46 protein-coding genes and 3 pseudogenes (1 of these 49 cut by a window edge) are annotated in these 49,358 nt (G+C 68.1%); 28 read left to right on the forward strand and 21 right to left on the reverse strand.

All coding sequences use genetic code 11. The annotated features are described in order from the left end of the window. On the forward strand, nt 1-879 hold the 3' end of the coding sequence (locus GVY39_RS35120) for a LuxR C-terminal-related transcriptional regulator (RefSeq protein WP_159925690.1). It extends 1,404 nt beyond the left edge of the window; the window shows 879 of its 2,283 coding nt (coding positions 1,405-2,283); the start codon falls outside the window, past its left edge; its stop codon occupies nt 877-879. Nucleotides 880-902: 23 nt separating this feature from the next. On the opposite strand, the gene GVY39_RS17350 is transcribed toward GVY39_RS35120, so the two are convergent. From GVY39_RS17350 to GVY39_RS17360, 3 genes are all read right to left on the reverse strand, one after another. After that, nucleotides 903-1,757: an alpha/beta fold hydrolase gene (locus tag GVY39_RS17350; RefSeq protein ID WP_159925692.1), complete on the reverse strand. Its 855-nt coding sequence runs from the start codon at nt 1,755-1,757 to the stop codon at nt 903-905. Then, nucleotides 1,757-2,920 (reverse strand): 3-hydroxy-9,10-secoandrosta-1,3,5(10)-triene-9,17-dione monooxygenase oxygenase subunit, encoded by a 1,164-nt coding sequence (gene hsaA, locus GVY39_RS17355; protein WP_159925694.1) that lies wholly within the window; start codon nt 2,918-2,920, stop codon nt 1,757-1,759. Before hsaA ends, GVY39_RS17350 begins: the two co-directional genes overlap by 1 nt. Nucleotides 2,921-3,015: 95 nt before the next feature. Continuing rightward, nucleotides 3,016-4,497 (reverse strand): FAD-dependent oxidoreductase, encoded by a 1,482-nt coding sequence (locus GVY39_RS17360; RefSeq protein ID WP_159925696.1) that lies wholly within the window; start codon nt 4,495-4,497, stop codon nt 3,016-3,018. Between the two features lie 164 nt (nt 4,498-4,661). Between GVY39_RS17360 and GVY39_RS17365 the strand changes: the two genes are divergently transcribed. Together GVY39_RS17365 and GVY39_RS17370 are read left to right on the forward strand one after the other, a co-directional pair. Continuing rightward, the gene (locus tag GVY39_RS17365; RefSeq protein WP_159925698.1) at nt 4,662-7,067 is read left to right on the forward strand and encodes a PEP-utilizing enzyme; all 2,406 of its coding nucleotides are present in this window, start codon (nt 4,662-4,664) and stop codon (nt 7,065-7,067) included. 80 nt (nt 7,068-7,147) lie between these two features. Beyond that, entirely contained in the window at nt 7,148-8,053 is a 906-nt protein-coding gene (locus tag GVY39_RS17370) for a tyrosine-protein phosphatase (protein ID WP_236565503.1), read from the forward strand. Between the two features lie 159 nt (nt 8,054-8,212). Here GVY39_RS17370 and GVY39_RS17375 read toward each other — a convergent pair whose 3' ends face one another. Together GVY39_RS17375 and GVY39_RS34430 are read right to left on the reverse strand one after the other, a co-directional pair. After that, nucleotides 8,213-8,998: a tyrosine-protein phosphatase gene (locus tag GVY39_RS17375; protein ID WP_159925700.1), complete on the reverse strand. Its 786-nt coding sequence runs from the start codon at nt 8,996-8,998 to the stop codon at nt 8,213-8,215. After that, nucleotides 8,988-11,147: a pyruvate, phosphate dikinase gene (locus GVY39_RS34430; RefSeq protein ID WP_159925702.1), complete on the reverse strand. Its 2,160-nt coding sequence runs from the start codon at nt 11,145-11,147 to the stop codon at nt 8,988-8,990. Before GVY39_RS34430 ends, GVY39_RS17375 begins: the two co-directional genes overlap by 11 nt. Before the next feature lie 330 nt (nt 11,148-11,477). Between GVY39_RS34430 and GVY39_RS17385 the strand changes: the two genes are divergently transcribed. Further along, entirely contained in the window at nt 11,478-12,593 is a 1,116-nt protein-coding gene (locus GVY39_RS17385) for an AMP-binding protein (RefSeq protein WP_201295253.1), read from the forward strand. 73 nt (nt 12,594-12,666) lie between these two features. On the opposite strand, the gene GVY39_RS17390 is transcribed toward GVY39_RS17385, so the two are convergent. The 4 genes from GVY39_RS17390 to GVY39_RS17405 are packed head-to-tail and all read right to left on the reverse strand — an operon-like array spanning nt 12,667 to nt 16,741. After that, nucleotides 12,667-13,485, reverse strand: coding sequence for an SDR family oxidoreductase (locus GVY39_RS17390; protein WP_159925704.1), 819 nt, complete (start codon nt 13,483-13,485; stop codon nt 12,667-12,669). Nucleotides 13,486-13,543: 58 nt separating this feature from the next. After that, complete coding sequence (locus GVY39_RS17395) at nt 13,544-14,278, reverse strand: glucose 1-dehydrogenase (protein WP_159925706.1); 735 nt, start codon at nt 14,276-14,278, stop codon at nt 13,544-13,546. Beyond that, complete coding sequence (gene kstD, locus GVY39_RS17400) at nt 14,278-15,990, reverse strand: 3-oxosteroid 1-dehydrogenase (RefSeq protein WP_159925708.1); 1,713 nt, start codon at nt 15,988-15,990, stop codon at nt 14,278-14,280. The genes GVY39_RS17395 and kstD overlap by 1 nt, the downstream gene beginning before the upstream one ends. 13 nt (nt 15,991-16,003) lie before the next feature. Then, nucleotides 16,004-16,741, reverse strand: coding sequence for a glucose 1-dehydrogenase (locus tag GVY39_RS17405; protein ID WP_201295260.1), 738 nt, complete (start codon nt 16,739-16,741; stop codon nt 16,004-16,006). A 237-nt stretch (nt 16,742-16,978) separates the two neighbouring features. Between GVY39_RS17405 and GVY39_RS17410 the strand changes: the two genes are divergently transcribed. The 5 genes and pseudogenes from GVY39_RS17410 to GVY39_RS17425 all read left to right on the forward strand — a co-directional run bounded on the left by GVY39_RS17410 (nt 16,979) and on the right by GVY39_RS17425 (nt 20,251). Beyond that, nucleotides 16,979-18,106: an LLM class flavin-dependent oxidoreductase gene (locus tag GVY39_RS17410; RefSeq protein WP_159925712.1), complete on the forward strand. Its 1,128-nt coding sequence runs from the start codon at nt 16,979-16,981 to the stop codon at nt 18,104-18,106. Nucleotides 18,107-18,137: 31 nt separating this feature from the next. Next, the gene (locus GVY39_RS17415; RefSeq protein WP_159925714.1) at nt 18,138-18,896 is read left to right on the forward strand and encodes an SDR family NAD(P)-dependent oxidoreductase; all 759 of its coding nucleotides are present in this window, start codon (nt 18,138-18,140) and stop codon (nt 18,894-18,896) included. An 18-nt stretch (nt 18,897-18,914) separates the two neighbouring features. Then, a pseudogene (locus GVY39_RS34435) lies at nt 18,915-19,544 on the forward strand (alpha/beta hydrolase); the annotation flags it as partial. An 85-nt stretch (nt 19,545-19,629) separates the two neighbouring features. Next, nucleotides 19,630-19,863 (forward strand): alpha/beta hydrolase fold domain-containing protein, encoded by a 234-nt coding sequence (locus GVY39_RS35125; RefSeq protein ID WP_201295261.1) that lies wholly within the window; start codon nt 19,630-19,632, stop codon nt 19,861-19,863. Nucleotides 19,864-19,897: 34 nt separating this feature from the next. Further along, entirely contained in the window at nt 19,898-20,251 is a 354-nt protein-coding gene (locus GVY39_RS17425; protein WP_195071941.1) for a VOC family protein, read from the forward strand. A gap of 16 nt (nt 20,252-20,267) precedes the next feature. Here GVY39_RS17425 and GVY39_RS17430 read toward each other — a convergent pair whose 3' ends face one another. From GVY39_RS17430 to GVY39_RS17440, 3 genes are all read right to left on the reverse strand, one after another. Further along, the gene (locus GVY39_RS17430; protein WP_236565504.1) at nt 20,268-21,839 is read right to left on the reverse strand and encodes an NAD(P)/FAD-dependent oxidoreductase; all 1,572 of its coding nucleotides are present in this window, start codon (nt 21,837-21,839) and stop codon (nt 20,268-20,270) included. A gap of 601 nt (nt 21,840-22,440) precedes the next feature. Next, nucleotides 22,441-22,965: a hypothetical protein gene (locus GVY39_RS17435; protein ID WP_159925716.1), complete on the reverse strand. Its 525-nt coding sequence runs from the start codon at nt 22,963-22,965 to the stop codon at nt 22,441-22,443. Nucleotides 22,966-23,110: 145 nt separating this feature from the next. Beyond that, the gene (locus GVY39_RS17440; protein WP_159925718.1) at nt 23,111-23,743 is read right to left on the reverse strand and encodes a TetR/AcrR family transcriptional regulator; all 633 of its coding nucleotides are present in this window, start codon (nt 23,741-23,743) and stop codon (nt 23,111-23,113) included. 96 nt (nt 23,744-23,839) lie between these two features. On the opposite strand from GVY39_RS17440, the gene GVY39_RS17445 reads away from it, so the two are divergent. The 6 genes from GVY39_RS17445 (at nt 23,840) to fadD11 (ending at nt 31,594) form a co-directional block, all read left to right on the forward strand. Beyond that, nucleotides 23,840-24,730 (forward strand): metal-dependent hydrolase, encoded by an 891-nt coding sequence (locus GVY39_RS17445; RefSeq protein WP_159925720.1) that lies wholly within the window; start codon nt 23,840-23,842, stop codon nt 24,728-24,730. Then, nucleotides 24,730-25,782, forward strand: a complete 1,053-nt coding sequence (locus tag GVY39_RS17450; protein ID WP_159925722.1) for a PDR/VanB family oxidoreductase — start codon at nt 24,730-24,732, stop codon at nt 25,780-25,782. Before GVY39_RS17445 ends, GVY39_RS17450 begins: the two co-directional genes overlap by 1 nt. Nucleotides 25,783-25,842: 60 nt before the next feature. After that, entirely contained in the window at nt 25,843-27,345 is a 1,503-nt protein-coding gene (locus GVY39_RS17455; protein WP_159925724.1) for an aldehyde dehydrogenase family protein, read from the forward strand. After that, nucleotides 27,342-28,808 (forward strand): NAD(P)/FAD-dependent oxidoreductase, encoded by a 1,467-nt coding sequence (locus GVY39_RS17460; protein ID WP_236565505.1) that lies wholly within the window; start codon nt 27,342-27,344, stop codon nt 28,806-28,808. The genes GVY39_RS17455 and GVY39_RS17460 overlap by 4 nt, the downstream gene beginning before the upstream one ends. Continuing rightward, nucleotides 28,805-29,683, forward strand: a complete 879-nt coding sequence (locus tag GVY39_RS17465; protein WP_321209656.1) for a short-chain dehydrogenase/reductase — start codon at nt 28,805-28,807, stop codon at nt 29,681-29,683. The genes GVY39_RS17460 and GVY39_RS17465 overlap by 4 nt, the downstream gene beginning before the upstream one ends. A 69-nt stretch (nt 29,684-29,752) precedes the next feature. Beyond that, nucleotides 29,753-31,594: a fatty acid--CoA ligase FadD11 gene (gene fadD11 / locus GVY39_RS17470; protein ID WP_159925726.1), complete on the forward strand. Its 1,842-nt coding sequence runs from the start codon at nt 29,753-29,755 to the stop codon at nt 31,592-31,594. Between the two features lie 14 nt (nt 31,595-31,608). Here fadD11 and GVY39_RS17475 read toward each other — a convergent pair whose 3' ends face one another. Both GVY39_RS17475 and GVY39_RS17480 read right to left on the reverse strand, forming a co-directional pair. Continuing rightward, nucleotides 31,609-32,181 (reverse strand): GNAT family N-acetyltransferase, encoded by a 573-nt coding sequence (locus GVY39_RS17475; protein ID WP_159925728.1) that lies wholly within the window; start codon nt 32,179-32,181, stop codon nt 31,609-31,611. Nucleotides 32,182-32,251: 70 nt separating this feature from the next. Then, nucleotides 32,252-32,557: a hypothetical protein gene (locus GVY39_RS17480; RefSeq protein ID WP_201295254.1), complete on the reverse strand. Its 306-nt coding sequence runs from the start codon at nt 32,555-32,557 to the stop codon at nt 32,252-32,254. Between the two features lie 164 nt (nt 32,558-32,721). Here GVY39_RS17480 and GVY39_RS17485 point away from each other — a divergent pair, with 164 nt between their 5' ends. The 3 genes from GVY39_RS17485 to GVY39_RS17495 are packed head-to-tail and all read left to right on the forward strand — an operon-like array spanning nt 32,722 to nt 34,857. Next, on the forward strand, nt 32,722-33,633 hold the full coding sequence (locus GVY39_RS17485; RefSeq protein ID WP_159925730.1) for a TIGR04222 domain-containing membrane protein: 912 nt from the start codon (nt 32,722-32,724) through the stop codon (nt 33,631-33,633). Nucleotides 33,634-33,646: 13 nt separating this feature from the next. Continuing rightward, nucleotides 33,647-34,501 (forward strand): DUF692 domain-containing protein, encoded by an 855-nt coding sequence (locus GVY39_RS17490; protein WP_159925908.1) that lies wholly within the window; start codon nt 33,647-33,649, stop codon nt 34,499-34,501. Continuing rightward, nucleotides 34,498-34,857 (forward strand): hypothetical protein, encoded by a 360-nt coding sequence (locus tag GVY39_RS17495; RefSeq protein ID WP_201295263.1) that lies wholly within the window; start codon nt 34,498-34,500, stop codon nt 34,855-34,857. The genes GVY39_RS17490 and GVY39_RS17495 overlap by 4 nt, the downstream gene beginning before the upstream one ends. Before the next feature lie 33 nt (nt 34,858-34,890). Here the strand turns inward: GVY39_RS17495 and GVY39_RS17500 are convergent, their stop codons facing one another. Further along, nucleotides 34,891-35,043, reverse strand: a complete 153-nt coding sequence (locus tag GVY39_RS17500) for a hypothetical protein (RefSeq protein ID WP_159925732.1) — start codon at nt 35,041-35,043, stop codon at nt 34,891-34,893. Between the two features lie 216 nt (nt 35,044-35,259). Here GVY39_RS17500 and GVY39_RS17505 point away from each other — a divergent pair, with 216 nt between their 5' ends. Further along, nucleotides 35,260-35,760, forward strand: a complete 501-nt coding sequence (locus GVY39_RS17505; RefSeq protein WP_159925734.1) for a metallophosphoesterase — start codon at nt 35,260-35,262, stop codon at nt 35,758-35,760. Between the two features lie 23 nt (nt 35,761-35,783). Here GVY39_RS17505 and GVY39_RS17510 read toward each other — a convergent pair whose 3' ends face one another. From GVY39_RS17510 to GVY39_RS34440, 4 genes and pseudogenes are all read right to left on the reverse strand, one after another. Further along, on the reverse strand, nt 35,784-36,887 hold the full coding sequence (locus GVY39_RS17510) for a mechanosensitive ion channel family protein (RefSeq protein ID WP_159925736.1): 1,104 nt from the start codon (nt 36,885-36,887) through the stop codon (nt 35,784-35,786). Between the two features lie 158 nt (nt 36,888-37,045). Next, nucleotides 37,046-37,192: a hypothetical protein gene (locus tag GVY39_RS17515; protein ID WP_159925738.1), complete on the reverse strand. Its 147-nt coding sequence runs from the start codon at nt 37,190-37,192 to the stop codon at nt 37,046-37,048. Nucleotides 37,193-37,294: 102 nt separating this feature from the next. Continuing rightward, nucleotides 37,295-38,752: a lipase maturation factor family protein gene (locus GVY39_RS17520; RefSeq protein ID WP_159925740.1), complete on the reverse strand. Its 1,458-nt coding sequence runs from the start codon at nt 38,750-38,752 to the stop codon at nt 37,295-37,297. Between the two features lie 99 nt (nt 38,753-38,851). Then, a pseudogene (locus tag GVY39_RS34440) lies at nt 38,852-39,159 on the reverse strand (carboxyl transferase domain-containing protein); the annotation flags it as partial. 130 nt (nt 39,160-39,289) lie between these two features. Between GVY39_RS34440 and GVY39_RS17530 the strand changes: the two are divergent. The 4 genes from GVY39_RS17530 to GVY39_RS17545 are packed head-to-tail and all read left to right on the forward strand — an operon-like array spanning nt 39,290 to nt 41,306. Then, nucleotides 39,290-39,628 carry an MmcQ/YjbR family DNA-binding protein gene (locus GVY39_RS17530; protein ID WP_159925744.1) on the forward strand — a complete coding sequence of 113 codons (339 nt, stop codon included), beginning with the start codon at nt 39,290-39,292 and terminating at the stop codon, nt 39,626-39,628. Between the two features lie 44 nt (nt 39,629-39,672). After that, entirely contained in the window at nt 39,673-40,242 is a 570-nt protein-coding gene (locus GVY39_RS17535; RefSeq protein ID WP_159925746.1) for a TetR/AcrR family transcriptional regulator, read from the forward strand. Then, nucleotides 40,232-40,846 carry a hypothetical protein gene (locus tag GVY39_RS17540; protein WP_159925748.1) on the forward strand — a complete coding sequence of 205 codons (615 nt, stop codon included), beginning with the start codon at nt 40,232-40,234 and terminating at the stop codon, nt 40,844-40,846. The genes GVY39_RS17535 and GVY39_RS17540 overlap by 11 nt, the downstream gene beginning before the upstream one ends. 13 nt (nt 40,847-40,859) lie before the next feature. Next, the gene (locus GVY39_RS17545; protein ID WP_159925750.1) at nt 40,860-41,306 is read left to right on the forward strand and encodes a hypothetical protein; all 447 of its coding nucleotides are present in this window, start codon (nt 40,860-40,862) and stop codon (nt 41,304-41,306) included. 11 nt (nt 41,307-41,317) lie between these two features. Here GVY39_RS17545 and GVY39_RS17550 read toward each other — a convergent pair whose 3' ends face one another. Together GVY39_RS17550 and GVY39_RS17555 are read right to left on the reverse strand one after the other, a co-directional pair. Beyond that, entirely contained in the window at nt 41,318-42,571 is a 1,254-nt protein-coding gene (locus GVY39_RS17550; RefSeq protein ID WP_159925752.1) for a hypothetical protein, read from the reverse strand. Between the two features lie 247 nt (nt 42,572-42,818). Further along, nucleotides 42,819-43,493, reverse strand: a complete 675-nt coding sequence (locus tag GVY39_RS17555; protein ID WP_159925754.1) for a DMT family transporter — start codon at nt 43,491-43,493, stop codon at nt 42,819-42,821. A 98-nt stretch (nt 43,494-43,591) separates the two neighbouring features. Here GVY39_RS17555 and GVY39_RS17560 point away from each other — a divergent pair, with 98 nt between their 5' ends. The 5 genes and pseudogenes from GVY39_RS17560 (at nt 43,592) to GVY39_RS17575 (ending at nt 49,274) form a co-directional block, all read left to right on the forward strand. Beyond that, entirely contained in the window at nt 43,592-44,059 is a 468-nt protein-coding gene (locus tag GVY39_RS17560) for a hypothetical protein (RefSeq protein ID WP_159925756.1), read from the forward strand. A 537-nt stretch (nt 44,060-44,596) separates the two neighbouring features. Then, on the forward strand, nt 44,597-45,991 hold the full coding sequence (locus GVY39_RS17565; protein WP_159925758.1) for a glucose-6-phosphate dehydrogenase: 1,395 nt from the start codon (nt 44,597-44,599) through the stop codon (nt 45,989-45,991). A 6-nt stretch (nt 45,992-45,997) separates the two neighbouring features. Beyond that, nucleotides 45,998-46,333, forward strand: a pseudogene (locus tag GVY39_RS35285) (gluconokinase); the annotation flags it as partial. 13 nt (nt 46,334-46,346) lie between these two features. Then, nucleotides 46,347-46,577: a hypothetical protein gene (locus GVY39_RS35290; protein WP_369412158.1), complete on the forward strand. Its 231-nt coding sequence runs from the start codon at nt 46,347-46,349 to the stop codon at nt 46,575-46,577. A 1,035-nt stretch (nt 46,578-47,612) separates the two neighbouring features. Then, nucleotides 47,613-49,274, forward strand: coding sequence for a hypothetical protein (locus GVY39_RS17575; protein WP_159925762.1), 1,662 nt, complete (start codon nt 47,613-47,615; stop codon nt 49,272-49,274). Nucleotides 49,275-49,358: the final 84 nt, after the last annotated feature.

A 49,358-nucleotide genomic window follows, 5' to 3' on the forward strand; every position in this document is an offset into this window, starting at 1 on the left:
CGGAAACTCGACGCCCCCGACATCCTCGCCGAGGCCGTGCTCGATTCGGCGCTGCTGACCTTCAACGACGGCGACACCGCCCGTGCCCTCGAATCGGCGGAGACGGCGGCGCATCTCGCGGCGGAATGCGGCCATCACGCGATCGAGATGGACAGCCTCGCTTTCGCTTTCGTGTGCGCGCTGGTGCTCGCCGACGCGCGCTCCACCGTATTCGCCGAGCGGCTGCTCGAGGTCGCCACCGAACGGGGACCGCATCTGCTCGGCGGCCTGGCGCAGTGGTCGATGGGCTTGGATCACTGGCGGCGCGGCGATCAGGATGCCGCGACCGGGTATCTCGCCCGGTCCATCGAGATGTTCAGCCAGTTCGACCGATGCGTGTGGCTGGCCTCCGCATTCGAGGGGCTGGCCTGGACGGCCGTCGCGCGCGCCGATTTCGAACGAGCCGCGCGCCTGCTGGGCGCCGCGGAGATCCTCGCGCGCAGCACGGTACGGCTGGCACACGCCATCACCGGCGTACTGGGCGACAAGATGCGCGGCCGGACCCGGGAAGCCCTGGGCGAGCGCGTGTTCCAAGAGGTGTTCGACAGCGGCGCCGCGCTGTCGCTGGGCGAGGCGATCGACTACGCGCTGGGCCGCGCGCCCGCCGCGGCGCCGTCGCCGCGCCCCGCTTCGGCCGCGTCCGAGGCGGCGGATGTCCTCACTCGACGGGAGAAGGACGTCGCCAGGCTGGTGGCAGCCGGCCACAGCAACAAGCGCATCGCCGCCGAGCTGGTGATTTCGGTTCGCACGGCCGAGACCCACGTCGAGCACATCCTCACCAAGCTGGGCTTCACCTCCCGCACTCAGATCGCGGGGTGGGTTCGCGATCACGGCGTGTGATCGACGCGGGCCGTTGGCGGCGATCAAAGACCGGCGGTGAGGAAATCGATGACGGCGCGTTCGAACGCCGATTTGCGCTCGATCTGCACCCAGTGCCCACAGCTGGCGAAAACGCGCAGGTCGGCATTCGGGATCTGGCGTGACGGCAGCAACGACGCCTCGACCGGCGTCACCCGGTCGTCGCGACCCCACAGGATCTGGGTATCCGCGCGCAGGCCGCGCAGCCGCGCCCACAGCGGGACCGGTTCGGCGAGAGCGGGATCGGCGAAGGTCGCGTAGGCATCACGCAGCGCCGCGATGGCGGCCGGGTCCGAGGCCGCGGCCGACCGGGCGTCGATCAGCTCCCGGGTGAGGGTCGCCGGGTTCGACACCATCGTGCGCAGCCAGGGCAGCAGGCGCTCCCGAGTCGGGTCGGCGATGAACTCCAGCAACCGCGTGATGCCGTCGGACGGTTCCGGCCCGAGCACATTCACCCCGACGCCCCCTGGCGCCATCAGCACGAGCCGCTCGACCCGGTCGGGATGTTCCAGCGCCAGCAATGTGGCGACCGCACCGCCCATCGAATTGCCCAGCAGGTGTACGCGTTCCAAATGGAGGTCGTCGAGGAGTCCGAGCACCGCGTCGGCGGAGACGCGCAGATAGTTGCGTTCGTACACTTCCGGGCGACCACTGGCGCCGAAGCCCGGCTGATCCACGATCAAGCAGCGGAAGCGCTCGGCCAGCACCGGCAGATTCGCGCCGAAGTTCGCCCAGCCCGAGACCCCCGGCCCGGAGCCGTGCAGCAGGACAAGCGGCGCACCCGACCCCGCCTCGTGGTAGCGCGATCTCAGCCCACCCGTCACGCTCCAGCGCGTGGTGTTCTCGGCGGTGAGCGTCATCAGATCATCCGGTCCGTCACCGGCAGCCCGAAGGCGTTGCGGCCGTATAGCACCAACGCGCGCTCGACGTCGTTGATGACGTGCACGCTCCCGGCGTGCGCGTCGCGCCAGTGCCGCTCCATCGGATTCGGTTTGCGGATCGAGTGACCACCGGAATTGTCGAACAGCAGGTCGATCGCCTCGAGCGCACGTTCGGTGCCGCGCACCTGGTCGCGGCGACTGCGTACCCGCAACTCGAACGGAATCTCCTCACCTGCCTCGGCATAGCGCAGCTGTTCGCCGATATTGCGCTCCATCTGCAGGACGGCCGCGTCGATCTCGGAGGCGGCGCGAGCGACCCGGACGTGGGCGAACGGATCCTCGGCCGCTTTCTGCCCGCCGTAGGAGATCCGCACCCGCTCGCGCATACGCTCGATGTGCGCTTCGTAATCGCCCTGGGCGACGCCGATGATGGGTGCGGTGATGGTGTTGGAGAACACCGAGCCGAACGAGATCCGGTACAGCGGTGCGGTATTGACCTCCTGGCCGGGTCCGCGCAGCGCCGCCTGCTCGCTGGCGCGGTAGGTCCGGTGGACGGGGACGAACGCGCTCTCGATGACGATGTCGTTGCTGCCGGTGCCCGACAACCCCGACACGTGCCAGACGTCCTCGATGCGGTAGTCGGTGCGCGGAACCAGAACGGTCAGGTACTCCGCTCCCCCTTCCCCGTCCGGCACGACCGCGCCGAGGAATGCCCAGCGGGCGTGATCGCAGCCGGAGGAGAAGCTCCAGCGACCGCTGATCCGGAATCCGCCCTCGACGGGCGTGAGCTTGCCGGTCGGCGCGTACGACGACGAGACAAGCGTGTCCGGATCGGCGCTCCACACGTCCTCCTGCGCCCGCAGGGGGAACAGCGCCAGTTGCCACGGATGCGCGCCCAGCACCGACGAGACCCACGCGGTGGACGGGCATGCGGTGGCGATGGCACGGACTACTTCGTAGAACGCGACGGGTGAGGATTCGTCGCCGCCGAAGCGGGACGGTTGCAGCATGCGGAACACCCCGGCCTCGGTCAGCTGCCGAATGCTCTGCTCGGGCACTCTGCGCTGCTGGTCGGTCTCGGCGGCTCGCTCTCGGATCGCGGGCAGCAGATCCCGTACCCGATCGAGCACCTTGTTGGTCATATCCGGTAGTCCTCCTCGTAGTGCGCCTCTCGACGCTAGGCCGGGGCGGTGCCGTCGGATCCGATCCATCCCGATCACCGGAATCCAGCTCCGGGTCAGCTGGTGTGGGCTGCGGCCGCACCGGCGCGACGGCCGAAGAAGGTGCCGTCGCCGAGCGACGTGCCACTGATGTAGCCCTCGCCGTGCAGGTTGCTCGCGGCACGGCCCGCGGCGAACAGTCCGGGGACCGGAGTGCCGTCTTGATCGAGCACGGCGCCGTCGAGCGAGGTGTGCAGACCACCGAGGGTGAACACGGACGCGCCGGTCCCGCGACGATCACCGGACTCCGACGGTGGCCGTACCCCCGCCCGCACGTCGATCGCGGCCAGCGGTGGTGTGAGAGGCCGCACCCACCGGGGCGCTTTCCCGAATTCGGGATCCGCGCCGGCCGCGGCGAAGGTGTTGTATCGACGGACGGTGTCGGCAAGCGCGGCCGCCGGTACGCCCATCAGGTCGGCGAGTCGCTCGGCGGTCTCCGCGACATGGGTCGGCCGCACACCCCACCGCTGTTGTTCGGGTACTTCCTCGTAAGCCTGTTCGTCGAGCACGACCCACGTCGCCATGCCCTGCCGGAACAATGCCGCCTGGCCGATCCGGCCGGGATAGGTGTCTTCGTTGATGAACCGCTGCCCGTGCCCGTTCACCACCATGCCGCGCGCGGCGAGGCCGGGAATGAGCGAGATGCCGACCTGCCCGGAGGACATGTGCCGCACGGCCGCGCCGATCGCCTGCGCCATCCGGATCCCGCTGCCGTCGTCGGTGCCCGCGCTGACCTTGGTGTGTCCCAGCAGTTTCGGCGCGTGCGCGGCGAGCATGATGTCGTTGTCGACGAATCCGCCGGTGGTCAGTACGACGCCGCGGCGGGCCCGGATGGTCAGCTCCGTACCGTAGCGCCGAGCCACCACTCCGGCGACAGCGCCGTCGCCCGCGACGATCAGGCAGGTCGCCCGGGTGTCGAAAAGCGCTGTCGCACCGGCGGATCGGGCGGCTCCGGCAAGACGGTCCATGAGCAGCTTGCCGCCGAAGTCGGCGGTGGCCGGGCGATGGCCGCGGGGCGCGGGTGTGGCGAGCTCGCAGAACGGCCTGCTGTTCTCCCCGAGCCACATGAGACCGTCGTCGGTGGGCGGCACCCAGGCCGGCGCATCCCACAGCGTGGGTTCGAACGGCACGCCACGGTCGGCGAGCCAATGGAAATGCGCCACGCTGTCCTCGCTGTAGCGAGCGATCTTGTCCGTGTCGGCGCCCGGGCCGAGCGCGGCGGACAGGAACGCGGCCATGGCCGCGGGATCGTCGTCGAATCCGCAGGCCCGCTGGATCGGTGTGCCGCCGCCGAGGTAGATCTCCCCGCCCGACAGGGCCGACGCGCCACCGGGACCGCTCATCCGGTCCAGCACCAGCACCCGGGCGCCGGCGGTCGCCGCCTCGAACGCCGCGGCGGCCCCGGCACAACCGTAACCGGCCACCAGCACATCGGTCTCGATGTCATAGGTGCGCACTTCGGCGGCATCCCGGGGCGCGACCGCGTTCCGACCACTCATGTGGTCGACCTTTCCGCTTCGCTCGCCGTAGCCGCTCGCCCATCTTGCTGAGCGACCCCCCGGTCCCGTTCATCGGGACTGTGGACCGTCGCGGCGGCACCGGATGGCGATGGTGTGTGAACGGCGTCACGTCTGCGTGGGACGCCAGCGAGGAGGAGGAATTCATGCGGGTCCTGGTCACCGGAGTCTCCGCTCCGACCGGTCGCGCGGTGGCGCGCACGCTGCTGGCCGCCGGCCACGATGTGGTCGGGCTGGACCGTGCGCGGCACCGGTACGTCGACCCTCGGGTCCGGGTGATCACCGGAGACCCGGCTGGGCCTGCGATCTGCGCACAGGCCGTCGCCGGCTGCGCGACGGTGGTGCATCTCGGCGGTTCGCTCGCCGCGATCGCGAGTGCGGCCGGAGGAGCCGGAGCGCGGCTCGTGATCCCGGTCGTCGCGGGTGCGGATCCGATCGCCGTGGATGCCGTGCGGTCCAGCGGAGCGCAAGCCCTCATCGTGCGCACCGCGCCGGTCGGGGGCAGGCGGGTCGACCGCGAGAACTGGCGCATTCTGTCGCCGCTGCTGCATTCTCGCCGCACGGGCGGCTTTCAGCTGCTGCATCACGACGACCTCGAACGTTTCCTGGTGGTGGCCGCGGGATCGGCGCGCACCGGCGTCGTCGACCTGGCGGCGTCCGGCGTGGTTTCGGGCGACGACGCGCGCAGCATCCGCGAGGCCGCGGGCACCCGGATCTTCTCGTGGGCGTCCCGTACCCGGTCGGCGCCACCGGAGCTGAATGCCGACGCGGCTCGCGATGATTGGGGATTCCGCTGCGGCTGGAGCGCGTCGGAAGTGGCTGCCGACATCGTTCGCGGGCTGGCCGGACGCAAGTACAGCGGTGGCGACTTCATCACTCAGCCAGGCGCTATTCCCTTGCCCGGCTATGTGATACCCGCCCGCGCAACCACGTCGGACGGCCACGCCCTGGTGTCGGTGGCACCGAAGGGCCTCGAAGGCGAGTTCGACGATCGGGTCGACCCGGCCTACCCGGTGCACACCGCGACGAATACCTCCGAGGCACTGCCCGGACCACTCACACCGTTGACCGTCGATCTACAGGCGGGTGCGATCCGGCTGGCCAACGCCGCGATGGGCAGGATGATCGCGCTGGACGGAATAGCGCTCGAGCATTGGACCAGCCGGGTCACCACCGTGCTCGGCCACCACATCTACATCAACGCCTCCATCGGTGTGCTGGCCGCGGAGAACATGCCGGGGTGGGACGAGCAGAGCATCCGCCGGGACGTCTACGGCAACATTCCGGCCGAGATCTCGCTGACCCCGCACGGCAAGCCACCCACTCCGACCGGCTTCGCCAGTACCCGCGCCACCTGGCGAGCGGCGGGCCGGGTGCTGCGCACCGCGCTGCGGTATCGCGAGACCACCGACGGCATCAACGCCGCCGCCCACCGGGAAACCCTCAGCGCCGCGGCCATACGCGAGCTCACCGACGAGCAGCTGCACGCGCGAGCATTGCTGTGGCGGGACCGGCTGAACCAATCCTGGGCGGCGGCGTCCATCGGCGTGATGATGACCGGCGCGGCCACCGCCATCCACTCCCGCGGCAAGCAATCAGCGGCCGTACCGATCGATCCGGAGCGGTTGGAGTCGGCCAGGACCATGCTCGCCGTGGAACGGCTCGCCGGACTGTGCCGAACCGATACCGCACTGCACGACGCGGCACATAAGGGCGACGTCACGGCGGCGCGGGCGGCCTCACCGGCCTTCTCCGCCGCGCTGGACGAGGAGCTGGAACGGATCGGACATCGCGGGCCGGGCGAGTGCGAGCTGATCAACCCCACCTTCGGCGACCGGCCCGAGTTGCTGGTGGTCGCCGCCGCCCGAGCCGCGGAGATGCCCGCGCCCGAACGGGAGCCGGTCGATGCGGCCGCCAGTCGCACCGCGCGCATGGCAGCCGGCGCGACGATGGCGCGCGAACGCGTCCGCGACGCCGTCGTCCGCTATACCCACTGCCTGCGCCTCGCCGTGCGCGAGCGAGCGGAACGGCTGATCCGGGCCGGTCGGCTACAGCGAGCCGAGGACGCGTGCTTCCTCACCCTCGACGAGATCCTGTGGGCGCCTGCCGACTCGACCGAGCGCGTCGCGCGACGGCGAGCGGAACTGACCCGGTTGCAGAGTGTGCGGATGCCGGACGTGATCGCGGGTGATTGGCAACCGCTACCGGACGCGAACGCTTTGGCCCCCGGAGAAAGCCTGACCGGGATCGGGGTGTGTCCCGGCGTCGTGGAGGGCACGGTCAAACGCGTGCTGTCCCTCGATGACGACATCGAGCCGGGCGACATCCTCGTGGCGTCGGTCACCGACACCGGGCACACCGCGATGTTCGCCTACGCCGCCGCGGTGGTCACCGACATCGGCGGCTCGGCTTCGCACGCCGCCATCGTGGCCCGGGAATTCGGCATCCCCTGTGTCGTCGACACCAAGTCCGCCAGCACCAGTCTCGCCAATGGGCAGCGGGTGCGCGTCGACGGGTCGGCGGGCACGGTCACCCTGCTCATCGACGCCTGAGCCGTGGCCGGGGTGAGGCACCCCGGCTCACCTGCCGGCTCGGCGCCGCCGGGCCGCGACCCAATGGAAGGAATGATCCAGTGACGATTTCGCGTGCTGTACGCGGTGCGGTGACCGGTGTCGCCGTGGCGTTGATCGCCGTGTTCCCGTCCACCGGTATCGCATTCGCGGGCCCGGGACTCGTACACACCGTGCACGACCGGTCCATGCAGCTGTCGACGGCGCCGAACGCCCGGGACATCGGCGACTATCCCACCCAGGGCAATGGCAAACTGCGCACGGGCGTCGTCTTCCGTACCGACGCCTTGGACAAGCTCACCGCCGCCGACCAGCAGAAGCTGGTGGCGTCGGGCATCACCGCGGTGATCGATTTCCGCAGCCCGGCCGAGTCGGGGGCGAACCCGGACAAGCTTCCGGCGTCGATTCCCGCGCTCGCGCGTCCGGTGTACGACCCGGGCAACGACTTCTACGTGATGGTGGGCAGAGCCGTGCAGGGCGGTCCGGCGGTGCAGCAGCAGATGTTCGGTGACGGCAAAGCCGTCGGCATCATGCGCGACTACTATCGCTGGCTCGTCACCGACGCCACGGCTCGCGCACAGTTCGCGACAGCCATCCGGGATATCGCGAACGCGAACGGACCGGTGCTGTTCCACTGCACCGCGGGCAAAGACCGCACCGGCTGGATGACCGCGATCCTGATGACCGCGCTCGGCGTTCCGAAGGGCCAGGTGTACAAGGATTATCTGGAATCGAACGACCACCTGGCCGCGAGCAACAAGGCGCTGATGGACGGACTGGTGGCCAAGGGGCTGGTCACCGATCCCGCGCTGTTCGAGCCGATCCTCGGCGTGCGCGCCGACTTCCTCGACGCCGCGTTCGATCAGGCTGGAACGTCGTTCGGGTCGTTCGACCGGTTCGTCTCCGACGGGCTCGGCGTCGACGGTGCGACACTCGAGGCGCTGAAGTCCGAACTGCTGTCGCGGTAGTCGCGAACGAGAGCGGGTCGGTGGATCATGATCCACCGACCCGCTCACTGGTGTCAGCCCACCGGATGTGCGGCCGTCCGATCGCGCTTGCCCGTCGACACTCGGCGCGGCGGCCTCGTGGCATCGCCCCCGCTCACCGCACCGTCCGGAGTCGAGCGGTTATACCGGTGCGGTCAGCACTTCGCGCAGTCGTGCCAGCTCCGCGGTGGTCAGTCCGTTGGTCAGCAACCATTCGGCCGCGCCGCCGTGCCGGGCGGACAGATTCGCGAGAAAACGACGCATCACCTCGGCTTCCACACCGAGGATGCCGGTGCTGACCGGGGGCAGCCCGGCGTAGGACGCGAGCGCGTCGAGCCGGTCGCGGACTCGCTGCATGCGTTCACCGGTCAACGCGTAATCGGCGGCGATGGCCTCCGCGGGCACGCCGACCGCGTCCAGCAGCACCGCGGCGAGTACGCCGGTGCGGTCCTTGCCCGCGGCGCAATGGAACAGCACCGAATGGCGGCCGGCGTCGACGACGAGCCGCACGGCCGCCACGAGGGAGTCGACGCTGCCCGCCAGCAGCTTGTCGTAGAGGTCGACAAGATCGACCCGGCTGGCGTCGGGGACCAGATCCCTTGCCGCCAGCGAGGATCGCGGCGACTTGCGCACCGGCAGGCAGATCCGCCGGACGTCGGCGCCGGCGAGCAGTCCGTAGCCCTCCCGCCGCACTTCGTCGGGCAGCCGCAGATCGATCAGCGTGCGCAGACCGATCGGACCGAGCAGTTTCGCCAGATCGGATTCGGTGAGGTTCTGCGGGGTGCTGGAGCGGTAGACCACCCCGAAACGCGTTGTGCCACCGCCGCGCACGGGCAGTCCGCCCAGATCGCGGACGTTGTCGATCTGGGCGAACTCGACCCACCGGTTGTCCGGCACAGTGGATTCTCCCGCGGTGTCAGTGGGCACGGCCGGCCGCCGCCTCGTCGGCGCGGCTCAGGCCGCACAGTCCGATCAGGTCCTCGTGCAGCTCGAACCACACGGTGTGGTAACTGTCCAGCACGGGCCTGGCGACCCAGGATTGATCACCGGCCGCGATTCGCTCGATCGCACGCGCGAACCGGATGGGGTAGCCAGCCAGCCGCGGCGCGACGTCACCGATCCGTTCCAACAGTGGTCGCACGGCGCGATGCAGTTCGGTCAGCCGGGCCAGTACCGCACCGTCGTAATCGGCGTCGGCGTGATCGTTGACGGTGGCCGGATCTCTCATCTGCCAGGCGGTCACGATCTCTTTGAGAACGTCGTTATAACCACAGAATTCGGCATAGACGGCCGCGATCGCGGCCCGGTCGACCGCCTGTCGTTCCATTGCCAGCAGGCAGTCCAAGTGCTGTCTGCCTTCGGGTGTGAGGCGCACACCGATCGGCGTCGCGGCACACCAGCCCCTGGCCACCAACTCCGCGCATCGGGCGGCGACGACCTCGGCGGACGCACCGACGCCCGCGGCGAGCGCGTCGTGGGCGGCGCGGCCTTTGATGCCGATCAGGCGCAGCAGATCGAGGTCGGGAACCTCTGCCACCGCCGAAGGCGCCACGTCCACCGCTGCCGAGGCGTCGGTCCCACGCGCGTCCAGCCACGCCGACAACTCGTCGACGCCGGTGCCCGCCCAGCCTGCCAACCGGCCGACATCCGCGAGGGTGCTCGCGTCGACGGGTTTGCCTTCGACACGGCCCGGCCACACCGTGCCCGCGCCGCCGTCCACGGTCGCCACTCGGCCGGCCAGCGCCGCGACGACACCGGGACCACAACCGACCACGCACGGTCGGCCGATCTCGCGGCTGACCAGCGCGGCGTGCGAGGTGACGCCGCCCAGCCCGGTGACGATCGCCCGGGCGGCGATCATGCCGTGCAGGTCGTCGGGGCTGGTGGTCGGGCGCACCAGGATGATGTCCTCACCGGCCTCCGCACGGCGCTCCGCCTCGTGCGGATCGCCGACGACCACGCCCGAGGCCAGTCCGGGACACGCGGATTCGCCGCGCGCCAGTGGCGTCCCGGTGTACTCCCCGGTCGCCGGACGCAGCACGGCCCGCACCTGGTCGGCCGTGACCCGGCGCAATGCCTCGTCCGTGCCGATCAGTCCTTCCTCGGCCATCGTGACCGCGGCCCGCACGGCCGCCCGTGCCGACCGCTTGGCGGGGCGCGCCTGCAACAGCCACAGGGTGCCGGACTCGACGGTGAATTCGATGTCCTGGATATCGCGGCCGTCGCGTTCCAACAACTCGGCCGCCGCGACGAGCCGGCTGTGCACCTGCGGCAACAGGGTGGCCAGTTCGTCGAGCGGTCGTGGGGTGGTCCGGCCCGATACCACGTCCTCGCCTTGGCCGCCGACCAGCCATTCGCCGAACATCGCGCGTTCTCCCGTGTTCGGGTTGCGGCTGAACAGCACGCCGGTGCCGGAGTACTCGTCGAGGTTGCCGAAGACCATGGCCTGCACGGTCACCGCGGTGCCCAAGGTCGCGGGCACACCGCGATTGCGCCGATAGGTCTGCGCCCGGGGCGAATCCCAGGACCGGAAGACGGCGCTGATGGCCGCCCGCAACTGCTCCCACGGATCCTCCGGCACCGCACCGGCGGGAGCACCCAGCACGGTTTCGCGGTACTGCGTACGAAAGCGCTCCCTGGTATCCGCCGCATAGTCCGGGTTACCGGTCTCGGCCGCCAACGCTTGCGCGACGGGCTCGTTCATGCCGAGGTTCAGCACCGTGTCCATCATTCCCGGCATGCTCACCGCGGCGCCCGAGCGCACCGACACCAACAGCGGACGGGCGCCTGCTCCGAAGGTTCGTCCGGTGCCGTGTTCCAGCGCGGCGATGCCCGCGCGGATCGCATGCCAGGTGCCCTCGCCGATCACCCCGCGCGCCGAGAAGTCGGCCCACCCGTCGATGGTGATCACGAACGCGGGCGGCACGGGAAGACCGAGTGCGCGCATGCGGTTGACGCTCCATGCTTTGCCGCCGATGCGTTCCCTGGACAGCGAACAGGCGCCGTCGAGTTCGACGACCGGCGCCGCGCTCGCTGCCTCGTCGTTTCGCTCCACTAACTCTGCTCCGGTGGTCATGTCACTCCTTAGCAATCACTGAACGGTCCGCGCCTGCGCGCGATTCGGATCTCGTCCGCCGGACCGTGTCCTGCCGGGCGCGAACCGCGGCGCGCACACTTGTCGCCCGATTCGAGCCTGCCGGGCTCGCTGCCGCCTGCCGTAGCCGTGGTCCCGCTGAGCAGGATGGACACCCGCGCCTGGCACCCGGGTGCGGCGATCCGCGTGAGGGGCCGAGCGGGCCGCAGGGAGGGAGGATTCCCGGTCAGCGGGATATTCGAGGCTGATCGCCACCGCTCGCCCAGCTGGTGCGCCACCATCGCCGCATGGATCGACGGCGCGAAGCGACCGGTGAGCTCGCGACGATCCCGGCGGTGTTGGCCGATCGGGCGCGGCGCGACGGCGCGCGCATCCGACATTCTGTTCACTTCCGGCACCACGGGTGCGCCGAAGGGTGTGCCCGCCACCCACCGGCAGACGATCGTGGCGTTCACCCGGTGGGCCGATGCCGTCACTCTCTGCGGCGACGACAGATATCTGCTGGTGAACCCGTTCTCCCACACCTTCGGCTACAAGGCGGGGGTCATCGCGTGCCTGCTGCGGGGCGCCACCATGGTGCCGGTGGGCCGCTTCGATCCGGAGCGGATCTGTGGCGTCATCGAACGCGAGCGGATCACCGTGCTCACTGGTCCCCCTACGCTCTTCCACGATTTGCTCTCCGACGGCCGATCCATCACCCACGATCTGAGGTCACTGCGGCTGGCGGGTACGGGTGGTTCGAGCGTGCCGACCGGGCTGGTGGAACGCATCCGCCGTGATCTGGGCGTCGAAAAGGTCTTCACCGGCTACGGGCTGACCGAGTCGACCGGCATCGCGACGGTCTGCTCCCCCGATGCGCCGCCGAACCTGGTCGCGACAACGGTGGGAAGGGCCCTGCCGGGCGTGCGGGTGCGCGTCGTGGATGGATCCGGTCGGCCCGTGCCGGCCGGTGCGCCCGGCGAAGTCGTCGTTCGCGGTGCCAACGTCATGCACGGCTATCTCGATGATCCGCAGGCCACCATCGCGGCCGTGGATTCCGGCGGCTGGCTGCGCACCAGCGACATCGGCACCATGGACGCCGACGGCTACCTGCGCATCACCGACCGCCTCGCCGACATGTTCATCGTCGGTGGCTTCAACGCCTATCCCGCCGAGATCGAGCGAATCCTCCTCACACACCCGGCGATCCGTGAAGCGGCGGTGGTCGGCGTTCCCGATCCCCGGCTCGGCGAGGTGGGCTGCGCCTTCGTCGTCCGCACCGGTCCCGCGACCATCGCGGCGGCGGAGATCACCGGGTGGGCCCGCACGCGCATGGCCGGTTACAAGGTCCCGCGACGCATCGAGTTCGTGAAGTCCCTGCCCCGCGACGCCGGCGGAAAGGTTCTCAAACAGGTCCTTCGTGACCGCGCGGCGAGGCCACCGCGCTGAACCGCTCAGCGCAGTGGCCTCGGATCTCGGCCATGAACGCGACCGACCGCGCCGACACGGCGAGCCCGTTGTTCTAGGCGACTTCGTTCTTCATCTGAGCCGTGAGGATCTTCTGGTATCCGGCACCGAACAGCCTTGGCAGCCAGTCGATCACGCGCGCGTCCGTGCCGATCAAGATCTTCGCCTTGTTCTTGCGGATGCCGTCGACCATGACCCGCGCGGCGTGCTCGGGGGTGGTCTTGGCCAGGCGGTCGAAGTTGGCGGCCAAGGCGTCGCGATCACGATCGCCGCCCGCCCGCGCCTTCCAGGCGATCTCGGTCTTGATCATGCCGGGGTGCACGCTGCTGACGCCCACCGCGTGCCCGGCGATGTTCATCTCCTGCCGCAGCGCGTCGGTGAAAGCCCGGATCGCGAATTTCGTCGCGCTGTAGGCGCCCTGGCTGGGGCACGCGGCCAGGCCGAACATGCTCGACACGTTGGCGATGTGCCCGTCACCGGAGGCGATGACGTGGGGCAGGAACGCCTTGGTGCCGTGCGCGACGCCCCAGAAGTTGATGCCCACGATCCATTCGAAGTCCGCCCAGCTGAGTTCTTCCACGTTCGCGGTGAGCGAGACTCCGGCGTTGTTGACGACCAGGTTGACCCGGCCGAAGTCCTCGGCCACCTCGTCGGCGTGGCGGTAGACCGCGTCCCGGTCGGTCACGTCGAGTTCGTAGGCGCGGGCTTGCGCGCCCTCCGCCGCGCACAGCGCCGCGGTCTCGGCGACGTTGTCCGCGTGACGGCCCGACAGCGCCAGACGGGCGCCGCGGCGGGCGAGCTCGACCGCCAATGCCCGGCCGATTCCGGCGCCCGCGCCGGTGATCACCGCGGTCCTGCCCTCGAAATTCTTCACGGGTTGATTCCTTGTCTCGATCGGCGGTCGGCCCGCCGGCTTGCCCTGCCGGGCGTTGTCACAGGGAGGTGTAGCCGCCGTCGGCCACGAATTCCGAGCCGGTGCTGAAGCTGGACTCGTCGCTGATCAGGAACAGCACCAGATTCGCCAGCTCTTCCGGGCGGCCGGGCCTGCGGATCGGCTGGTTGCCCGACATATCCTGCGAGCGCGCCGAATCGGCGGTCATCTCCGTGGCGACGACGCCGGGATGCACCGAGTTGACGCGAATGTCGTAGGCAGCGAACTCCTGCGCGGCGGTCTTGGTCATGCCGCGCACCGCCCACTTGGAGGCGGTGTAGCCGAGGATGCCGGAGAAGGCGATGATGCCGCCGATCGAGGAGATATTGACGATGGAGCCGCCTCCGGCCCGGCACATGGACCCCAGCACCGCCTTCATGCCGAGGAACACCCCGACCTGGTTGACGTCGATCACCTTGCGGAAGTCGGCTTCCGACAGCTTCTCGATCGGATCGACGTGCACGATGCCCGCGTTGTTGACCAGGCCCGAGACCGGCCCGAAGGCCTTTTCCGTATAGGCGACCACGTCGTTCCACGCCGCCTCGTCGGTGACGTCGAGCGGGAGGAAGGTCGCGGCGTCGCCGCCCAGCTCGGAAGCCAGCGCGGCACCTTCGTCCACCAGGACGTCGGTGATCACCACCGTGGCGCCTTCGGCAACCAGCCGCCGCGCGAAGGCCGCGCCCATCCCCCGGGCGCCGCCGGTCACGATGACGTTCCTGCCCTCGACCCGGCCCATCAGCCCTCTCCTTCAATGGATGTATCCGTCGACCGCGCGGTGCCGCCGGGCCGGCCGCCCGCGATGTGGTCGGCCGCGATGTAGCCGAAGACCATGGCGGGACCGATGGTCGCGCCCGCACCCGCGTAGTCGTTGCCCATCACCGAGGCCGAGTTGTTCCCCGCCGCGTACAGACGCGCGATCGGGCGATCGTCGGCGTCCAGGACGCGAGCGTGCTCGTCGGTGACCAAACCGCCCTTGGTGCCCAGGTCGCCCGGCACCATCTCGACCGCGTAGAAGGGACCCTGCTCGATCGGGGCGAGACAAGGATTGGGCCGCACGGTCGGGTCGCCGTAGTAGCGGTCGTAGGCGGAATCGCCACGCCGGAAGTCCTCGTCGCGACCTGCACGGGCGAAGCGGTTGAACCGCTGCACCGTCGCGGCCAGCGTCCCCGCGGGCACACCGATCTTCGTCGCGAGCTCGGCGAGGGTCCCGGCCTGGGAGATGATCCCCGCATCCAGGTACTTCCGGGGAAGAGGACGTTTGGGGAAGTTCCCCAGGAACAGATACCGGTCCCGGAAGCGCTGATCCATGATGAAATACGCCGGAATGTGCCCGCCGCCGTCCGCTTCCCGCTCGTACATCTTGTGCACCACGTTCACATACGGGGCCGACTCGTTGACGAATCGTTCACCGGCGTGGTTGACCATGATGCCGCCGGGCTGAGAACGCTCGGCCAGACAGAAGAACGGCGGACCGTCGGGATTGCGCACGGACGGGCCCCACCAGGCGTCGTCCATGAGATCGACCGCACCACCTACCTTCTGGCCCGCGACGATGCCCTCCCCGACATTCTCGGTGGCGCCGACAGTCCAGTCGGTGGACTGGGGACCGCTGATGTACTGCTTGCGCATCTCCAGGTTGTGCTCGAAGCCGCCGGCCGCCAGCACCACGCCGCGGCGCGCCTTGATCACCACCGGCCTCCCGTCGTGCTCGGCGCGCACGCCGACCACCGCATCACCCTCCGTGAGGAGTTCGGTCAGCGGCGTGTTCAGCCACACCGGCACCCCGGCGTCGCGCAGCGACAGCCACAGCCGGGCCGCGAGCGCCTTGCCGAGACTCAGCGGCAGCCGCCCCAGCAGCTTGTTGCGCACCGCCTGCGCACCGACCTTCATCGCGGTGCGCTTTCCTGCCCAGGTGCGGGCGATCATGTTCAGGTCGTGGAAGTCGCTGACGGTGAAAGCGATTCCTTTCGGGCCGGACATGGTCGGCTGGTTGATCTTGTGCAGATCGCCGCCGAGCAGCCGTCCGTCCAGCGGCGCGGGCTCGATGCTGCGTCCCTGGGCCGATCCACCGGGAAACTCCGGGTGATAATCGGAATAGCCACGGTCGTAGACGAATTCCCAATGCTTGCTCCGAGCGCCCAGGTAGCGCATCATCTCGGGCCCGTGATCGAGGAACGCCCGCTGCTTGGCCTCCGGAACCCGGTCGCCGACCACCGCTTTGAGATAGGTGCGGGCCAGCTCCGGACTGTCGGGCACGCCTTCGCGCCGCAGGACCGGGTTGTCGGGAATCCAGATACCGCCGCCCGAACGCGCGGTGGAACCGCCGAAGGATCGGCTCTTCTCGATCAGCGTCACCGACAGGCCGCGGTAGGCAGCGGTCAGGGCGGCGGTCATGCCCGCTGCGCCGGAACCGACGACCACCACGTCGAATTCGAATTCCTGAGTCATCGCGTCGCTTCCGTCAGTATCCGCAACCGGTGAGCATGCCGCCGTCGACGACGAATTCGCCTCCGGTGCAGTAGCTGGCCGCGTCCGAGGCCAGGAACACCGCCACACGGGAGACCTCGGCGGGCTGCCCCCAGCGCGGAATCGGCAAGCTCGCGAAGAAGTCGTCGCCGTCGACGCCCGATGCTCCGGACACCCCCGCGGTCATCGGCGTGGCGATGCCACCCGGGTGCAGCGAGTTGACCCGAATGCCCAAGTGGCCCAGCTCCCGGGCGGCCGACTTGGTGATGCCGCGGATCGCGAACTTGCTGGCGCTGTATGCCGAGAGACCGGCGGCGCCGACGAATCCTTCCACGGAGGAGACGTTCACAATCGCTCCACCTCCGGTCTCGGCCAGCACCGGCGCGGCGGTCTTGATGCCGAGCCAGGTGCCGGTGACATTGACCGCCATGATCGTGGTGAAGTCCGCCAGGCCCATCTCCACGATCGGGACGAAACGCAGGATGCCCGCGTTGTTCACCACCGCGTCGAGCCGCCCGTAATGGGTGACCGCTTCGGACACCGCGGCGGCCCAATCGGCCTCGCTGGTCACGTCGTGGTGCACGTATCGCGCGGCGGAGTCCAGCTCGGCGGCCAGCGCCGTTCCCTCGTGATCGAGCACGTCACCGAACACCACTCGCGCGCCCTCGGCGACGAACTGCCGCACGTGCTCGGCGCCCATACCGCGCGCCCCGCCGGTGACCAGCGCCACCATGCCGTCGAGTTGTCCCACCGATTCCCGTCCTCTCTGACCGTCATTCGCCACCGACGCTAGGACCGGGGAAAGAGCCCGGCACCGAACGGTCCCGGCCAGCGGGACTAGCTCCTGACCTGAGAGGTTCCGGCGGTCATATTTCGATTAGGCATACAGCTTCCGGCCGTCCCCCGCCGGGACGAGCCACCCCGACGAAACCGGATTTCGCCCGGATCGGGCGATCGACAAGGAGACCGGATGAAGTTCTCGATGATCTTCGAAGCCCAGATGGCCGACCCGTCGCGCGAGCACGAGCACCAAGTGCTGCGCGACTGTGTCGAGCAGGCGGTGCTCGCCGACCGGATGGGGTTCGACACCGTCTGGGCGGTCGAACACCACGGCCTGAAGTGGTACGCGCACATGAGCGCACCGGAGGTCTTCCTGACCTGGGTGGCCGCCAAGACCGAGCGGATCAGGATCGGCCACGGCGTGGTGTGCATGCCGTTCCACTTCAACCACCCGGTGCGGGCGGCCGAACGCGCCGCGATGCTCGACGTGTTGTCCGGTGGCCGCCTCGACCTCGGCGCGGGTCGCGGCGCGACGCCGGTCGAGACGTCGATGTGCGGTGTCGACCCCGAGCGCACCTACCAGGAGGTCGAGGAGTCGCTGCGGATGATCGGCAAGGCGTGGCAGGACCCGGAAGCAGAATTCGAGTACCACGGCGAGCTCTTGCAGGTTCCACCGCACTCACTGCTGCCGCGGCCGGAGCAGTTGCCGCATCCGCCGCTGTTCATGGCCTGCACCAAGAAGGACACCCTGAAGATGGCCGCCGACTACGGAATCGGCGCGCTCGTCCTCGGTTTCGCGGGCGTGGAGGAGATCGCGGATCTGCGGCGCACCTACGACGAGGCGATCGCCGTCCGCACCGGTGAGCGGTTCGTGTCCACCGTCGTGAACGATCACTTCGCGGCGCTGTGCCCGACCATCGTCCTCGACGACCGGGAGAGGGCCCAGCAGATCGGCGCGCGCGGGCAGCGCTTCTTCGCGCAGTCCATCAAGCACTACTACGGTGCGGGACCCGCCCCCGACGAGGCGGTCGATCCGAACGCGGACGAGGTCGCCGCCATCAAGCAGGCCGCCGACGACCATGTGGCCTACCTGCACGAGGCCAAGATCCCGGTGCGGACCGGCGCCACCTCGGTCTTCAATGTCGAACACGCCTACGGCAGCCCCGAGGACGCCATCGCCTATGTCGAGCGCCTGCAGGACGCGGGCGCCGACGAGATCCTCTGCCTCATCCAGATGGGCACCGTGCCGCAAGAGGCCTGCCTGGAGACCATCCGGCACTGGGGCGAGAAGGTCATCCCCCACTTCCGCAACCACTGATTCCCGCGCCGAAGACATCGAGGAGTTCGACATGGTCGATTTGAGCGGAAAAGTCGCTTTGATCACCGGGGCCGCCCGGGGACAGGGTGCTGCCGAAGCCCGGTTGTTCGTGGAACGCGGCGCCCGAGTGGTGATCACCGACGTATTGGAGGCCGAGGGCACGGAACTGTCCGAATTCCTCGGCGGCGCTGCGCGTTTCGTCCGGCACGACGTCAGCAGCGGTGACGACTGGAATGCCGCTGTGAGCGCGGCGATTTCGGCTTACGGCAAGCTGGACGTCCTGGTGAACAATGCCGCCGTCTACACCGCCGGGCCGCTCACGGAGACCTCGCCCGAGGAACTCGAGCGGATCCTGCGCGTCAACCTGGTCGGCCCGTTCCGCGGCATCCACGCGACGGTCGGTCCGATGACGCGGGCAGGGGGTGGCTCGATCGTCAACATCTCCTCGCAGGCGGGCCTCGAGGGGCTGATGGGCCACTCCGCCTATGGTTCCTCGAAATGGGGACTGCGCGGCCTGACCAAGACCGCGGCGCTCGAGCTGGGCCCGGCCGGTATCCGGGTCAATTCGGTGCATCCGGGCCCGATCGCGACGCCGATGGTGCCGTATCTGACCACCGGGCCAGGCAGCTTTCCGGCGTTACCGCTGCAACGCACCGGCACGCCGGAGGAAGTCGCCGAATTGGTCGCGTTCCTGGCCTCGGACGCTTCGGCCTACATCACCGGCGCCGAAGTGACGATCGATGGCGGGCTGGCAGCGGGCAAGTTCCTGCCGCCGGATGCGCAGCGATAGCCGAAGGAGCGAAGCACGATGCCGCTGACACCCGAGGCGCGGGCGATCGTCGATGCCGCGAGCGCCGCGTTTCCCGAACTGGGCACCGCGGTGCTCGACGCCGCCGAGGCGCGCAGGCTACTCGCCGCTCGTCCAGCGCCCGTCCTCGAGCCGATCCCCGTCGCGCAGGTACGGCAGCGGCGGATTCCCGGCCCGCCGGGCGCACCCGAGGTCGGGGTCCGGATCTATCGGCCCGCAGCCGCGGCCGGGCGGGCGCCGATCGTGATCTTCTGTCACGGCGGTGGATTCGTGCTCTGCGGCCTCGACAGCCATGACCGGTTCTGCCGGGCCATTGCCGTCGGAGCGGGGGCGATCGTGGTGTCGGTGGACTATCGGCAGGCGCCCGAACACCGGTTTCCCGCCGCGGCCGAGGACGCCTACGCCGCGCTGTGCTGGGTCGCCGACCATGCCGAGTCGTTGGGTGGCGATCCGGCCCGCCTCGTCGTGGCCGGGGACAGCGCGGGCGGCAATCTCGCGGCCGTCATGGCGCTGATGACACGGGACCGGGGCGGTCCTCCGATCGCCCGCCAACTACTGCTCTACCCCATGCTCGACCCGGCGTGCGCCACCGACTCCTACCGCGAGAACGCCGGAGGCTACTTCACCACCGCCGCGCACCTGCGCTGGTACTGGAGCCAGTACCTGGGCTCGCACGACGGCGCCGACCCGTACGTCAACCCCCCTCAGCGCCGAGGTGTCCGGACTTCCGCCGGCACACATCGTCACCGCCGAGTTCGATCCGTTACGCGACGAGGGCGAAGACTACGGGCGGCGGCTCGGGCAAGCCGGTGTCGCGGCCGAAGTCCACCGTTACGACGGCATGTTCCATGGCTTCATGAGCATGGCCGTCCACCTGCCCGAGGCGGTGCGGGCGAACACCGCCACATACGCGGCCATTCGCAGCGCACGCGCGGCGGGACATTGCTGAACCAACCTGCGCCTTCGACTGTTACGGAGCACCCATGACGATCCAGCGGCTCAGCCCCGCCTACCCCACCGACGACCTACCCGCCACCGTGGCACTGCTGAGCGCCGTCTTCGGCGCCGAGCCCACCGTCGTAGACGGCGACCGCTGGGCCCAGTTCGACTGCGATGGCGTCCGTGTCATGCTCGCGGGCACCGACCGCGACGACGACACCCCGTTCCTCGCGATCAAGGTAGACGACCTGGAATCCGCGTTGAACCGGGTGCGCGCCAACGGGTTCGCGGCGGGGCAGCCGGTCACCGGACCACACGAACGCCGCGCGGTCATACAGCCGACGCCCGGCTCTCCTTGGCACATCGCCCTGTACGAGCCCGTGGCATCAGGACATTGACCCGTCGAGCACACCCCTATTCGGTGCGGATCACCGCAGTCGGTTCCGGTTCGGAACGCTCCGGCACGGCTGGGGGTCGCCTGCGCTTCGCTCGTGGCGCAGGCTTGCGATCCGGCGTCGCCGGATCGAGGGAGACAGCGCGGAACGATTCGTCGGGCGGTCGCCGCAACGCGCGGTCATAGGCACGGGCCGAGGCAGGCCAGGGGTTGGTGACCCGCCCGCTGCTGTGCTTGTACCAGCTCTGCTCGACGGTGGGCCACACCGTCGTCGCGACGGCTCGTTCGATCCACTGCTGGTGCGCCCGCATCGCGGCGGCCCGGGCTTCGATAGCGGAAGCGCCGATCCGGTCCCGCCAGCGCAGGCACCGGATGATGTAGTCGATCTGGAGTTCCTTCATACCCGGGTTACTGCCTGCCGGGTTGAAGCTGTTCGGCCCGGCGATCAGGAAGGCATTCGGGAAGCCGGGAACCGCCACACCGAGCAGGGCTGTCGCGCCCGAGCTCCATTGGTCGTGCAGGAGCACTCCCCCACGTCCGCGCACGCTGATCGGGACCAGGAATTCCGGGGCGCGGAAGCCGGTTGCGTAGATGATCACGTCGGCCTGATGATGCGCGCCGTCGGCGGTGAGTAGTCCGTCGCGGGTGATCCGGGTGATGGGGGCGGTGATCAGGTCGACGTTCTCGCGTGTCAACGCCGTGTAATAGTGGCTGTCGAAAATTATGCGCTTGCCGCCGATGGGATAGCCGGGGGTGAGTTTCGCGCGCAGCCGCGGGTCGCTGATCCGGCTGTGCAGGTACCGCCGGGCAGCCCATTCGGCGGGCCGCGACGACCAGCCCCGGCGCATGATCGGTGTGAGCACGACGTCGGCACAGCAGTACAGGGCCCGGCGGTAGAGGCCGTGGGCGCCCGGCAGCCGCAGCGCCGCTCGGGCGACCGGTCCGAAGCCGGAACTCGGTTTGGGCAGCACCCAGTGCGGCGTGCGCTGGAAGACGCGGACGTGACGCGCCGTCGCGGCCAGGGTCGGCAGCATCTGCGCCGCGCTCGAGCCGGTGCCGATCACGGCCACGTTCTTCCCACGCAAGTCCTGGTCGTGGTCCCATCGCGCGGAATGGAAGGACGGTCCGGCGAAATCGGCTCGACCGGGGAAATCCGGCACATTCGGCCGGTGCAACTGGCCCACGGCGAAGATCACCACATCGGCGAGCACGCGCTGCCCGCAGGAAGTGGTCAGTTCCCAGCGGCCCTCGGCTTCCAGATAGGTCGCCTCCTCGATCGCGACACCCAGCTTCAGATGCGGGCCCAACCCGTGGTCGGCGGCAACCTGGCGCAGGTAGTCGAGAATCTCCCGTTGGCGCGGAAACCGGACGCGACAACTGCGATACGGGGCGAACGAGAACGAGTACAAGTGGGACGGCACATCGCAGGAGCACCCCGGATAGGTGTTGTCCCGCCAGACACCGCCGACGTCGCCACCCCGCTCGAAAATCACGAAATCGGTGATCCCGGCGCGTCGTAGCGCGACTCCCATCCCGATGCCACCGAAGCCCGCGCCGACGACGGCCACCTTGCAGTTCATCGCGTTCGCCAACCCTCCTCCTTCACGATCAGCAGATAGTCAACGTGCAGCTACCTCATTCCTTCGTTGGCTGGAGCAGTCTGGATGGCAAGATCATGAAGTCGCCTTCTTCGGCGCCAAGTGCGCCAGAAGCACGGAGCCGCATCGGGAAGCATGTGACATGATCAGCGGGACGATGCGCGGCGAACCGTTCATCACCGTCCGGGCGATTCCGGACACGGGGAAGCGGCCGGAGAGGCACGCATAACTCAGCACACTTCTAGCTAATTTCAGATCCGAAATGTTCGGTTCCCCCCGCGGATTGTCAGCATCGAGGCAGCTACCGGCCGAGCCCAGGGGGCACATTGCCACCGAGCGCCTACAGGTTGCGCGTGGGTACGACTTCGTCGGGGCGCTGTTCGGCGGCACACCCGGGGTCGCCATATGGACAACTACTCGTTCCGGCCGACATCCGCACGCGTCGAAGCACTTCGGGGACAGGAGAAGCTGGACAGGGTGAGCCGCAAGGACTTCAGATGGCTCACGGGCTGATCGCTTCCGGCCCCCCACGATGACCATTCGCAGGGCGGCCCGAAGCAAAGCGGTTGCAGCGGCAGCGGGTTGCCGGTCGCTCTTATGCCGTCGTGCGGGCGGTCAGGTCGTCGAGCAGGATCATCACTTCGCCTTCCCGCTTCACTACCTGGGTGAGCCGGATCGTCAAAGCTATGAGGTCGGCGTCGTCCATCGGGTCGGCGAGTTCCCGTGTGAGAGGTCGCCACTCTCCGTTCGCGGCGATGTCCCCCAAGTCCAGCTCTCGCTCGTCCCGGCTCGCGCCGCGCAGCCGCGCGGACACCCGGATCGACGCGTGCGGCGAGCGCACCCACAGGCTCAAGGCTTCCAACCGTCCGGCGATCGAGAAGGACTGCCCCGGCCGAACGTCGAGCTCGACCTCGAGATCGTCGGTCGCCGACCGGATCAACAGCACGAGCGCGCGGTAGTCGGCGCCCGCGACGCCATCGGGGTACACCCCGGGCCTCTTGCCCGGCGCGCCCTCGGCGAACGTCGTCAGATGCGTCCGGTCCGCCCCCGCTGCCGCGACCTCCCACTTGTCCTTGTTCTCGAAGTCGTCCAGGAGCACCTCGACCGAAGCGTCCGACATCCCCGCCGTCCCTTCCTCCGCGTCTTCGCCGGACATTCTTCCGGCGCTGCCCGAACCCTACAAGTCGCCGAAAGCGGTTGTCGCGCCGGAACCGAGCATTCGCGCGCATCAGCACGACGGCGCGGGGGTCTCGCGCGCTCGGATGTCAGCCGGGCAGGACGTTGGGTCCGGCCACCACGGGCACCAGGTAGGTGCGAGCGAAATCGCCGAGTTGCCGGTCGGTTCGCAGTTCGGTGAGCCCGTGCGGGGCGAGGATCAGCGAGTGGACGATCCGGCACACGATTTCCGCACGGGTGGTCAAATCCGTAGCGGGCGGGAGTATTCCCCGCTCGACGGCGCGCTGGAGCGCGGTGTCGGTGGTATGGACGGACATCGCGAAGGGTCCCGCGCCGTCGACGGTGAGTTTCAAGACCACACGCGCGGGCTCCAGCGCCAGCATGCGGTCGACGAGCGGATTCGTGCGCCAGCGGGTGATGACGGTGACGAAGATGTCGGCGACGAGATCGCCGAGATCGTCGTGTCGATTGGGGATCTCGGCGATTTCGGCGAGTACCGCGGCGACCTCGCGACTGATCACGGCTTGCACCAGGTCGTCGCGGCCTCCGACGTGGCGATAGACGGTTACCCGGTCGACGCCTGCCTTCCTGGCCACTTCCTCGATCGTTGTTTTCTTGACACCGACCTGCTCGAACAGGACCAAGGCCGCGTCCAGAATCCGGGTGACGAGGTCACTGGCAGCGTTTTCGCTGTTCGCAGGGCTCTTCGACGCGGTGGGCATAGGCCAACGCTAGCAAAGCCGATCCCTTCTGCAACATTCGAGCCTAGTTGTTGCTGCAACATTGCAATATGATTTGTAGTTATGTACGGTCGGGTCATGGCTGAGCAGGCGGGCGCGACCCAGCGCCGGTATCGCGACGAAGCGCATGCGATCACCGCGCGCGACGTCCATTTCGATTTCGATTCCGTGCCCATGCACTACGTGCCGGGTGAAGCCCTGGCCACCCACATCGTCAATGTGATGCACCTGGTGCTGCCCGAAGGGGAACGCGCCATGGCACAGGCGCTGGCCGAAGCTCTCCCGCACATCGACGACGAGCGATTGCGGGAGGAGGTGACGGGGTTCATCGGGCAGGAAACCATGCACGCCAACAGTCACGAAGCCGCGCGCAGGCATCTGCAAGCGATCGGCTTGGACGTCGACTCCTACGTCGCCAAAGTCGCCTGGCTGGTCGATCGCATCCTCGGAGACCACGGCTTGACCGGACGCGCGCGCGACGAGTGGCTCAAGGAACGACTGGGGCTGTTCGCGGGCATGGAGCACTACACCGCGGTACTCGGGGAATGGCTGCTCAACGCCGACATCCTCGAGGAGAAAGGCATGCATCCGGCGATGCTGGACCTGGTCCGGTGGCACGGCGCCGAAGAGGTGGAGCACCGCAGCGTCGTCTACGACGCGTTCATGCACTTGGACGGCAGCTATGCGCGAAAGGCTCGCACGGCGATCCTGGCGAGCGCGACGTTGCTGCCGCTGTTCATCGTCTCGACCGCCTGTCTGTACCGGAAGGATCCGTCGCCGCGGAAAGGCCGGTTCTGGGGTCTGCAGTTCTGGAGCGCCACCCGGCGGGGCGTCATCCCGAAATGGACGGTGTTCTTCACCGAGATGCCGCGGTATCTGCGGCCGGGATTCCATCCGTCCCAGCTGGGCCCGATGGACAAAGCGCTACGCTACCTGGCGCATTCGCCGGCAGCACGGGCGGCGCGGTGATGAGCGGACCACCGGCCGTGGCCGACCGCCCGGCGCCGACGGGATTACGTCTGCTCGGCGACGTCATGGACATCTATCGCAAGCTGTTCGTCACCGGCCGCGCCGCCGCACTCCTGTCGCGCCCGAACGCGGTGCGCCGCACCGGATTCGATCTGGACACCACGATCACCGGCATCGCTCGCGAAGCGGCCGACGTGGTGAGCCTGACCCTGCGCGCGGCCGATGGCGGGCCGCTGCCCGCGTGGCGACCGGGGGCGCACGTGGATGTGTTCTTGCCGTCGGGCCGACAGCGCCAGTACTCCCTGTGCGGCGACCCGGCCGACCGCTTCCGCTATCGCATCGCCGTACGGCTGATTCCCGAGGGCGGCGGCGGATCGCGGGAGATACACCGATCGCTGCGGGTCGGCGATCCGCTGCGGATCCGTGGGCCGCGTAACGCGTTCACTTTCATCGACGCGCCCTCGTATCTGTTCCTGGCCGGTGGCATCGGCATCACACCGATCCTCCCGATGGTCGAGGCGGCGGGTACGCGTGGATGCCTGGTGTACGTGGGCCGCTCCCGCGAGACCATGCCGTTTCTCGCCGACCTGCCGGATGCCGAAATCCGGCCGGACGACGAATTCGGTCCACCCGACGTCGCCGCCCTGCTGTCTCGCGCCGAACCCGGCGCCGCGGTGTACGTGTGCGGACCACCACCGATGCTCGAGGCGGCGCAGCGGTGCATGTTCGAACTCAACCCGACCGGATCGTTGCACACCGAACGGTTCTCCGCCCTCCCGGTCGTCGACGGCGCCGAGTTCGACCTCACGTTGATCCGCACCGGCGCCACCATCCGGGTCGGGGCCGACGAATCGGCGCTCACCGCGATCCACCGCGCACTGCCGAACGCCCCCTACTCCTGTCGCCAGGGTTTCTGCGGCACCTGCAAGGTCACGGTGGTCGACGGGGCCGTCGACCACCGTGACCGCTTGCTCACCGCGCCCGAACGCGAGAACCAGATGCTGGTCTGCGTCTCTCGTGCCGCCGGCGACCACCTCGTGGTCGATCTCTGAGACCGCTGAACGAAAGGGACACCTGTTGTCTATCCGTCGCCGATCGAGGGAGACGAGTCGTTGAAAGTCTCGACGAACAATCCCGTACAGCCCGCGGTGTCGACCTTCGACGTGCACGATCCGGCCACCGGTGAGGTGGTCGGCACCTATCCGGTCCACGACCGCCACGACGTCGATGCCGTCGTCGCCACCGCCCACGAGGCCGCGGCCTGGTGGCGCGGCCTCGGCTTCGCCGGACGCGCTCGGTACCTGAACGCCTGGCGCGTCGAAATCGCCTCGGGACGCGCGGGATTGGCACAGGTCATCCACCGTGAGATGGGCAAACCGATCTCCGACGCCAAGCTCGAGATCGCCATGGCCCTCGAACACTTGCGGTGGGCTGCATCCAACGCCGAGAAGGTGCTGGGGCGTCGGAGCGTGCCGTCGAGCATGCTGACGTTCAATCATGCGGCCTCGGTCGAGTACCTTCCCCTCGGAGTGGTCGGCGTCATCGGACCGTGGAACTACCCGGTCTTCACTCCGCTCGGGTCGATCTCGTTCGCGCTGGCCGCCGGGAACGCCGTAGTGTTCAAACCCAGCGAGTACACCCCCGGTGTCGGGCTTTGGCTCGCGGAGGCCTTCGCTCGCACTGCGCCCGCCGCACCGGCCCTCCAGGTGGTCACAGGTCTCGGCCCTACCGGGAACGCGCTGTGCCGCAGCGATGTCGGGAAGATCGGGTTCACCGGTTCCACCGCCACCGGCAAGCTCGTCATGGCCGCGTGCGCGCAGAATCTCACCCCGGTGCTGATGGAGTGCGGCGGCAAGGACGCGCTGATCGTGGACGCCGATGCCGACCTCGAGGCCGCGGCCGACGCGGCGGTATGGGGCGGATTGTCCAACGCCGGACAGACCTGCCTGGCCGTGGAGCGCGTCTACGTCCACGCCGAGGTCTACGACGAGTTCCTCGCCGAGCTGGTGGCGGCGGCGACCGGGATCGAGGCCGGTAAGGCGGATTCGAAGATCGGGCCCATCACCATGCCGAAACAGCTTTCGATCATTCGCCGCCACGTCGAGGATGCCATCGCCCGTGGCGCCCGGGCCGTGCTCGGAGGCCCGGACGGCATCGATCGTCAGTTCGTCCAGCCGACCGTCCTCGTCGACGTCCCCGAGGACGCACCCGCGGTGACGGAGGAGACCTTCGGTCCCACGCTCACCGTCACCAAGGTCCGGGACATGGACGAGGCCGTCGAGCTGGTCAACCGCGGGGCGTACGGGCTGGGCGGAACCGTCTTCGCCCGCCGCCACGGGCGCGACATCGCCGACCGCATTCGCGCGGGCGGCGTTTCGATCAACGCGTTCGTCGCGCACGCGACCATCCCCGCTCTGCCGCTCGGCGGCGTGGGCGCCTCCGGATTCGGCCGCGTCCACGGGCCGGACGGGCTCAGGGAGTTCACCTACGCCAAAGCGGCCACCCGTCAGCGCTTCCCGTCTCCGCTGCCGCTGACATCGTTCCGGCGGGACCACCGCGTGGACACGATCGTCGACCTGCTCGTGGCGGTTCTGCACGGAAGGAAGCGCCGGTGAATGCCGATCGGATCGAGCACACACCGATAGCGATCATCGGTGCGGGACTGGGCGGCATCGGCCTGGCGATCAAGCTGCGCGAGGCCGGGTTCGACGACCTGGTCGTCCTCGAACGAGCCGACGACCTCGGCGGTACGTGGCGCGCAAACACCTACCCCGGTTGCGCATGCGACGTGCCATCACACCTCTACAGCTACTCGTTCGCACCCAATCCGGACTGGTCGCGCACCTATGGGCGGCAGCGGGAGATCCTCGAGTACATCCGCGCGGTGGCCACCGAACACGATGTCGTCCGGCACATCCGGTTCGGCACCGAACTGCTCGACGCCCGGTGGGACGAGAAGCGTTCGCTCTGGCGGATCGAGACCTCGCGAGGAACGCTCACCACGGACTTCCTGCTCTCGGCGACCGGGCTTTTCGCCGAGGCGAAGTACCCGCCGCTGCCGGGCATCGAGTCCTTCGCGGGCACGGCCTTCCACTCACTGCACTGGGATCACGAGCACGATCTCACCGGTGAGCGGGTCGCGGTGATCGGCACCGGCGCCTCCGCGGTGCAGTTCGTACCGGAGATCCAGCCGAAAGTGGCCCGGTTGCTGCTGTTGCAGCGATCGGCGCCGTGGATCGTCCCGCGCATGGATCGGCGTACGTCCGAACTGGAGCGACGTCTGCTCCGGCGTATCCCGCTGGCGCAGCGCGTGATTCGCGGCGGGTTCTACGCGGCGATCGAGACGTTCGGACTCATCTCACTGGTCGACCAACACTTCCGGCATCCCTACGAAGCGCTGGGCCGATGGCAGCTGTCGCGTCAGGTGCGCGATCCGGACCTGCGCGCGAAGCTCACCCCCGACTACGTGATCGGCTGCAAACGCGCCATTTTCTCCGACACCTACCTCCCGGCGCTCGACCAGCCGAACGTCGAAGTCCTCACCGAGGCCATCGCCGAGATCCGTCCGCGTTCGATCCTGCTGCGCGACGGCAGCGAGCACGCGGTCGACACCATCATCTTCGGCACCGGTTTCACCTCGATCCCCAGCGCCTACGAGCGCTATGCCGGGAGCGACGGTCGAACGCTGGCACAGCTCTACCGCACGCGACCGCAGAGCTATCTCGGTGTCACGGTCGCCGGGTTTCCCAACTTCTTCTGCACGCTCGGACCCTTCGGGGCCGCGGGCAACCAGTCCGCGATCTACATGATCGAATCCCAGATCGCCTATATCGTCGACGCCTTGCGCAACGCGCGCGCGGCCGGAGCGCGGCGGATCGAGGTGCGGCCCGCGGCGCAGGCGGCTTTCGTCGCGGAGATGGCCCGGCGTAGTTCGTCGACGGTGTGGCTCACCGGCGGATGCCAGAGCTACTACCAGACGCCGGATGGTCTCAATGCCGGTCTCTACCCGAACTGGAGCTTCGAATACCGGCACCGCACCAGCCGGTTCGACACCGCGGCCTACCAGGTGAGCCGATGATGGGCGACCTTCTCTCCTTCGTTCGCGGGCGACGCGGGTATGCCGTCGAGGGACGGGTCGCTTTGATCACCGGCGCCGGCCGCGGGATCGGGCGCGAGCTGGCGGTCATGCTGCACGAGCGGCAGGCCGCGGTCGTCCTCGTCGACGTCGACCACGACGCCGTCGCCGCGGCAGCCGCCGCGCTCGGCGACCGGGCCTTGGCCGTCGCCGCCGACGTCGCCGACCGCTCGGCGATGGAAGCGGTCGTGGACCGGGCCGCCGACCATTTCGGCCGCTTGGACGTGGTGGTGGCCAACGCGGGGGTGGTGCCTCGTCCGTCGACGGTGCGCACCCTCGACGGCCGCGACTTCGATCGGGTCATGGACATCAACCTCACCGGTGCGTTCAACACGGTGCGCCCAGCGCTCGACCACGTCGTCGCCGCCGGTGGCCACGTGGTCGTGGTCTCCTCGTGCGCGGCGTTCGCGCCCGGCATGGCCGGAGCGCCGTACATGATCAGCAAAGCGGCGGTCGAACAGTTGGGCCGGGCGCTGCGCGTGGAGCTGGCGCCTTTCGGCGCTACCGCGGGCATCGCCTACTTCGGCATAGTCGACACCCGGATGACGCACGACACGCTCGATCACGACGAACTCGGCCGTGAGCTGGACGATCTACTGCCGTGGCCGTTGAACGTACGGATCTCGGCCGCGCACGCGGCCCGGACCATCGCCGACGGAATCGAGCGCCGCGCGGCGCGCACCATCGCACCGGCAGGCTGGGAGCCCTATGCCCTGCTGCGCGGCGCGATCAACGTCGTCCTCGACCACGCCCTCGCCCGCGACGCCCGGGTCCACGACTTGCTGCGCAGGGTGGAAGCCCGCACAGCACGGTCCTGACGTCTCCCGACCCTTCCACCCACCTCGATCCAGCCGGCACGCTTCCTCTGATCCGAAGGGAATCCCTGCGTGAGTACTCGACGCTTCGACACACTCCCCGCCGCCTTTCAACACAACGCGAGCGTCGACCCCGACGCGGTCGCGCTTCGGACTCCCGGGGACGCCGCGACTCTGACTTGGCGCGACTACGCGGCGCAGGTCCGGACGGTCGCCACCGGATTGGCGGGGCTGGGGGTGCGGCGCGGCGACGCGGTGGCCTTGATGATGTCCAACCGCATCGAGTTCTATCCACTCGAAGTCGGGGCGCAGCACCTCGGCGCGACCAGTTTCTCGGTGTACAACACCGCGTCGCCGGAGCAGATCGCGTACGTCCTCGGCAACGCCGGTGTCCGCCTGGTGCTGTGCGAACCCGAATATGTCGAGCGAGTACGCGCCAGCGGGGTCGAACTCGACCACATCGTCTGCCTCGACGACGCACCGCGAGGGACCTTGTCGGTCGCAGACCTGATCGCCGCGGGCGACCGGAACTTCGACTTCGAGGCCGTTTGGCGGGCAGTGCGGGCCGAAGACGTGGCCACGCTGATCTACACCTCGGGCACCACCGGCAATCCCAAAGGGGTGGAGACGACCCACGGGAACCTGATGTTCGAGTGCTACGCCGTCGATCAAGTGCTGGGAATCCGATTCGGGGACACCATCACCTCCTATATGCCCACCGCGCACATCGCCGACCGGCTGACCGCGCTCTACTTCCAGGAGGTGTTCGGCACCCAGGTCACCTGCGTCGCCGACCCGAGCCGGATCGGCAGCGCCTTGGCCGACCTGCACCCCACGATCTGGGGCGCGGTGCCTCGAGTGTGGGAAAAGCTCAAAGCGGCAGTCGAATTCGCGGTCGCCGACGAACCCGATGAAGTAAGGCGAGCCGCGCTGCGCTGGGCGCTGGCGGTCGCCGCGCAGCGCAGTGCGCATCAATTGAACGGGGAGCCGGTCCCGGATTCGGTAGCCGCCGAGTGGGCGCGCGCCGACCAACTGGTCCTGTCGGGGCTGCGCGCGAAACTCGGTCTCGACCGCGTCCGCTGGGCGATGTCCGGCGCCGCGCCCATCCCGGCCGAAACGCTCGGATTCTTCGCCGGACTCGGCATCCCGATCGCCGAGATCTGGGGCATGTCCGAACTCACTTGCATCTGCAGCGTCAGCCACCCCCGGGACGCCAGGCTCGGCACCGTGGGCAAGCTCCTGCCGGGTATGCGGGCCAGGCTCGCCGACGACGGCGAACTGCACGTCCGCGGCCCGCTCGTGATGAAGGGCTACCGCGGGGAACCCGGTAAGACCGCCGAGGCGGTCGACTCCGACGGCTGGCTGAGCACGGGCGACGTGATCACCATCGATGAGGACGGATATCTGCGGGTGGTGGACCGCAAGAAGGAGCTGATCATCAACTCCGCGGGCAAGAACATGTCTCCCACCAATATCGAGAACGCGATCAAGGCGGCGACACCGCTGATCGGGGCCATCGCGGTCATCGGCGACGGCAGGCCCTACAACACCGCACTGGTCGTCCTCGACGCCGAGACCGCCGGGCCGTACGCCGCGCGCCACCACCTGACCGATCCCTCGGCGGCGGCCCTGGCGGCCGACGCCGGTGTCATCGAGCAGATCGCGGCGGGCATCGCCGCGGGCAACGGTCGACTCTCGCGGGTGGAGCAAGTCAAACGGTTCCGCGTCCTGCCCACCTTTTGGGAGGCAGGCGGCGACGAAGTGACCCTCACCATGAAACTCAAGCGCCGGGTGATCGCCGAAAAGTACGCCACCGAGATCGCCGAACTCTACGCACCGGACCTCGGCCCCGGTGTTCACGAGCCCACCGGACCGGTCACCACGACGGCGGACGCGGCGGTGGCGACCAGCTGACCAGGGCGCGGGGGTCAGCGCTCCTTGACCCAGTACATTCCGCGGCCGCACTCCGCGGGCGCGCGCCTCTCGCGTGGCTCGATCCGGTCGAGCCGGTAGCCGAGCCGCCGGGCGACCGCGGCGCTGCGGACATTCGCCTCGTCACAGTGGATCTCGACACGGTCGATGCCGGGCAGCGCCAACGCGACCCGGGTCAACGCGGCCGCGCTACGGGTGATCACCCCGCGGCCGGTCCGCGCGGCGTGACACCAGTAGCCGAGTTCCACAGCTCGCGAGCCGAGACGGTCGTGCAGGCCGATCGCTCCGAGCACGTTGCCGCCTGCGTCGAAGATCCCGTAGTTGAAACTTCCGGCGGCGCTGGGCCAGCTTTCATCCGTTTCCCGGCCGAAGGCGCGTTGACTGTCCAGTGTCGCCGGTACGGCGAGCCAGTCCATCCACGGGTGGATGAGGTCGAACGACGCGTTGACGGCCTCGAGCCGCGGCCGCAGATCCTCCGGCTGCCACCGCCGCAACAACAGTTCTCCCACCTCGATTCGTTGCGGTGGCCCGACGCCCGGTGCCAGTGCCGAGCATGGCTCGATGTCCATGCCGATATGGTGGCGCTCACAGGCACGGCCGTGCAATCCGATTGTTCGGGTGCGGGTTGATCGTGGTGGTTCACGCGCCGCGGAGGCGGACTTCGGCGTCGAGCTCGGCGGCGGCTTCGGCCAGTGCGGTAGCGTCGGGATCGTCGCCGAGCCGGTCGGCCAGTTCGACTCGCGAGACGATGAGCATTCCGCGCGGTTGCGGCCCGGCACTGTGTTCGATCCTCACTTGCCCCTCTTCCAGGACCAAGCGTGCGTCCGGTTCGTCGGTGGCCAGCAATCGGCGCAGCTCGTCTCCGGTGACTCGGCCGGACCGATGTGCGCCGCTCGCCGCGGCGCCCGCTGGTTGTGCCGCTCGGCTCGTATCGTCAGCTTCCATGGTCACCGATTGCCCTGGCAATCCGGCGGGAAACCGGTCGGCCATCGCCATCCGGACGCTGCGAGTCGATCACGGCCATTTTCGTCCCAGCGGCGATTCGCCATGGCGCACGGGTCGATACGGCCTGATACTGACTGCAGGTTGGACCGATTCCGAGGTGGAAAATGACTGTGATCGACGGGGTGGGCTCGGACGGGCTGGTCGCCGCGGGCGAGACGTGGGGGATCTCCGGGCCGACGTTCCTGACCCTCTACCTGCCGCTGGTGCTCGTAGCGGTGATCGCCGGATTCTGGCTGCGGTCACGGATCACGGCCGCGGATCCGGAAACCGACACGGCCACCGCGCCGGGCGCGGAGCTGACGCCGCCCGAACTGGGGATGCTGTTCGGCGACCAGAACGCCACGCTGGCGGCGATGGCCCGGCTGCGCGCTGCCGACGCGATCGATTCGGCGGCCGCGCCGGTCCGCACGCTCACCGCTCAGGAGCGCGGGCAGCTGGATCCGTTCACGATGTCGGTGCACGACCGGTTGACGGTGGGGCAGCGCAAGACCGTCCGCGCAGTCGTCGACGGATCGCCCGGCGCCTTCGACGCCCTGCGCACCAGGATGGTCGACCTCGGGTATTTCCCGGGGCCCGGCATGCGCCACGGCCTGCGTGACGCGGGTATGCCGATCCTGGTCACGGGCGCGCTCGGTGTGGTGCGGGTCATCGCGGGCGCTTCGCACGGGAACCCGGTCGGCCTGGTGGTCGCGCTGGTGATCGCGCAGGCACTCTGCTATTGGCTGGTGGTGCGCAAGCCCCGGCTGACCGCGCTCGGTGTCCGTGCTCGCGAGGCCGCGACCCAGCGCAGTGGGCATCTGCGGCCGACCAATTCACCGTCCTACGCGACCTACGGCGCTGAATCCGCGGCGCTGGCGGCCGCGGTGTTCGGCATAGGCGCCCTTATCGCGTTGGATCCGGGACTCGCACAGGCGGTCGCGCCGCCCGGTGAGTCGGGCGGCGGTGGCGGTGACAGCGGTGGCGACGGCGGTGGGGGCGGCGGGGGGTGCGGCGGTTGCGGGGGGTGCGGTGGATGAGTTTTCCGGGCCCCTGCCGCCGCATTCGCTCGGCATCGGTTGGAGGTCCGAAATCTGCGGAGTGATAGCCGCATTGGAGGGGCTCGGGTTCTGCGAGGTCATCGCCGAATCGTTGCCCAGGGACGCCCGGCGCGCCGGGCAGGTCACCGTCCCCGAGGAACTCGCAGCGTTGCGCGCGCGAGGCGTCGCCGTCGTGCCGCACGGCATCTCGCTGTCCCTGGGCAGCGCGGAACCGGTGGCGGGCCACCGCGTCGAGCACTTGGCGGCCTGCGCGGCGGCCGTCGCCGCCCCGCTGGTGAGTGAGCACGTCGCTTTCGTCCGAGCGGGTGGCCTGGAAGCCGGCCACCTGCTCCCCGTACCGCGCACCCGGGAAGCACTCGACGCGCTCACCCGCAACATCGCCCGCACCCGCGCCGCTCTCGACGTTCCGCTCGCGGTAGAGAACATCGCAACGCTGTTCGACTGGCCCGACGACGAATACACCGAAGCGGAATTCTTGTGTGAACTGGTCGAACGCAGCGGTGTGCTGCTGTTGCTGGATCTCGCCAATGTCTACGCCAACGCTCGCAACCGGGATCGCGACCCCCTCACGGAGCTGATGCGCCTGCCCGCCGAACGCGTGGCCTACTGCCATGTCGCGGGCGGTCACGAATCCGGCGGCCGCTACCACGACACCCACACCGACCCGCTTCCGGCCGAGGTTCTGGCGCTGATCGCGGCATTCACCGCGACTCGGCCGACGCCGATGATGCTGGAGCGCGACGGCAACTATCCGCCCGCGTCCGAGTTGCTCGACGAACTGGACGCCATCGCGGCCGCCGCCGCCCGTGCGCCGATCACCGGCCACGCCAGGGGGGTACTGGCGTGAGCACCGCCTCCGGAGCGACACAGCCACCCGAAGACGCGACTCTGGCCGAACGGCAAGCAGCGCTGGTCCGGGCGCTGGTCACGGGAGCCCCGGTACCCGCGGGATTCGATGGCGACGCCGTCGGCGCGGCAGCGGACGCCCTACTGTTCAAGCGGGCCGGCGAGGTAGCGCGTCGTTTCCCGCTGCTGGTGCACGCGTGCGACGGAGACTTCACCGCACGCTTCACAGCATGGGCTCGGGAACACCCGAAGACAACGACCCTTGCTGACGCGGCCGCCTTCGCTGCTGCCGCCGGAATCAATGGATTCGCCGCATCGAGCCGCCCGGGAAAGCGGCGCTGGTTTCGCCGACGTTGATCCTCGACCCGCTCAGCGCTGGATACGGCTTCCTCACGGATGGTGGGCTTCGACGCGCATCGCGGAGTCGGCGGCCTCACGACGCTCCTCCAGCCACACGCTGACCGCCACCGTCGCGTACGCCGCCACGGTCGCCATCCCCGGCAGCATGAGCATCAGCATGAGAAACGAAAGCATCGAAGACACAAGCCCTCCCGGACCACGCGATGGAAACTGTCACACCGGTGCGCCGCGCTGCGTCACCGTCACGCCGGACATACCCACGATCGGCTTTCCAATCTCGACTGAACCGACGAGTAGGTGTGATAGATATCACTCGACAATCGCCCGTGGCGTTCGCCCGGCAAACGGACAATGCGTCGCCGCCCGAGGGTGCGTTCGCCGCGTGGTAGACCGGTGACCATGCGGTTGCTCATCATTTCCGATACGCACGTGCCCAAGCGTGCGCGGGATCTTCCGGAGCGACTGTGGCGCGCAGTGGACGCGGCCGACGTGACCGTGCACGCGGGCGACTGGGTGGATATCACGTTGCTGGACCAGCTGGAAGCGCGCAGCAAACGCCTCATCGGCGTTTACGGCAACAACGACGGCCCCCGGTTGCGTGCACGGCTGCCCGAGATAGCTCGTGCCGAGCTCGAGGGGGTCCGGCTGGCCGTGGTGCACGAGACCGGACCCGCCACGGGCCGGGAGGAACGCTGCGCCCGCGAATTCCCGGACACCGACGTGCTCGTCTTCGGGCACAGCCACATCCCCTGGGACAGCGTCACCGAGACCGGATTGCGCTTGCTCAACCCCGGCTCACCGACCGATCGCCGCCGACAGCCGGAACACACGTATCTGACCGCACGCGTACGGTCGGGCCGGCTGAGCGAGGTGACACTGCATACCCTCCCGAAACGTTGACCCACCGGAAACCGGCGCCGAGGTCAGTCGCCGAAACCGTGGCCGTCGTCGCCGGAACGGGAGGCCGCCAGCGCCAGAGGGCGGTCGCCGTCGGCGGAGCCGGTGATCGCGGTGGAGATCTTCGGCAGCGCGTGTGGATGGTGGTGGCCGAGCCAGTCGAGCATTTCCTCGCGGACCGCGCAGCGCAGGTTCCACGCGTCGTCGGCGTTGGCCGCCGACATGGTCGCGCGCACCACGATATTGGTCGGCGTGGTGTCGGTGACCTGCAGGCCCCAGTCACGACGGTCCCAGTCCGCACGCTCGCGCAGGTACTCTCCCAGATGCTCACGCAGCAGCGGCACCGGCGTGCTGTGATCGAGATACAGGAAGACCGTGCCGGTGATCTCCGAGCCGCCGCGCGACCAGTTCTCGTACGGCTTGTTGTTGAAGTAGGAGACGGGCATGGTCAGCCTCCGGTCGTCCCAGATCCGCACGGTCAGGAATGCGAGCGTGATTTCCTCGACGATGCCCCACTCCCCCTCGACGACGACGGTGTCGCCGATCTTGACCGAATCACCGAAGGCGATCTGCAACCCGGCGATCAGATTGCTCAGAGTCGACTGCGCGGCGACGCCCGCGATGATTCCGATCACCCCCGCCGAGGCCAGCAACGAGGTGCCCAGCGTCCGCAGCGTCGGGAACAGCAGCAGCATCACCACGGCGGCGGTCGTGACCACCAGGACCGATGTGATGATGCGCCGCACCAGGCCGAGCTGCGTGCGCAACTGCCGCACCCGCGTGACCTGCTGAGTACGCCGGGCGTAGGAGCGCAGCATGTTCTCCGCGACGGCGTCCGCCGCCCGGATGACGACCCACGCCGCCGCTATCGTCGCCGCGGACGCCAAGATGGTGCGAACCATCGTGTCCTGGCGTAAATCGAGGTGCGCCAGTGGATAGGTGGCATGCAAAGCCAGCGAGCCCAGCAACACCTGCACGGGCAATTGCACCCGGCGCAAGAGCGTGGGCAGTTGGTTACCCGGGCTTCTGCGCGCGCTGTAACGCAGCAGTCGATCGATCAGCAGGCCTGCCGTGACGGTGATCGCGACTGTACCGAGCACGACGATGAGCGGCCGTAGTACTTCCTCCAAGAGTCGAACTCCTTCTCGTCCTCCACCCGATCCGGCTGTGCTGCAGCCGATCTCGCCGATGGGCAGCACAGCGCGAGCGAACCTCGAGCATTCGGTGGCGCTCGTTCACCGGACGGATGAGCGGAATCGGCTTGGTTGCGGCGCCGAGGGCGGTGTCCCTACAGCAGAGCCAGTGCGATGCTCAGCACCGTCAATACCAAGACCCATGCCGCGACGGTCCATTCGACGGGGCCCTCTGTGCTGGGATAACCCCTGTCACTGCGTCGGACGGCGCGATACTGCGAGCGCGAAGCCGAGATGGACATGACATCCTCCTTCGGTCGGTTGCGTCACTGAGGCGCATACCCGCTTTCGTCGCCGATCGTCGCCACCCCACTGTGGCGAAAAACACTGCAGTGCTGCGCAGCTCAGTGCCGGTGGGAGTGGCTGCGGTATTGCAGGTCGTCGAGGGAAAGGGGTGGAAGGTAGCGGCTCACCAGTTCGCGGTGCCACCATGCCCGGGTGCGAGCCAGTTCCCGGGGTGTGGTGAACCGGTACAGATACAGTTGCGCGCGGATGAAACGCGGTGCGGTCGTAGGGAACGGGTTGTGCCGTAGCAGGCGCAGTGTGTCCGGGTCGTTTTCCAGCAGTCGGGCGAGGAACGGGCCCAGCCACGGCTGCGCGTACCGTGGCGAGGCGGCGGCGAACCACATGAGCCAGTCCAGCCGCAGGTGGTATGGGGCCCATTGGCGTGGGAGCCGCCGTGGATCACCTGGTTTGCCTTTGAACTCGTACTCCCTCCACTGCGTCCGGTCGGTGACGGTGGCCTCGTCGGTGCCCTCGATGACCACCTCGAGGCGGGTACGGCCGATGGTGCCGAACGCGCCATAGGTGTTGACCAGGTGATAGGGATCGAACGACCGGTTCATGGCCTGGTGGCTGGAGATCAGGTTGCGCACGGGCCGGTAGCTCAGGATCGCCACCAGCGCGGTGAACGCGATGACCAGTCCCACGAACCACGGCGGCGGTTCCGGCAGTGACGGCGGGGTGGGCACCGGTAACACCGCCGCAGCCGCGGACTGACTGATGGCGCCGCACGCGAGAAGGATCGTGATCCAGTTCAGCCAGGCGAAATTGCCCGACAGCACCAGCCACAGCTGGGTGATGACCACGACGACGGCGGCGATGCTCGCCACCGGCTGCGGTGCGAACAAACCGAAGGGCACGACCAGCTGCGCGACGTGGTTTCCCGCCACCTCGGCTCGATGCAGCGGCTTGGGCAGGTGATGGAAGAACCAGCTCAGCGGCCCCGGCATCGGTTGTGTCTCGTGGTGGTAGTACAGGCAGGTCAGATCGCGCCAGCACGGATCACCGCGCAGCTTGATCAGCCCGGCGCCGAACTCCACGCGGAACAGCAGCCAGCGGGCGAGCCACAAGACCAGAACGGGCGGCGCGGTGCGGTCGTTACCGAGGAAGATGACGAGAAACCCGCATTCCAGCAGCAGCGACTCCCAGCCGAAGGCATACCACTCCTGTCCGACGTTGACGATCGACAGGTAGAGAACCCACAACGTCGCCCACAGGAACATGGCCGCCCACAACGGCAGCAGGTCGGCCCCACCGGCGACCAGCGCCGCGGACAGTGCCGCACCGAACCAGCAAACAGCGGCGAAGAAGCGATCGGAATAGTGGAAGTGGAAAATGCTCGGCGTCTGCCGGAAGGACCGCCGGGCCAGCCACCGCGGCGCCGGCAGCATGCCGTGGGCACCGATGAGCGCCCGGAATTGCCGGGCCGCCACCAGGAACCCGATCAGATAGACGGCCGCCACGCCGCGGGTCAGCACCTGCCTGCTCAACCAGTATTCGGACGCGGTGAACCACTCCATGCCCGCAACTCCTCCGACCACGGACGGTTGCTACCCACCTCGCCGCATACCCAACTCGGCAGCGGGAAAACCAGAGGCCGGACGACGCCGCAGGCCCTCCATCGGGTAGCGGCTGTGCTTGCGCGGGTTGTGTTCCGCGGCCGCTTCCTCGTCTCGCAGGAGCCCGAGCGCGTGCTGTATCTCCAGCCGGGTACGGGACGGTTCGATGACGGCGTCGATGTATCCGCGTTCGGCCGCGACCACGGGGTGGCGACGGTGGCGTTGTACTGGTCGATCATGAACTCCCGCACGGCCGCGCGCTGTTCTTCCGGCACCTGGAGCAACTGGCGGTGACCGGCGATGTCCACCGCGCTCTCCGCGCCGATCACCGCGATGCGGGCGGTGGGCCGGGCCAGGCTGTTGTCGGCGACTGGGCAGCTCACAACGCGCGGCCGGTCGCGTCGGCACAATGCCCTACGGATCGGCTCCGGGATCGCTCGGGCAATCCCCCGTCGACCGCCTACGGACGTGTCACCGGGCCCTGGAAGGATGCGGCGCATGAGTTTCACCGGGGACGATGTCCGAACCTTCGCGCTGTCGCTGCCCGAGACGTCCGAACAGTTCACGTGGGGAATGCCGACATTTCGGGTGGCAGGCAAACTGTTCCTCACCCTCCCGGAGGGAGAGACCTCGATGGCGGTCCGTTGCCCCATCATCGACCGCGACGAACTAGTCCTCGCCGAACCGGAGAAATTCTGGATCGCGGCCCACGAAGCCAACAACGCCTGGGTGCGGGCGCGCCTGACCGTCCTCGATGATCGCGACGAACTGGAAGCCATCGTGCTCGACTCCTGGCGGCAGGCCGCCCCACGGCACCTCCTCGACGACGCCGGATAAGTTGTGAACTAGTAGTGCATACCAATGGCGTGTACCATTGGTACATGCCGCTGCCCCGCTTCCATCGCCTCCCCCCTGAACGCCAACGCGCCATCATCGACGCCGCGAAGGCCGAATTCGCACATCACGGCCCGGACGCGGCGTCGTACAACACGATCATCGCCAACGCGGGCATCTCGAAGAGTTCCGCCTATCAGTACTTCGACGGAAAGGACGACATACTCGCGTTGGTGTTGTCCGACGTCTCCGACCGGCTGCGGAGACAATTGGGCGCCTGGGTGGCCGCGGAGACCGCCGAGGAGTTCTGGGCCCGCCTGCGCGAGACCTCGGCCGGCCTCATCGCCTTCCTGCGGGACAGCCCACAGGATCTGGCGCTCGCCGATGCCGCCGTCACCCGGACGCCGGTGGGAGACGAACACTCCTGGCTCGCCGACGTGATCGGCAATGGCCTCGCTCTCGGCGTCATCCGTGCCGACATCGACCGCGGGCTGCTCACCGCGGCGTCCGCCGCCGTCCTGCGCGCCGGCGACCACTGGGCGCTCACCGGCGGAGACGATCCCGATCAGATCTTCAGCCTGCTGGCCGGACTGTGGGGGCCCGGTCATGCGCGGTGATCTGCAAGCGGATTGGTCGATTCCGGCAACACGGCCCGGGTGGGCCGGGCGCTTGGAGCGATTCATGGGGCCGGGAAAGACGCGAGCGGAATCGGCTGTCGAAGGCATCGGCGGTGTCCTGTGCGTACTGCTGATCGCCAGCTACTGCCTGCCGATGATCTCCGGCCGCGGCGTCGTGGAGGTCGTGGCGCTGGTCGTCGTCGCCTGCGACCTCGTCGGCGGCGTACTGACCAACGCGACGAACTCCGCGAAACGCTGGTACCACCGCACCCGCTCATCGCGAGGCCGGTTGACTTTCGTCGGGGTGCATGTGGCGCATCTCGCCGTAGTCGCATTCCTGCTGCTCGGCGAACCGGCCTGGTTCGCCGCCAACACCCTGTTGTTGCTCGGGGCGGCACTGGCGATCGAATCCGCGCCTGTCGAATTGCGCCGCCCGGTCGCCATGGCGGCCTATATGACGGTGTTGCTGATCAACCTGATCGCGTTTCCCGTACCGGCGCTGTTGGCCTGGTTCATCCCCCTGTTCTCGCTCAAATTGCTGATCTGTCACCTGATCCCGGAGGTTCCCGTTGGATCCCGCACTCGTCCTCAGCCGAGCGTTTGACGCCGAACCCGGCATGGCCTGGATCACGGGCGACCGCGGACGACACTGGTTCGCCGCCACCGCACGCTTGCCCCATCTGGTCACCCGCACCGCACCGGGCGCAGCCGCGCTGCTCAGCCCGCCCGGCGCCACACCGGACGCGGCCGCGCGGTCGGCTTGGACCATGCACGTCCTGTTCCACTGCGGCCTCGCAGCGATCCATCGCACACTCCGCTACACCCGGGAGGCGGAGCGCCGCAAGCCGTCCGATGCCTGGACCCTCGAATTCATCGGCGCCGAGCACCCCGGGCATGGCGCCGGGCGCCGCCTCCTCGCTCTCATCGTCGACGAATTCGAGGACCTATGGCTCACCACCGCCGACCCGGACAATGTTCCCCTCTACCGGCGCTTCGGATTCTCCGTGACAGATCACTGGACCTTGGGCGCCCTCGAAATCCACGCACTGCACCGCGTCAGGTAGAAACGCCGGCCTCAGCGTGCGCGACGGCGGCGCGGCCGGGGTACGAGTTTCAGTCCGAACAGCAGGTCCGTGTTACGCACCGGGTTCGGCTGTTCGGACATGCGGAGAAGTCCGGCTTGCCGGATCCAGCTGTGGTGCCAGTGGTACAGGTCCGGGAGGGTCACCTCGCATGCCGCGGCGAGCCTGCGGAGGCGGAAGCCCGCTCCGCCGATAGCCCCGGTGAACAGCTTGCTGTTGGGTGTGGGGCGTGATTCCTGGTAGGCCCGCGCTTCGTAGAGCACAGGGCGCGCCGGCGGCGGTATCACCCATACGTACAGATCCGGCGCGTGGGTGTAGCCGATCGGGCCGTTGAAGATCAGCGCGTCGGTGGTGAGCGCGACACATGGAATCGCGTTGAGTTCCATGGCTGTAGCGCCGGTGAAGAGTGCGGTGGCGATGGCGGCCGCGTCCACCGGATCGGCGGTCCGCGCGCGGATGCGGGCGATGACGTCGTGGTCGATCGGGGTGGTGGTCAGCCCGGGCCCGACCGAGTACGCCAGGTCAGGCGGCAGGTCCAGCCGCAGCCCGTGCAGTAGGAACGCCGCTTGGGCGCCGCGCAGGCGCGTAATGGTGTGTCCGCGGCCGGGGCTGTCGGCGATCAGGCCGCCGAGGAACCGGTACAGGCTCAGGATGTCGCTCCACTCGTCCACCACACCGGTCCCGCGGCCCTGATGGAAACGATTCGGCGCGTTGAGGCGGGGTTGCAGGACGGCGAGCATGTACTCGGCGAGACCGGCCCCGCGCGGGCCGATCCAGCTGCCACCGCCGTTCTGGTCCAGGTCGTGGCGGCATGGCTGCCCGGTGTGTTCGGCCAGCCATCGACAGGTCGCTCGGATTCCCTCGGTATAGACGGCGTCGATGCGCTCGAACTCCGAGGCCGGCAGGCTCCGGTAGGAGTCCGCCAGGAACGTAGTGACGTCTCCGTCGGAGATCTGCGGCAGGAGCTCGCCTCCGACCGCCTCGGTGAGCGTGATGATGCGGGACGCCCGGTGGTCGCCCTGCCGATATCCGACCAGCCGCGTGGCGGCCTCGGGAACGTCGATGCGCCTGGTCGGTGCGGAAGCGTCGCGGCGGGCGTCCAGCCACCGCCAGAGATTCGCCTCCGGCACACCCGTCCTGCGCGAGGTCGATCGCACATGCTCGGCGGAAAGTTCGTTGTGTTCGTCGAGCTGGGCCAATCTTTCCAGCTCGGACGGACGCAGCGTAGGTACGCTTGCGTCGACCACAGGTTCGACCTCCTGGATTCGGTGGACCCGCGACGCGACACAGCGGGTTCGTGATGTCACTTGCAGAGCATTCGATCACGTACCCGCCGGTAGGGCGGTGAATTCACCGGAGTTTCCCCTGTTGTCTATGTCACCGACAACTTCGTGATCTACCGAAAATTCGTTGCGTCGAATGCATTTCGCCTAGTCATGGCCGCTGTCGGTAGTAGCGACGGGAACACGTGAGGATATCGACATCCCGGAATACCTATGTGGTTCTGTCCACGGTGCTGGACACCGCCATTTCGGCGCACTGAATCCCGCCGCCCGAGTCGGCGTTGTCGCGAGGACCGCGAGGCGATCCGGCGCACGCCATGACCACCAAGCTGATACCGGCCCACTGAGCCGCCCCCATTTCCTCGCCGAGCAAGAGCAGCCCGACGCCCGCGGCCAACGCGGGCTCCAAGCTCATCATGACGCCGAACACCACGGGAGTGATCCGGCGCAGAGCCGCCATTTCGATGGCGTGCGGCACCAGCGACGAGAGCACCGCCAAGGCCGCGGCGCCCAGCAAGAAGAGCGGATCCAGCAGCGCTACGGCATCGTTCGCGATCACCACCGGCAACGCCAGCAGCCCGCCGAGGCCCATGGCTATCGCCAATCCGTCGTGTCCGGCGGTGTGCCTGCCGACCACGGCGCTGCACGCGATATAGGCCCCCCAACCCACCCCGGCCGCCACCGCGAACAGCACACCGGCCCACGACACCGGACCGTCACTGTCGACCAGCAACAGCAGAACGCCCGCTCCGGCAACAGCCACCCATAGCGCGTCGCGCGTGCGCCGCGATCCGATCAACGCGATGGCGAGCGGGCCGACGAAATCGATCGTCACCGCCATACCCAGCGGAATGCGATCGAGTGCCGCGTAGAAACACAGGTTCATACACGTTCTCGGGGCGAACTCACCCTCTTCAGGGTGCTGAAACGACAACTGGACACCGAGGCCTTCTTGCCGGAGTTCCGGCCGAGCGGATGGGCACGATGACCGACTGCCCTTCTGCGCGGCTCTTCTCCGGGCTGCCGGGTGACGGTCGAGCCGACCGGCTCGACGGCCGGCCCACCGCTCGCCCGGCCCTACCGCTGCCGCAGCTTCACAATGCGCTGCCTGCGACCGCGAACTACCGGCTGCGCCCCGTGGACTCCGCCGGGCGCATCGACGACCAGAGGTTGGTGGCTCTCATGGGCTGGCTTCCCGGCAACCGCCTGGCTTGGTCGGTCCGCGATGATCTCGCATTCCTGTCTCTCGGTGTCGAGGGCACCGCGAGGATCACGGTGCACCGGTGTCTGCGACTACCCGCCGAACTGCGTTACGCGACCAGTATCCGATCCGGCGATCGGGTTCTGCTCGCGCCCGATCCCGCGCACGGAGTCCTCGTGCTCTTCTCGCCGAGGGCTCTGCACGATATGGCGCAGCGCCGCATCATCGAGGCACCGGGCGGTGATCTGTGACAGCCGATCGCACCACCCGCCAAGCGAATCTGGAAGCTGCGGCACTGTTGCTGGAGCGGCTGGGCCTCACCACCGATGACCTTCAGGACTTGTCGACCGTCTCGAGAGCTGAGCGTGTCGTAGCCGGATGGAGAACGGTCACGGCGCGAGTACGGCTGCGCAGGGCAGGTGGTTCGTCGACCCGATACTGCCCGGCCAGAGTCGACTCAATCCGAGAAACGTGGCGACGTTGAGGCGGACCCTGAGAAGAGATCCGTCCTCCACCTCACCATGAGGCCGGATTCCGAAAGGGTGACGTCAGGTTCCCGTTGCGGAGACTTATCTCGGTCGATCTCGTAACGCGTTTGCCGCCAATGCCTTTGAGTTCAGCCATCTATCCTGGTCTTATTCTCCTTTACACGCGCTACTTGAACCACCACTGCACGAAAAGGAGAATCGCTAGCACGACGAGTATCAGGCTGAGGAGTCTCCACAGCCAGCAGCGATCGACGTTGGCGCCCTCACCATCGATGACAGCTGGCGGCCGGCGGCGACAGCATGATCACACGACTCGTCATCTTCGGCGGCACCGGTGACCTGTCCGGACGCTACCTCCTGCCCGGATTGGCCGCCTTACGGGCTGCCGGTCGGCTCGACGATCGCTTCCGCCTCGTGTGCGCGGATCTCAAAGACTGGGACGACGCGCAATTCCACAAATGGACAGCCGCTCAACTCGACCGCCACGCCGACGAGGTGCCGGCCGGGGCAAGACACACGATCACGGCCGCGGCTCGGTACCGGCAAGCGGACATCACCGATCCAGCTACAGTCGCGTCTGCCATCACCGGCGACGGCCCCGTCGCTGTCTATCTGGCGCTGGCCCCGGCGTTGTTCCCCATTGCGGTAGAGACCCTTCATCGTGTGGGCCTGCCCCACGGCAGCAAGATCGTGCTGGAGAAGCCATTCGGTGAGGACCTCGCGAGTGCGGTGGAACTCAATCGACTGCTGTCGGACCTGGTGCCCGAAGACGCCATCTTCCGGGTGGATCACTTCCTCGCGATCACCACGGTACAGAACCTCCTCGGCAGCAGACTGGCCAACCGCGTGCTCGAACCGATCTGGAACAGCGCGCATATCGCCAAAGTGGAGATCATCTGGGAGGAAACCCTCACCCTCGAAGGCAGGGCCGGCTACTACGACAACGTGGGCGCACTCGAGGACATGGTGCAAAATCACCTCTTGCAACTGCTGTGCCTCGTCGCCATGGAACCCCCGATCACGCTGTCCGAGCGCGACCTGCGCGACCGCAAGGTCGACGTGCTGCGATCGGTGCGGCCGCTCGATGAGGACGTTCCTCGTCTTTCCCGCCGTGCCCGCTACTCGGCAGGCACGATCGGGGATCGCCGCGTCCCGTCCTACACCGACGAGGACGGCGTAGACCCGCGACGGTGCACCGAAACCTTCGCCGAGATCGAGCTCACACTCGACAGTTGGCGATGGTCGGGCAGAAGGTTCGTGCTGCGCAGCGGAAAAGCACTCGCAGCCGACCGGAAAGAGGTCGCCATCCACTTCCGCCCGGTGCCTCACCTGCCCTTCGGCCGGCACGGAACCGCACTGCCCAATGTGCTGCGATTCGGGCTCGATCCGGAAACCCTCACTCTCGCACTGACAGCCATCGGCAGCAGTGTGGACACACTGGCGCCGCTCACCATGAGCGCACGAATCCAGCCTCCCGACCTTCCCGCCTACGGAAGGCTGATCCTGGATGTGCTCAACGGGAATCCAGCACTGTCCATCCGCGCCGACGAGGCCGAAGAAGTATGGCGCGTCCTGACTCCGGTCATCTCGGCTTGGTCGCGCGACCTCGTTCCCCTCGAGAGCTACCCCGCGGGCTCACCAGGCCCGGACCACCGTCGCAGCCCAGAGCGTGAAGCTTCGCGACGCGACCGGTAGGAAACCATGACAACCGACCAACCGCGCTCCCCCTGCGTCGTCGTCATCGGCGTCTCGGGTTCCGGCAAAACCACCACAGCGCGGCTGCTGGCCGCCCAGCTCGGCATTCCGTTCGCGGACGCAGACGACTTCCACCCGCCTACCAACATCGCCAAAATGCGCTCCGAGATTCCCCTGGACGACACCGATCGCGAGCCCTGGCTCGACGCCATCGGCCGCTGGCTGCACGACCGTGGCACAGAAGGCCACGGCGGTGTGATCGCGTGCTCCGCCCTCAAACGGCGCTACCGCGACACCCTACGAGCCGCCGCACCACGGACCTTACTTCCTGCTCCTCACCGCCGACCGCGAACTGTTGATCGAGCGGATCACCGGCCGCCACGACCATTACATGCCCGCAGCCCTATTCGATTCGCAGCTGGCAACGCTGGAACCGCTGCAACCCGGAGAGCCGGGCACTACCGTCCGAGCCGACGCACCCCCCGAGGCCATCGCACGATACGCGGCCGACCTCATCCGGAAGTCCCACGACCAATCCGGCCACGAAAAATACGGCCACGAAAAAATCGGCAATGATCAACCATGACGCTCGACAAGTGCCGGGTGGGTGAGCTGCCGCTGGCACCGATCTTCGAGTGGCAAGCGGCGGGTTGATCGGGGACGGTGTAGTGCTCACGATGTACCTTTCGTCGGGTCGGCTGGCGTGGCGGGGGCGGGATCACGTTGTGACTGGACTGGATTACTCCGTGTTGCCGGTCGCCTCGAACTGCTGGCTGCCACCAGTCGGTGCCGACGTGCGTGCACCTTAGGCGGGAGATGGTCAACTCGTCGAGCAGGCAGCGCAGTAGCCGGAACCACACCCCGGCGTGCACGGTGCGGGCCGGGCAGTTCCACCCGGCTGATGGTCAGGGCCTGGTAGGTGTAGCCGTCCATCGCCGTGATCTCCTCGTTTGCGGCCATCGGCCGGAACCGGAGGGTGGGCCCTGCGTTCGAGGTGGCAGCCAAGCGTTTGTCACAGGTGATAAGGAGCCGCGTCTCTCGTTGTGGCACAATGCATTTTGTGTTTCGGTCGGGTAACGGCAACTCTGCGGCAATGGTGATGTCGCAGGTCGACGCGAGCGTTTCCTCGGCTCGCCAGCGCGTGCGCGCTGCTGCCCGGCTGATGCGAACCGAGGGCCTGCCCCGCCAGCGTCCTTTGATCGGACGACTAGGGCCTCGCAAACCTCCCTCGGTGTTCTTGCGACTCCCTGGGGCTGGTATCGGTGTGGTGCGCGAAGCTTTGTTGGCTGGGTAGCGAAGTGAAATCTCATGCGAAGGTGTGTGGCGCTGTGGGCTTTTGAGAGGTGATTGCCTGACTCCTTTGTTCCGGAACCCGGTTGCGTTTGCGTGACCGTGCGATGACCGCTGGCTCCGGTGCGTCGAAGGTCGTGCGATGGCCTCGGGCATGCCCAACGGTGGACGAGTAGCCGTTGGGATCGGAAGTGAGTAGGAGGCGGTTATGGGTACACACAGGTCTAAGGAACGCACCTCGCTGGCGGAGGTTCTTCGGCACGGCGACCCAGAGTTTCACAGTCAGCTGCAGAAGATCCTGACCAAGCCGGACTTCCGTGTCACCGAGGACATGAGCCAGGTGCAGCGGCGGCAGAACGCGTACGACCAGCTGGAAGACCTGGTCAACGAGATCGGTGCCCGCGATGTCGCTACCGATCTGCCCAAGTTGTTCGCGGTGTTCGACCGAACCGCAGTACTCACGCCGGACCTGATCCCGCTTATCTCCGGCCACTACAATCTGGCGTCGGGCAGCCTGGCCACCCTGACCGACCTCGACGCCGCGAAGCCGTACCTCAAGGACCTGGATGACGGCACCAGCGTCGGTGTCATGCTGCTGACCGAGTACGGGTGCGGCTCCAACATCGGCTTCATGCAAACCACTGCGAGCTGGGATGGCGAGGGGTTCGTGATCAATACCCCACATCCGCTGGCGCGAAAGTTCATGCCAAGTCTCGGTATTCCGGTTGCTAGGGTCTGCGTCATCGGTGCGCGGCTCATCGACGCGGAGGGCGTTGATCAGGGCGTGCACCTGTTCACCGCGAGGCTGCGCGACGCCAACGGCGACCCGGCTCCGGGCGTCACGATCACCCAGCTCGGCCGTCAGCAGCTGGTTGTCATGGATAACGCAGTCATCAGCTTCGACAATCTTCGAGTCGAGCGCAGTGCCTGGCTGAGCAACAACCTGGCGACCATCGACCGCAACGGAGTGCTGACCTGGGCTGACGAGAACAGCCGGAAGCGGGCATTCGCCTCGGCGATCAGCCAACTGACCGTCGGCCGTCTCGCTCTGTCGTCATGTCTCAACGCCACAGCCCGCGCCTCGCTCTACATCGCGCTCCGCTACGCCTGCAAGCGGCGCGTGCCGCTGACGCCGAACGCCAAACCACTCATGGTCGACATCCCGCATGTGAAAGACACCCTGCTCACCGCACTCGCCGGCACCGTCGCCCGCACCATCTACGGTAACGCGGTCAAGACCTTCCTCGCAGACGCCGATCTCACCAAACGCGGCACCGTCGTGGCGGTCATGGCGGCCAAATACTTCATCCAAGAGCATGCCTTGGCCACAGTCACCGACTGCCGCCTGAAAATGGCTGCGCAAGGAATGTTCAGCGACAACCGGGTCGCCGACTACATCGGAATCTGCCATGCCGCCATCACAGGCGAGGGCGACACCAAAGTGCTGGGCAGCGTGGGCGGGCGCGTACTGGCCAAAGAACTCGGCCGCACACCGTCACCCGAACCGACGCTGCACGATCCCGCCGACCCCACAGACCGCGCGCGCTTGCTCCGCGCACGCACGCTGACGATCGCACAAGAAGCGCAACCGCTGCTGAGCGACCCAGCACTGGAAGCTCGACTAGATGTCATCCCGGATACACTCGAACTCGCGCAGGCCTACTGCGCCGAACAAGCCCTGCAGTTGCTCGATGAACTCGCCGCAGTCCATCCCGAGATCGCGGCCGTACGTGACGTCTTCGCACTGGACCAGATCAATCAGCATGATTCGTGGTATCTCACCCACGGTCTCCTCGACATCGCTGCTGTCAAGACCGTGAAGCAGCATGGCCGCAGAGGGCTGATTTTCCAGGCGATCGACAATCTCGGCGCCCACCTGCCCGCACTACTGGACGCCTTCGACTTCGACGACGAAACCCTCGGCGCACCGGTACTGTCCGACGATCTACCCACAGCGTGGGACTCCCGCATGCACGACCAACACCATCACTGACATTCCAAGGCAAGCCCAGTGGTGGGGGCACCGCAGTGAGCCCCCCACAGGGCCCGAGCAGAAAAACAAGGTAGTAAGCAGTTT

The sequence above is a fragment of the Nocardia sp. CY15 genome, from assembly GCF_009829295.1.
Lineage (GTDB): Bacteria > Actinomycetota > Actinomycetes > Mycobacteriales > Mycobacteriaceae > Nocardia > Nocardia sputi.

Coding starts and splice junctions, on each gene's coding strand:
- GVY39_RS17350 (WP_159925692.1), bottom strand. CDS start 1,757: ATGACGCTCACCGCCGAGAACACCACGCGCTGGAGCGTGACGGGTGGG.
- hsaA (WP_159925694.1), bottom strand. CDS start 2,920: ATGACCAACAAGGTGCTCGATCGGGTACGGGATCTGCTGCCCGCGATC.
- GVY39_RS17360 (WP_159925696.1), bottom strand. CDS start 4,497: ATGAGTGGTCGGAACGCGGTCGCGCCCCGGGATGCCGCCGAAGTGCGC.
- GVY39_RS17365 (WP_159925698.1), top strand. CDS start 4,662: ATGCGGGTCCTGGTCACCGGAGTCTCCGCTCCGACCGGTCGCGCGGTG.
- GVY39_RS34430 (WP_159925702.1), bottom strand. CDS start 11,147: ATGACCACCGGAGCAGAGTTAGTGGAGCGAAACGACGAGGCAGCGAGC.
- GVY39_RS17395 (WP_159925706.1), bottom strand. CDS start 14,278: ATGGGCCGGGTCGAGGGCAGGAACGTCATCGTGACCGGCGGCGCCCGG.
- kstD (WP_159925708.1), bottom strand. CDS start 15,990: ATGACTCAGGAATTCGAATTCGACGTGGTGGTCGTCGGTTCCGGCGCA.
- GVY39_RS17405 (WP_201295260.1), bottom strand. CDS start 16,741: ATGGTGGCGCTGGTCACCGGCGGGGCGCGCGGTATGGGCGCCGAGCAC.
- GVY39_RS17410 (WP_159925712.1), top strand. CDS start 16,979: ATGAAGTTCTCGATGATCTTCGAAGCCCAGATGGCCGACCCGTCGCGC.
- GVY39_RS17415 (WP_159925714.1), top strand. CDS start 18,138: ATGGTCGATTTGAGCGGAAAAGTCGCTTTGATCACCGGGGCCGCCCGG.
- GVY39_RS17425 (WP_195071941.1), top strand. CDS start 19,898: ATGACGATCCAGCGGCTCAGCCCCGCCTACCCCACCGACGACCTACCC.
- GVY39_RS17435 (WP_159925716.1), bottom strand. CDS start 22,965: ATGTCGGACGCTTCGGTCGAGGTGCTCCTGGACGACTTCGAGAACAAG.
- GVY39_RS17440 (WP_159925718.1), bottom strand. CDS start 23,743: ATGCCCACCGCGTCGAAGAGCCCTGCGAACAGCGAAAACGCTGCCAGT.
- GVY39_RS17445 (WP_159925720.1), top strand. CDS start 23,840: ATGGCTGAGCAGGCGGGCGCGACCCAGCGCCGGTATCGCGACGAAGCG.
- GVY39_RS17450 (WP_159925722.1), top strand. CDS start 24,730: ATGAGCGGACCACCGGCCGTGGCCGACCGCCCGGCGCCGACGGGATTA.
- GVY39_RS17465 (WP_321209656.1), top strand. CDS start 28,805: ATGATGGGCGACCTTCTCTCCTTCGTTCGCGGGCGACGCGGGTATGCC.
- GVY39_RS17475 (WP_159925728.1), bottom strand. CDS start 32,181: ATGGACATCGAGCCATGCTCGGCACTGGCACCGGGCGTCGGGCCACCG.
- GVY39_RS17480 (WP_201295254.1), bottom strand. CDS start 32,557: ATGGAAGCTGACGATACGAGCCGAGCGGCACAACCAGCGGGCGCCGCG.
- GVY39_RS17485 (WP_159925730.1), top strand. CDS start 32,722: ATGACTGTGATCGACGGGGTGGGCTCGGACGGGCTGGTCGCCGCGGGC.
- GVY39_RS17505 (WP_159925734.1), top strand. CDS start 35,260: ATGCGGTTGCTCATCATTTCCGATACGCACGTGCCCAAGCGTGCGCGG.
- GVY39_RS17515 (WP_159925738.1), bottom strand. CDS start 37,192: ATGTCCATCTCGGCTTCGCGCTCGCAGTATCGCGCCGTCCGACGCAGT.
- GVY39_RS17520 (WP_159925740.1), bottom strand. CDS start 38,752: ATGGAGTGGTTCACCGCGTCCGAATACTGGTTGAGCAGGCAGGTGCTG.
- GVY39_RS17530 (WP_159925744.1), top strand. CDS start 39,290: ATGAGTTTCACCGGGGACGATGTCCGAACCTTCGCGCTGTCGCTGCCC.
- GVY39_RS17535 (WP_159925746.1), top strand. CDS start 39,673: ATGCCGCTGCCCCGCTTCCATCGCCTCCCCCCTGAACGCCAACGCGCC.
- GVY39_RS17540 (WP_159925748.1), top strand. CDS start 40,232: ATGCGCGGTGATCTGCAAGCGGATTGGTCGATTCCGGCAACACGGCCC.
- GVY39_RS17545 (WP_159925750.1), top strand. CDS start 40,860: ATGGCCTGGATCACGGGCGACCGCGGACGACACTGGTTCGCCGCCACC.
- GVY39_RS17555 (WP_159925754.1), bottom strand. CDS start 43,493: ATGAACCTGTGTTTCTACGCGGCACTCGATCGCATTCCGCTGGGTATG.
- GVY39_RS17560 (WP_159925756.1), top strand. CDS start 43,592: ATGACCGACTGCCCTTCTGCGCGGCTCTTCTCCGGGCTGCCGGGTGAC.
- GVY39_RS17565 (WP_159925758.1), top strand. CDS start 44,597: ATGATCACACGACTCGTCATCTTCGGCGGCACCGGTGACCTGTCCGGA.
- GVY39_RS17575 (WP_159925762.1), top strand. CDS start 47,613: ATGAGCCAGGTGCAGCGGCGGCAGAACGCGTACGACCAGCTGGAAGAC.